The following is a 57,671-nucleotide window of genomic DNA, read 5'->3' on the forward strand; positions in this document are numbered from 1 at the left end:
CTGCAAGGATTGGTCTTGACTGTTGAAGACAGTATGAGCACTAAAATGTCGTGTGGTGAGCTAGATGTAGCAGAAAACAGTTTGGTTGATTTGATGCAGGGTGATAGCCAATTAGTATTAGCCGAAGATAAGCAATCTTCAGAAGACCAGCCGATCTTGACGCAGCTTACGAGTGAGGCAACAACTTTGGTTTGGAAAGGCAATCTTACCGCACGGGCCAAGTATAACAGTACAGGCGAAACCATATTTTGGGCAGTAAACAGCAAAAAGATTCCTTGTGATGCCACTACCTCCGAGATGTGTTTACAAATTAAGCCTGTTACTTACGACGATCAAGGCATTAAAAGCAGTGAAGGGGAGTGGTCATCGTTCGCAGGTGTGATTGATGGTTATGAACACGATAGTGAGCATGACGAAGTACTACGTCTACAACGTTACCAATTAGATACTAATGCTATGACCGCCGACAAACCTGAAAATATATCAGATGAAACATACGCTTATGTATTGGATGCTGTGATTGAAAGCTCGGTCGCAGAACAAGCTGCCGATTAAATTGGTTTGTCTTATTATCTAATAGAAACATAGAACTCATAATAAAAAAACGCGCCATTAAGCGCGTTTTTTTATGGCACTATTTTTTAACTTAATGTTTTTAACGTAAATTGCCAAGGTCTTCCTCAGTCAGACGCCAACGCCCTTTTTTCTTAGAAGCACCGCGTCCGCGCATGGCGCTGTTTAGTAGCAGTTTATTCATCGAATGGCTTGAGTGTGCATGACAAATGGCGCAGGCAAGCCCGTCTGCGGCATCTGCTTGTGGCACTACCTCTAAAGACAGTATGCGACAAACCATCTCTTGGACTTGCTCTTTAGCAGCCGCACCATAACCGCATACTGCTTGTTTGATTTGGCGTGCAGTATATTCTGACACCTCTAAATCCAGTGCTACCATAGCGGCAATGGCTGCACCTCTTGCTTGCCCTAATTTTAATGCAGAATCAGGATTTTCTGCCATAAATACTTGCTCGATGGCCGTATAAATTGGCTCATCTGCGTATTTTAGATGATGCTGCGTGATGCGCGTCAAGCCATTAAAAATTCGCTTGAGGCGTTCCGGCATCTCTTTGGTGTCGGTACGAATCGTACCTGCATCAATATAGGTCAGTTTATCGCCAGTTTGCTGAACGATACCATAACCTGTCATGCGTGAACCTGGATCAATCCCGATAATAATTGCCATAATCTTCCATCTTACTTACATTTTGTTTTATGGCTTAAAAATTAGCCGTAAGTTTGATAGTATAGCAATCAATCCCCATATACATCATATGTTAGCCATTTTAATTTTTATGGCACTCAATTTATTGGTTTTTATTTTATAGGACGACGCTTTATGGGTCAGATAGTTGGTATTGCCATCGTTTGGTTTATTATCGAGATGCTGCTATGGTATTTACTCGCACAGTTTATGAGTGGCTGGTGGGTATTTATGTGGTTTATTGTCGCCGCTGTCATCGGTATTATGCTTATACGTAAAGGGATGGCGTCACTCAATCCACTGGCTCAGCAAATGAAGGCTGGCGGTATGATGAACCCCGCAATGCGTCCACCAGAATCAACCATGATAAAAAGTGTGGCGATGGCAGCTGCAGGTATTTTGTTACTCATTCCTGGTGTGCTTAGCGACATCATCGCGCTATTGGTTGTATTACCACCCGTACAGAAAAAATTAAAAGACGTCGCCAATAACTACGTGATGAATAATCAGCAAAAAATGATGGAGATGATGGCGAAGCAGATGGGTGGACAAATGGGCGGCGGTCAAAGTCCATTTGGTGGTATGAGTGGTCAAAACCCATTTGGCGGTGCAGGCGGTATGAACAAACAAAATCCATTTGGTCAGCAGCAACAGAACCCGTTCGGCGATGCTTTTAAGCAGCATACGACGGTTGATGGTACTGCCAAAAACATTCCTAAAGATGTGAAAAAGATTACCAAATCAGCCAACGATGAATAATATGTTGGTTATTGCTTAGGAATGGAATAATTCTGATATAAAAAGCCCCTTTCATCACTGATGAAAGGGGCTTTTGGATAATTGCGATTAATTTCTATAAAAGATGGGTTATCAATGGACCTCATCAATACAAAAAAATCAACAATCGAATATAACAACCGAAGTGCCGCCGTAAGATGGTGACCCACGAACCGTGAAGTTCAGGGCGGATGCGTCACTACCTCGGCAGGTTTCCTGATACACCGCAAGCGGTGCAGGCATACACAATGAGGTAATAGGTACCACATCCTGGTAAAGCATTATCGGCTCAGGGAATAAACATCTACTAGCCAACACTTCAGAATAGAGTAATCTTAACCAATGGTTTGAATGATTGCAAGTCTGATTTACAGATTGATACGTGGCTTTAGTAATGCGTATGGTTGACAGTAGGCTTTCACTACACTCTTAATAAAATATAGGTGTTAACGGCTTCAATGATGTGACTGAACGATCCGATTTTTCAGCTATTTTAAGATGTGTGTTAATATAGAAGGCTTTCAACATCCTAACAAAGCATTATAGGCGTTCATTCACTCGAGGAGCGGTAATCCATGACCAACGATCAGCAACAATCAGAATCTATCGACGACAACCAAACCACGCTCATTAATGGGCAGGATAGCGAGCAACAAAAAAAAGTGCCGCATGTCCTAATGATATTAGATGGTTTTGGGCACCGTGAGGACGATAAGGACAATGCGATTGCCGCTGCTAACATGCCAAATCTAGATAAGATTTATCAGCAATATCCGCACGGACTGATATCGGCTTCAGGAGAAGATGTGGGATTGCCAGATGGTCAATTTGGTAATTCTGAAGTTGGGCACATGAACTTAGGCGCAGGTCGCGTTCTGTATCAAGATTCAACCCGTATATCGAGTGAGCTTGCCAATCGTGATTTTTATAAAAACGAGGCGTTGGTTAATGCAGTGAAAGCTGCTAATGAGCTTGGCGGTAACGTACATATTATGGGTCTGCTATCGGATGGCGGGGTGCATTCGCATCAAGATCATATCGAAGCAATGTGTCACTCAGCATTGGTACATGGTGCCAAAAACGTCTTTGTGCATTGCTTTTTAGATGGCCGCGACACACCGCCAAAATCTGCTGATAAGTATATTGATCGTTTGCGTACGTATATTGACAAACTGAATGCACATTATGAAGGTGGCCGAGTACAAGTCGCAAGCATTATTGGGCGCTACTATGCAATGGATCGTGACAACCGCTGGGACCGAGTACAAAAGGCGTATGAGCTTCTCACTGAAGGCAAGGCAGATCGCTTAGCAACTCGAGCTGATGGTGCCGTGCAAGCCGCTTACAAAGCGCGTGAAACGGATGAGTTTATCAGTCCTACCACGGTAATTGGACGTGATGAAGTACCTTATACCGTTGATGATAATGATGCACTTATCTTTATGAACTTCCGTGCCGATCGCGCTCGTGAGCTTGCCCAAGCTTTTGTATTACCAGACCATGAGTTTTCTGGTTTTGCTCGCCGTAAACAACCTAAGCTTGCCGCGTTTGTGATGCTGACTAGATATTCGGATGTGTTGGCGGATAATTCTAAGACCAGTGTTGCTTATTATCCAACGTCCTTGACCAATACACTTGGGGAATACTTACAAGACCAAGGCAAAACCCAGCTACGTATTGCTGAAACTGAGAAATATGCTCATGTAACATTCTTCTTTAGTGGTGGTCGTGAAGCAGAGTACGAGGGCGAAACACGCATTTTAGTCCCTTCTCCAGATGTGACAACCTATGATCTACAGCCTGAAATGAGTGCACCTGAAGTCACTGATAAACTGGTGGCCGCTATTGAATCGGGCAAATACGATGTGTTGGTCGTAAATTATGCCAATGGTGATATGGTCGGACATACTGGTATATTTGAGGCAGCTGTGCAAGCGGTAGAGGCACTAGACGTGTGTGTTGGCCGCGTAGAGGCAGCGGTACGAGCTGCTGGTGGTGATATGCTCATTACCGCAGATCATGGTAACTGTGAGCAGATGCAAGATTATGAGAGTGGACAAGTACATACGCAGCACACAACAGAACACGTACCTTTGATCTATGTTGGTGAGCAAAAACTACAAGTGCGTAGTGGCGGTAGGCTAAGTGACGTGGCACCGACTATTTTGGCATTGATGAATGTCGAGAAGCCAGTTGAGATGACGGGTGAGAGTTTGTTAGTACCAGCACCATAAATAAGCTATGTTATATTCTTTACGCTAAAGCGTTTTTTAGCAATGCCAAAAAGTGTAAAAAGGGGAAGGGGTGGTGATTATCCTTCCCTTTTTTTTCGATAAATTTTGTTCAAATTACTCTACTAATAACAATCTAATTTACCAGAAAAATAAGTAGAGCCATGACTGCTGATAATCTAAGCGAGTTTGATAAAGTTGGTTCTATTGTCTAGAAGCGCTATCACTTGCAATACTATCCTAGTCTTGGACATACGCTTGGTGCTATCTTATAAGGTAATATAAATCGATATCTTTATAATAATAATTCTATACATTCTACTATTTAAATGAGTTCTGTTATGTCTCTTATCTATTTTATTCGTGCATCTGTGTTTAAGCGATCAAGTCAACGAGCGGTGAAGGCGGCGGCCATATCTGTTGTTTTTAAAGGTATATTAACGATAAGTGTGTTTGGGTTAAGCGTTGCTAATATGACAGCACAAGCAGCGGTATCTACCGACAAAACTATTGAGAATCCGACGGCGAGTCTACAGCTGATTAGTCTAAATTCTGGTGAGATAACCGCTCGTAACGATGCAAATGAGTTATCTGATATTGCGGATATGTTAGATGCGGCTGATGACTATGATGATTCAATAGATAGCGTTGCAGATGAGACTGCGTTGACAGATGATACGGGCGAAATTGATACAGATATTCCGCCTGAGGTTGCTAAGGTGTCCTTAAACGCTATTTCGCCCGAAACGCTCAAGACATTTGTTGCAGTCGTAGATTTGGTCCGCCGTGAGTATGTTGATACGGTTAATGACGAAGAGTTATTTAATAATGCAATGAGTGGTATGCTGACTAAGCTCGACAGTCATGCGGAGTTTTTAGACGCTGAGGCTTATGAGAATTTGCGTGCTTTTACAGAGGGTGATGTCGGTGACATTGGTATCAAGGTTGCTTATGAGCCAACAGCTGGTTATTGGGTAATTACTGACGTTGTCAATGACTCGCCTGCTGATAGAAAAGGCATCGCTGTTGGTGATTATCTTCATCAAGTTGGAGAATTTAAACTCGATGAAAATAAAGAGAGTAATGATATTGAGCAACTTCTGACAGGGATTGCTGGTACGCAAGTAGATATTGTCACCTCGAAAGCAGGTCGCCGCAAACATACCACCACACTACAGCGTAACAACAGTCACCCTCAAGTCATTGAAGTAAAGCTCGTCGATGGCATTGCTGTTATTAAACTGCCCGCGTTTCAAAACAACAGCCGTGAGAAGTTATTAGAAGGTTTAATCAACCTAGATGCACCGGTCTCAGGCATTCTGTTGGACATGCGAGACAATCCAGGCGGGGTGTTAACCTCAGCGGTGAACGTTGCCAGTTTATTTATGAGTGACACTGATGTAGTACAAGTACAAGCGCGTCAAAACAAAACTCGTGTATTGTCAACCCAAGGTGACGCCATACTAGAACGTGTACCAATGGTGGTTCTACAGAATCGTTATTCGGCCTCTGCAGCAGAGGTATTGGCGAGTAGCTTACAGGCACAAAAGCGTGCAATTATCGCTGGTGAAGTCAGCTATGGCAAAGGATCGGTACAGTCAGTCATACCGCTTAATGATGAGCAAGCAGTCAAGCTAACCGTTGCTAATTATATGACGGCATCAGGTGAAAAAATTGATGAAATCGGCGTAAAGCCGGATGTGACGTTGTCAGGAAATGAGAGTACATGGGAGCAGCAAGCGATGGATTTGTTAAAAGAGCGCGTCCTTGAGTCGGGCATTCGGTTTATCCGAAAGCCGACTAAAGAAATCAAAGCAGTAGAAAGCAATGTCGCCAAATAATCATGACTTATCTGTCTATCATAATAAAACCATGATGGTTCAACATCATTCTTCGACTTGATCCTCATCGATTTCTAGCTTTTTCATGCGATAGCGTAAAGAGCGAAACGTTGTTCCTAGCAACTTGGCTGCTTTTGTTTTATTCCAGTCAGTTTGTTTGAGTGCAGTGATAATCATCTGTTTTTCTTGTTCTTGTAAGTAGTGTTCTAGGCCTCGAAGTGGCAATTGACCGTCAGTTAACTTATTCAGGTTTACCTTATCGTTGGATTGGATTGAATGATGAGAGGCTGTTTCTTCGGCGTTATGAGAGTCTGCATGGTTTGACGTTTCTGTTTGCGGGCTCGCTGGACGCTTTATCATTGAAGGATAATGCTGGGTATTGGTGCGATAGGGGTGCAAATTGGTCGTTATTGGCTCTGGTTTCAATGTTGCTACTTTTTCTGTAGGTTGAGAAATTTGTTCCCGGCTTGCCATCGGTTGAGCGTCAATCGACTCAACTAATTCAGGGTCGAAGCGTTTACTTGCACGAATATCGGTATCTTCACTGTGATCTTGAGATACTACAGCCGTAAGATTCGTGTCTCCTTCTAACTCTGGAAGACCCAAGTGACTGATATCAATAAGTGATGTTTCTGCTAGAGTCACTGCACGCTCAAGTACGTTACGTAGCTCACGAACATTGCCAGCGAAGTTATGATGCTGCAAACGCTCGCAAGCCTCATCAGTCAATAATGGCGGCGTCTCTAATTGCCAGTCATGAGCAATCATTGCCAAAAAATGGTTGGCCAAAATAGGGATATCGTCTCGACGGGCATTAAGTGTAGGCAGCTTTAATTCAATCACATTGATGCGATAATATAAATCTTGTCTAAACACACCGTCCTGTACTAACTGGCTCAGATTCTTATGAGTGGCAGACAATACGCGAATATCGACTGGGACTTCTTTAGTATCACCAACTGCTCTCACCGTCTTTTCTTGAATCGCACGTAGTAACTTTACCTGCATTGCCAATGGCAAGTCAGCTACTTCATCTAAAAATAGTGTTCCGCCATTGGCCTGTTGAAACAATCCTTGCTTGTCAGCGACTGCCCCTGTAAAGCTGCCCTTTTTATGACCAAAAAACTCAGACTCCATCAGCTCTGAGGGTATCGCACCGCAATTCACTGGCACAAAACTGCCATCTCTACGTGGACTTAAATCATGAATCAATCTGGCAACCACTTCTTTACCAGTACCTGATTCACCAGACAAAAACACTGGCGCTTGCGAGCGTGCCAATTTTAAAATAGTGTTTTTCAAAGGGTGCATTACAGCTGAGTCACCGATCAGTCTAGTGTCTAAAATCTTTTGTTCTGGAGAGCATTCTGGAGTGGTTTTTGCTGCATTGTCTTGATGAATAACTTTTAGGGCGCTTTCTACTAACTGACGCAGACGCGGCAACTCAAGAGGTTTATTCACGAAGTCAAAGGCACCAAGCTTTAATGCTTCAATAGCGAGATCCATACTGCCATGAGCAGTAATCACGGCAATAGGAGTATTGGAGCTGTTGCTGATTTCTTTGACCAACTCTAGACCTGATCCATCAGGCAGCTTTAAATCAGTCAGACAAAAATCATATTCATTCTCTTGCCAATACGATCTTGCTTGCGACAAAGTATAAGCCACATCACTTTTGATGCCCATCTTGGTCAAAGTGATTTGCATTAATCGGCACAAATCCACTTCATCATCAACGACTAGGGCGGTAGTTGTCATACATTATCTCATCGTATTCAATAGCTATTAAAGATTAAAAAACCAACATGCCCCAATGGCAAATATTCGATATAAAGCAGATTTTTACTTGTGCAGATTTTTATCTACGTTGTTTTTTGCTTACAGGACACCTTCATTCACACTGCTTTTGACGCTTTATATGTGAATATTGACGGCTGGTGCTATTAAACGAAAGCAAGTCTTTTCGTGCTCAGGAATATAAAGCAGACGGGCCTGATTGGCTTCACAAAACGCTTGTGATAAATACAATCCCAAACCCGTACCTGCTTGATCTGTCGTAAAAAATGGATTGAATAAATGTTGAATTTCTTCAGCGCCCACGCCTGTGCCACCATCCAACGTATCAATTATAACATCGTTATCTGCACAATAAACCTCGATTTCTACATACGCATGAGGATAGGCATAGCTACTGTGACGCAAGCCATTGTTGATCAAATTGATTAAAACTTGTTCTAATTGATGCATATCAAATGATATGGTAGGTTGTGTTTTTACTCTTAAAAAAACATCATGACCTTTAAAATAATTCTCCAAAAATGTTGGCATCCACTCCGCCAATGCGATTGGTTGTTGATTTGCTTTTTGCTGGCGCGACAATTTTAGAACGTCTTCAATAATACGATTCACGCGCTTTGTTTGTGCAAATATCATTTTATAAAGCTCATGGTTACCAGCCATATCATTATAAGAAGAGTGGCTCGCTTCATTATCAGCTGATGCGTTTGCGATATCAGCCTCTATTATATCTTCCATCAACAACTGACTGGCCTGTGATATCGCGGCTAAAGGGTTTCTAATTTCATGAGCAATACTGGCTGTCAATTGACCCAAAGACGCCAGTTTTAATTGTTGGGCGCTGGCTTGTTCGCGGCGCAAATCCTCTAAAATGATTAGCTTACTGTCATCTCTTAACGGCGTGATTTGTACGCGTAGCTTACCGAATACCGATGCTATGGCTGGCAGATCATAAGTAAAAATATATGACTGACCTGCCGCTACTGACAAACAGGTTTTAAATAGCGGTGCATGTTGTTCGCTAAGCTGTTGCTGAAAATTAGAGAGGAGGGCATTGCGGTTATCATTATGCGTATCTTTGGTATCAATGGATGTGTGTTCTATCGACACTGACGGGTTATGGGACACGCTGAGTAATTGATGAGCGGCAAGGTTTGCTAAGACGATACGCTGTTTGTCAATGACAATGACGCCGTTGACCATTTGTGTAATGACTTCTTGATTGATGACATGCAGTCGTTCGACCTCTTCAGCGTGACTTGCTGCTACTTTCTCAAGCTGTACCAAACGCTGCGAGATAGACCAACTCAACATACCCACTGCCAAAAAACTGGCCGACATAAGTAGGGCATCTCCGAGATTTGCCAAACTCATACTATTAGCAATGGCATAAAAAAATTGCTGATAAATCACAAAAATAATAGCAAGTAAGGTAATGATGAGTGCTTGCGAGCTGTGTAGCAGCATAAAGCTGGCCGCCACCACAACCATATATAGCATGGTTAATTGCAAATCAGGTGCGCCAGCCGTATAGAGTAGCAAGCTTAAAATAATGACATCTAATGCTAAACCAAAGGCCAGCTGACGCCGCATGTTTTTTGAAACAACGTAAAACAAACCTAATAAAATTAAGCTTAGTAAAACATAAAAACTGAGCACGGTTTGTTGCAAAAAACTGGGTAACAACGGGCCATTGTCAGCGCGAGCGTTGATATAGCCCATCAGCATGATAAACACACTGACAACGAAGCGATAACTGCTATAGATCAACCCTAATCTACGCAACTGAGGTAGAGGTAAGGTGTCATCTTGATGCAAATAGTGAGTGATGGCAGAGACGATGCTGATAGCAAACTTCATAAATAAACCGTCATAGAAGGATAGTTGCTTGAGTGACCTAGGGTTGAATCAAACCATGACGAATTGCTAAATGAGTCAATTTTACGTCACTATCAACACCGACTTTCTCATAAATACGATATCGGTAAGTATTGATGGTTTTGACACTGACGAAAAGCTGATCTGCTATTTGTTGCGGACTTTGACAGTTAACGACCATCATAGCCACTTGCTTTTCACGATCACTTAATAAGTCAAAAGGGGAGCTTGCATTGTCCGACAACAAAACATCGGCCAACTGTTCAGCGACATCTTGACTAAAATAACGCCCTCCTTTATAAACCTTTTTGACAGCGCTTATCATCTCATCAAGAGGCGTGCCCTTGGTGATATAACCATTAACGCCAGCCTTGATGAGCATCGAAGGATAAGGCTGTGCTGACATGCTGCTGACTGCTAGTATCTTGATGCCCATATCGAGCTGAATTAAACGCTTGGTTGCTTCCAGCCCACCGATATTGGGCATATTGACATCAAGTAAGATTACATCGGGATGCAATTGTTTGGCCAGTTTGATGGCCATATCACCGCTGTCTGCCTCGCCAACCACTTCAATATCAGCACTGTCTGACAACATACGGCTAATACCCATTCGTACTAAATCATGATCGTCTACTACCAGTACTTTAATCATAACTATACTCTTTATTATTTATCAGAACGAAAATTACTATTCACGCTAAATGATAGGTAAATTTAAGTCATCTAGAAGATTGTTTTAGTTTTTGGAAACGTGAAATAATGTAAATATATTATAGGGATATGACGGCTTAATATAACAGAAGGTGAATAATTACAGCATTCAAAGTTAACTTATATTGCTGAAATGTGAAGCAATGTTTCTACAATATAAAGTAGTTGTAGCAAAATTTGAATTAGACCAAAAAAAATTGCTAAATTGCCTTGAGAGATTAAACTTAAATTCAAACCATGATACACTAAAAATATAAAAACTCTATACGAGTACTTACAAACACATCCATAAACGCTACGTACGTTCTTGGCGTCAGGTAGTATGTAACTGGCGTGCTAACGGAAGCAGGAGGCATAATGAAGCAACTACCATTAACCAAACAGCAATTAATCGCTGCTATGATTTCATTGAGTTTGGGCAGTGTTGCACAAGCCGCACTTACTATTAATGGTAGCGCTGACACAGGCTCTAGTGCTCGCATGAGTTGGGGAGGTGCAGATAGCTTATCTGAAGCGCGCAACATCATGTACAAGTCTACTGGCTCTGCTATTAAGAAAGTTGATAATGGGTTTGGTACGACCAATATCACTAATGCCAACAGCAACAGCTTTGCTAGTAACAGCAATAGTTTTAATAGCACTAATCGTTATAACACAACGTATCGCGGCGCATTCGGTAGCAGTGATATGATTCCGATCAGCACTGACTCGCGTAGTGTTGCTGTTATCGATGCTGAAACTGGCGAATCTATTTATGAAAAAGATGCTGATATCGCGCGTCCTATGGCAAGTATTACTAAAGTTATGACAGCGATGGTAGTGTTAGACGCCGGTCTTGACATGCGTGAAGAGATCACACTTGATCCAGAAGATTTTGTTGGTCCTAAACGTGCCAGCTCGAACCTTAAATCAGGCGACCGTTTAAATCGTGCTGAAATGCTATTAATGGCATTGATGAAGTCAGAAAACCCAGCAGCAAAGAGTTTAGCGCGTAACTATCCAGGCGGGTACACTGCCTTTATGCGTGCTATGAATCGCAAAGCTCAAGATTTAGGCATGACTACTGCTTTCTTTGGTGATCCAACGGGTCTTGATAAGCGTAATGTTGCATCTTCAAAAGATTTGGTAAAAATGGTTCGTGCTGCTGGTAATTATGATGTCATTCGTCGTTTCTCTACCACCAAAAACTACGATTTTTATGTCTCTAACTACTCAAGTGGTAACCGCACTTATAAAGCCAATAATACTAGTATGCTGGTTCGTGCTGGTGATTATCCAATCGGTATCTCAAAAACAGGCTTCATTAACGAAGCGGGTCGTTGTGTTGTGATGGAAACTCGCGTAAATAATCGTCCAGCGATTATTGTTATTTTGGGTGCGAACAGCTCAGCCACACGTTGGGGCGATGCCAAAAATATTTTAAACAGCTTAGCGACTCGCCGCACAGTGTAAGCTTACTGGTTAAATATTCATACGCAACTAAACATATATAAGGCTGTTATATCGTATAACGGCCTTTTTATTGCGTTAAGGTTATTGTATTAAGATTAAGGACACATTATATGATTCAATCATCGAGCTCTAGTATGCCCAAGTTGTATCTGCTCACCAATGACGATGAATTTGTGCTTCTCTATCAAAAGCTAGAGGCAGCGCTGGCGACAGGATTCATCGGGCTACTGCAAGTTCGGCGCAAGAAGACATTGGCATTACCCGATGGTGAGTCAAAGCTGTATAAAGAGGCGTCAAAAATAGTTGAGCTGGCAAGGACTTACAATGTACCAGTGGTCATAAATGATGACATTGATCTTGCTGCAAAGCTTGGTGTCGGCGTCCATCTTGGTCAAGAAGACGGCAATATTAGCGACGCCAAACAGCAATTGTCTGCGACTCAAATTATTGGGCGCACTTGTCACGGCGATATAAATTTAGTTACTGAGGCAAAAAACGACGGGGCAAGCTATGCCGCAATGGGTGCAGTCTTTACTTCTACAACCAAACCAAAGGCCGATATTGTTGCTCGTCAGCAGTTAGTCGAAGGGTGTCAGCAGGGTATAGAGATGTGCCTAATAGGTGGCCTAACGCCAGAGAACGTATTAGAACTGAAGGATTTGCCAATAACTTACGTGGCGGTAGTCGGCGATATTATGGACTTACCAGTAGAGCGCATTGCCGAACGCTGTCAGCAATGGCATGAGGTATTTTTAAAATGGGGAACACTTGCACCATAGCAAGTGTTCTAAAAAGACAAGTGAGCAACTATGCGGCATGATCCATACATAAAGTAGCGTAGGGCAATGCTTCTAGACGTTTTTCTTCGATTTGCTCGCCACATACTTCACACTCACCGTACGTGCCGTTTTCGATGCGACTCAAGGCGTTTTCGACATAGATTAGGTTTTGTCTTGCTTCTTGCTTAAGATTTTGACGCATATCATTTTGACGATAAGAGATGGCTTGGTCTTCCCAATGCTCATTGAGATCATCTTGTGGATTTTGGGTATGATCATCGATTTTATCGATTCGAGTTTCATACTCTTCTTTTAGTTGTAATAAGCTTTGGTTGGCGCGGTCTAAATCAATACTCATAATATGCTCCTGATTGGTTGTTTTTATTGTTCACTTCCTTATCATAAAGCGCCTAACTGGTAAGCGCCACCACGAAATGTTACGGAGGTTTAAAGACGCGTTGAGCCAGCCAAAATAGTTTTATCTAAATCGTGGATTTAAACTGTCTGCGCCGTGAACCGCGCGTAGTCAAATTTTTGATACGTTCTTTATGGCTCTTGGTAGAAAACTGGTAGAATACACCGCCGCCAATTCTTGCTAAACCCCTTTTTATAAAAACGCTTTAGTAATGCTAGCAAACACAATTTTCTAAACACCAGATTAACTGACAGATTGATGCATAGGAGCAGGTAATGAATTTTTTGCGTATGAGTGAGCTGAATTTAATGGATAAAGTAGTATTAATTCGAGAAGATTTAAACGTACCTATTAAAGACGGTAAAGTGACTAGTGATGCGCGTTTGCAGGCAAGTTTGCCTACCATCAAGTTGGCATTAGAAAAAGGTGCTGCCGTTATTGTTTGCTCACACTTAGGACGTCCAACTGAAGGAGCGCCCGAAACTATCTATTCATTAGCACCAGTTGCAGATTACTTGACAGACAAGCTTGGCGCACAAATATCTACACCCGTTCGTCTTGATCGTGACTACTTGACACAAGGGGTGATCATCAACGCAGGTGAGGTTGTTCTGCTAGAAAACGTACGCTTCAATGAAGGTGAAAAGAAAAACGATGCCGCTTTGGCAAAGAAGTACGCTGATCTGTGTGATGTATTTGTCATGGATGCTTTTGGTACGGCTCACCGCGCGCAAGCGTCAACTGAAGGCGTTACCCAAGCCATGCGTCAAGAAGATAAAACGGTATGTGCAGGTCCACTGTTGGCCGCTGAACTTGATGCTTTGAGCCTAGCACTTGAAACCCCAGCACAGCCAATGCTAGCCATCGTCGGTGGATCGAAAGTTTCTACAAAGCTAGAAGTCTTGCACAGCTTGGCAGAGGTATGCTCTCAAATTATTGTCGGCGGCGGCATTGCCAACACCTTCTTAGCGGCGCAAGGTCATAGTGTGGGTGCCTCACTATATGAAGCGGACTTGGTGAATACGGCCCGCGATATCATGAGTAAAACAGAGATTTTGTTGCCTCAATATGTGGTCGTTGCAGACAAAAATGACATCGATTTTGATGACTTTATTGGCTCATTACAACAAGCTACTGCCACTATCAAATCTGTCGATATGATTGGCGACAATGACATGATATTGGATATCGCACCAGAAAGCGCGACGCAGCTTGCCGATGCGATTATCAATGCAAAGACCATTTTGTGGAATGGTCCGGTCGGTGTGTTCGAAGTAGATGCGTTTGGTAATGGCACTCAGATATTGGCCTCTGCCGTAAAAAACAGCGCTGGTTTTTCAATCGCTGGAGGCGGTGATACTTTAGCTGCCATCGATAAATACCAAGTGGCTGATGGGGTTAGCTATATGTCAACAGGCGGCGGCGCTTTCTTGGAATTTGTAGAAGGCAAAGTGCTTCCAGCAGTTGCAGCGCTACAGACTACTGTGTAAGCCTTTAACGGTATTGAGCAGTTTGGTAACATTAGATGTACAATCAATAATAAATATCTAAGTTAGTCTATCTCAATAATATCATGACCGTCTTTTATTATTACACAGTTCGAATATAGATGGTGATTGAGTATTATTAAGTGGTAATTATTTGTTTCTATAATGAAAATTATTATTGCATGTCTGATTTGCACTCTATAAAATAGCGCAACCATGTATTTTGACATGCTTTATTGATGAGAGGTTTATTATGTTAAAACGTCATTTGTTACTTGCTAGCATACTTGCTGGTACTTTTGCAGTTACTGCATGTAGCCAACAAACAGAAGACAACACCGAAGCTGCTGTTGAGTCTGCAGGCGATGATGCTGCTGCTAACGCTGATGCTGCCGCTGCTGAAACTCAAGAAACAGCTGCTGAAGCTGAAGTTGCTGCACAAAACGCTGGTACTGAAATTGCTGAAGGCGCTGAAACTGCTGGTGCTGATGCTACCGATGCACTAGCAAATACTGGTGAAGCGGTTGTGGTAGGCGCAAATGAAGCCGTTGCCAATACTGCTGAAGTGGTTGCCGATGGCGCATCTGCTGTTGAGAATAAAGCCAGTGAAAATGCAGTAGAAGCTGAGCAACAGTACTAAGCATTTAATGAATGACCAAGCAAGTCGCAGATCTATGATTTGCTAAAGCACAATAAAGGTCGTTCATTTCCTTATAAGCCCTCAAAATACTAAAAAAGCCTTGGTGATTACCAAGGCTTTTTGCATTGTTGATGGTCCGTTTGAACAAATAGTCTAGCAATTGCTACGAAGATAGGGCAATTTTTGCTATAATTATTCGGTATTAATCGCTGCCGAAATGCTGACGACATGCGAGGGCCTTATCGCACTTTGACAGTTATCAGGAAAAATTTTGGGCGGATTACGTACAAGTTCTATTTTAAAAGCGATTGTTTCAAAAGCTGCTTTTAACATACTATTCAAAATTCAATCAGAGAGCGTTTTATGGCCTTAATATCCTTGCGTCAACTTCTAGATCACGCCGCTGAACACAGCTACGGTGTTCCTGCCTTTAATGTCAACAACTTAGAGCAAATGCGTGCAATCATGATAGCTGCGGATGCTTGTGACTCACCTGTTATCGTTCAAGCCAGTGCTGGCGCTCGTAGCTACGCGGGCTCAGCGTTTTTGCGCCATTTGATCATAGCAGCTATCGAAGAGTGGCCACACATACCAGTAGTTATGCATCAAGATCATGGTATGTCACCGGCTATTTGCCAACGCTCAATCCAGCTTGGCTTTTCATCAGTTATGATGGATGGCTCACTTGGTGAAGACGGTAAAACGCCAATGGATTATGATTATAATGCCAGCGTCACTCGTGAAGTGGTCAAGATGGCGCATGCTTGTGGTGTTTCTGTAGAAGGCGAAATTGGCTGCTTGGGCAGTCTTGAAACAGGTATGGCAGGCGAAGAAGATGGCTCTGGCGCAGAAGGTGTACTGGATCATGAGCAGCTATTGACCAGTGCGGACGAAGCTGAACAGTTCGTAAAAGATACCAATGTTGATGCGTTAGCCATTGCAATTGGTACCAGTCATGGCGCTTATAAGTTCACGCGTCCACCTACCGGCGATATCTTATCGATTGAGCGAGTCAAAGAAATTCATGCGCGTATTCCTAATACCCATCTTGTGATGCATGGCTCGTCATCAGTACCACAAGAGTGGCTAAAAGTGATTAACGAAAACGGTGGTAATATCGGTGAAACTTATGGCGTGCCAGTTGAGCAAATCGTTGAAGCGATTAAGCATGGCGTACGTAAAGTAAATATCGACACGGATTTACGTTTGGCATCAACAGGCGCTATTCGTAAATTCTTGACAGAAAATCCAAGTGAGTTTGATCCACGTAAATATTTTAAAGCGTCTATGGTCGCTATGTCAGATATCTGTACCAATCGTTTTGAAGCTTTTGGTTCTGCTGGCCAAGCACATAAGATTCGTCCAATCAGTCTTGAAGGCATGGTTGATTTTTATAGTTAATCGTTCGATTTTATTGTTTGGTTGTATTTTTTTGAAGGGCGTTGAGCATACTTGGCATCAACGCCCTTTTGCTAATGGCTGTTTGATTGGTAGTTAATCAAGGATAATAAATTATGATAGGACTGATTACTGGACAAGTAAGATATCTGATGGCACCAACAGCATGCATCATGACAGCATCAGGGGTTGGGTACGAGATTGAGATGCCATTGCCGTCATTTTGTCAATTGCAACTAGAGCAACAGGCCAGTATTTGGACGCATTTTCATGTTCGTGAAGATGCGCAGCTCCTATATGGTTTTATTGATCGTAAAGAGCGTGATGTCTTTCGTCAGTTGATTAAAATCAATGGGTTAGGGGCTAAAATGGCGCTTGCCATGCTATCGGCAATGTCAGCTGCTGAGCTGAAAATGCACGTTGAACAAGAGTCAGAGGCTGCATTAACTCGTATTCCAGGTATCGGTAAAAAAACAGCACAACGCTTACTAATTGAGCTAAAAGACAAGCTTAAGAATATCGAAGTTGATAATACGTCGCTTACGTTCACTCACCAACCCGTCGCTGTGTCTCACGAAGGCAGTATCATCGCTGAAGTGGAAGGCGCCTTAATTAGCTTGGGTTATAAGGAAAGAGAGGCGCAGCAAGCCATCAAAGCCGCCAAAAGTAATGGTGATGTTTTTGAAGACACGCAAGGCCTACTGAAAGCTACATTGCAACAGCTGTCTGGTTTCTAAGCATTTTTAGATGCACTAGGATAGACCACATTATCAGCAAATTTTAAACAGATAAGCGACATTAAATGTCGCTTGTTTTTGTTTTGGTGGGTGTTTTATGAGGTTTTGCATGACTTATACGCAGCGTTTGGTTATGCTATTTGTTACTTAATTTTTTTTAATATAATGATAAAACTTATGATGCAAGATCGTTTAATTAATCCGCTAGAAGGAGCAGGTGACGCTCCAGATGCGAATATTCGACCCGCATTGCTTGCTGAGTATATTGGTCAGCCAGTGGTACGTGAGCAGATGGAAGTATTTATTGGCGCTGCACGAGGGCGTGATGAAGCATTGGATCATACTCTAATTTTTGGGCCGCCTGGGTTGGGCAAAACGACGCTTGCCAATATCATTGCACGCGAGATGGGTGGTAACTTGCGTTCTACTTCTGGTCCTGTCCTCGAACGCCCAGGCGATTTGGCGGCAATGCTAACCAATTTAGAAGCGGGTGACGTTTTATTCATCGATGAGATTCACCGTCTGAGTTCGGTTATTGAAGAGATACTATATCCAGCGATGGAAGATTTTCAACTTGATATTATGATTGGGGAGGGGCCCGCTGCCCGTTCCATCAAGCTTGATTTGCCGCCCTTTACGTTGGTTGCGGCGACTACTAGAGCAGGATTACTGACCTCGCCATTACGCGACCGTTTTGGTATTGTTCAGCGCCTTGAGTTTTATAACATTGCTGATTTGACCACGATTGTCAGCCGTGCCGCTCGTCTTATGCGCGTACCGATGAGTGAAGATGGGGCGATTGAGATTGCCCGCCGCGCTCGCGGAACGCCAAGGATTGCCAATCGTCTACTACGCCGCGTGCGTGATTATGCCGAAGTCAGAGGGGATGGTAGTATCAACGGTGCGATTGCGGGTAGTGCGCTAGATATGCTAGCAGTGGATAGACGCGGTCTTGATCACTTGGACAGACGATATATTGAGATATTGCGCGAGCGTTTTGATGGTGGCCCTGCGGGTGTTGAAGCAGTCGCAGCTGCTATGGCTGAGGATCGTGGTACGCTTGAGGATGTGATTGAGCCGTATCTTATTCAACAAGGTTATGTACTACGCACTGCACGCGGACGCGTATTGACTCAAATGGCCATTGATCAGATGTTATAGAGCCAAACGACAAAAATATAGTTGGTCTTGATTTTATATATTAGGGTTTTAATCAGACAAACAAAAATGCGCGTGCTTCAAATCAAAGCACACGCATTTTTTATTAAGAAATTATTGAATTAATCAAATAGTCGGTAAAGCTTGAGGCCAAATTTTACCAGGATTTAATATATTGTTAGGGTCAAGGGCAGACTTGATGGCTTGCATAAGTACCAAAGCGTTACCATGCTCTTGCTCCATATATTTTTGCTTGCCTTGTCCGATACCGTGCTCACCTGTACAAGTACCATCCATCTCAATAGCGCGAGTGGCAAGGCGGCCTATGATATCTTCAGCCGTTGCTATTTCTTTAGGGTTGTTAGTATCAACCAATAATAAAACATGAAAATTGCCATCACCCACGTGACCAACGATAGGCCCAATCATGCCAGAGGCTTCGATGTCTTTTGCCGTTGCACTGACGCACTCGGCTAAGCGTGAGATTGGCACACAAGCATCAGTAGACAGGGCACTGGCTTCAGGTCGTAGCGCGGAGCTGGCATGATAGGCGTTGTGCCGCGCTTGCCAAAGACGTTTACGCTCTGCCTCATTGGTATCCCAAGAAAAATCGTGACCACCAAACTCTTCGATGATATCGGTAAACATTTGCGCTTGCTCACGGACGTGGGCTTCTGTGCCATGGAACTCGACAAACAACGTTGGGGTTTCGGTCAGATCCAGATTGGCATATTGATTACAGGCCTTGATTTGCATGGCATCGAGTAGCTCAATACGCGCAATGGGTAGACACATTTGAATAGTGAGCATGACTGCCTGACAAGCGTCTTCAATGGTTGGAAAATGACAAATGCCGCTGCCAATACACTCGCTGATACCAAACAGTTTTAGTGTCACTTCTGTGACAATACCAAGTGTGCCTTCTGAGCCTATCATCAATCGCGTGAGATCATAACCGGCAGCAGATTTTTTGGCGCGTGTACCCATTCGAACGATTTCTCCGCTTGCCGTGACAACTTCAAGTGCAAGCACCACGTCTTTCATAGTGCCATAGCGTACGGCATTGGTACCTGATGCACGGGTAGCCACCATTCCACCGATACTGGCATTGGCACCAGGATCTATCGGAAAAAATAGCCCTGTATCGCGTAAATAATGATTTAATTGTTCACGCGTCACACCGGGTTGTACCGTCACGGTCAGGTCTTCATTATTGACTTGCAAAATAGCATCCATGGCGTGCATATCAATACACAGTCCGCCATAGGGCGCATTCAATTGTCCTTCTAAAGATGAGCCAATGCCAAAAGCAATCACTGGCATATGATATTGATTGCAAATCTCTACGGCAGCAGCCACTTCCTGTTTATTTTGTACACTCAATACAGCATCAGGTGGCTGATTGACAAGCCATGTCATGGTATGACCATGCTGCTCGCGTACCGTTATATTTGTGCTCAATCGGCTGCCGAAATGCGTTTTTAAAGCAGCAATAGCAGCCTTATAATCTGATTGCACGGTATCGTTAAGGGTAGGCGCTGGTAGAGACGACATAAATGACTCCTACATATAAAACGTGTTTTCAGCCGAGTATAGTTAACCCAGAATAAAAGTGGTACATACAGTGATCACGTTCTACTGCTATAACTTTTCCTCACTGGCTGTTCGAGGGCGTGACAGATGTTTCGTAAAATTCATCCCAGTAAAACCGTACTCTTTTTAAAATGGATCGACTATAGACAAAAAACAACAGACATCTGAGCTCTGACTTACTTTATATCATGTTTAACATTGAAAGACAGTCAAAGCTTACTGGATAGCTCTGCAAGATTTACGAAGATTAACGTATGTTGTTACTATTAAAGCTCTCAAAAGCTAAGCCAAAATACGCCAAACGACTACGACAAGCGCCAATAAATAAAAGATAGGGGCAAACCATCCAACTTGTGTTCCAATCGCAATGAACACAGCAAACCCTGAAAGCGCGAGCCAATCACGGCGACGATCATTGAGCATGTCAGCACGTATTTGTTGTATTTCCCGCAGTTGACTGTCTTGTCGCGAGCCTTGTGAGGCAAGGCTTTGTAGTCCTTGATCAAGCAGTTTAGGAATATCGGTTGTTGACAATAAAATTTCTGGTAACTGCGCTCGTAACTGCTGCAAATTACGCATAGGGTCGAGTTGCTCTTTAATCCAGCTGCTCAATATGGGTTTGGCCAGTGACCAAATATCGAGATCAGGATACAAGTCGCGACCAAGACCCTCGACGTGAACCAAGGTTTTAAGCAATAGCATTAACTGCGGTGGAATGCTCATATGATGACGACGCGCAATGTCCAAAATCTGCATCAAGACACCTGCAAAATCGATGTCATTAATAGATTTTTGTAGCATTGGGCCGACCGTGCGTTTCATATCACGCATCAAAGCATGCTTATCGGTATTTGGTGGTATCCACCCAGCACGGCTCACGATATCAACCATCGCCGTGAAGTTATTATTCATTACAGCCAATAGCATACGTGCAACAATAAGTTGGTCATCTTTGGATAGCGTACCCATAATGGCACAGTCAAGACCGATATAACGTGGCTCATGACCTAAGTCCACTGCCGCCATATCAGCATTCAACGACTTTATAGGCGGTGTCTCCACAAAGACATTGCCTGGATGCATGTCAGCGTGAAAAAAGTTATCACGAAAGACTTGAGTAAAAAAGATTGTTAAGCCTTTTTCTGCTAAGGCGGCACGATCATAACCAAGCTTATCAAACACATGCACTTGTGAAATAGGAACGCCCTGAATACGTTCCATGACCATAACGTTTTTGGCAGCATCATAGACTTCAGGCACATACATCAATGCTGAGCCTAAGAAGTTATTGCGCATTTGCGTGGTATTGTCCGCTTCAAGGGTCAAATCTAGCTCATTTAACATGACTTGACGATAGTCTTCGACAATATCGATGATACGTATGGCACGCGCCGCTTCAATACGAGCGGATGCCCAATTGGCCAGCTCACGCAATAACTCAAAGTCAGCCACGATGGTCGTACGAATATCGGGACGCACCACCTTTATAACCACTTCACGACCATCATGCAGAGCAGCAGTATGTACTTGAGCAATAGAAGCGGCTGCCAAAGGCTTAACATCAAAGCGTGCAAATAACGTACCGATACTTTGACCAAGGCCATGCTTGGGATCTTGTATTTGCGCGATGACGACATTGGAGTCAAAAGGTTTGACCTTGTCTTGTAATTGAACCAGCTGTTCGATAATTTCAGGCGGCACCAGATCACGACGCGTAGAAAGCAGCTGTCCCAGCTTTAAAAAGAGCGTGCCCATGTCTTCAAGCGCATACTTAATGGCGTTCGGTTGATGTTTTTTACCCCACGCTGCCGGGTGCAAACGAATTAGGCGCATCACAGGTTGCAGTTGCGGTGCCTCCTCGACTGAGAAGTGCGTATCAATGCGGTAAGTTGCGGCAATACGCCAAAGCTCAAATAAACGGGCACGATGAGATAGTAGCATGAGGTATAGGTACTCTAAAGATGGTCAAAAATAGTACTGAGCAATGCTTATTAAATAAGGCTTTAATAACAGCGACTATCGATTGTTGATTAATTGAGCCTGCTCATTTTTGATAGCAGCAAGTCTGGCTTCTTCACGTTCGATATCGGCACGCAGCTTTAACAGTTGTTGCTTGAGATCATTGACTTCTGCCATTTCCATAGGATCAGCCGCGCTATTACCTGCCACATCATTGGCCCAATCACTCACGTCATCAAAGGCACGTTTGGCACTATGGCGCCAGCTGCCTTTAAGCTGCGATATGAGTAGATGCAACTGGCTTGCCATCGGCTTACCAATCAATGGCTCAAGCTGGCCTGCGATATCTGGATCGAAGCCTGCCACCAATTGTTTAAGCTGCATGACCACTTTATAGTCACCTTCGATTGGTAAGTTGCCTTCTGTACCGCGCATAAGGTTGAGCAGTTGGGCGGGATTGTCTACAGTAATGACGCAATCGGGGCGACTATGACCAATTCGCGAGCGCTCCATACTGGCCTTTTGCCGCTCATCCACATGACCACTTGTCTCAAACACGCTGTCTGTAGTCACAGGCTCAAAACGCAAACGCTCATGAGTAAATAGTATGTCTAAGTCAATCTCAGGCACAACCATATGCAGTCGTAGCACTTTGCCCGCGAGCGGTGCCAGCCCAGCTTTGGTAATTTCGTCACTCGCAATAGCAAAATTAATCAGCTTTTCGGCACCAGCCAAGAGTAAAACAGTCAGCATAAGGCTCTCGCATCTGTATTCACGCGCCTTTATGAAAGCGCAAAGTTTATAGGGTCAGTGGCAACGACTGTATCACCAGTCTTGTTTTCGTCATTACACTTTTAATCGTTACGCTTTAAAGCCGCGATGCACAGCGACGATACCAGCGGTAAGATTGTGATAATCACAATTTTCAAACCCTGCTTGTTGCATCATCTGCTTGAGTGTCTGCTGGTCAGGGTGCATACGAATCGATTCAGCCAAATATTGATAACTCTCAGCATCATTGGCAATGATCTTACCCATGATTGGTAACGCAGTAAAAGAATATAAGTCGTAAGCTTTAGATAAAGGCTCAAATACTGGCTTTGAGAATTCTAAAATCAATAAGCGACCACCTGGTTTTAACACGCGGTACATGGCTTTTAAGGCAGCATCTTTGTCGGTGACGTTGCGTAGACCAAAGCTGATAGTAACCAAGTCAAAGCTTTCATCATCAAAAGGTGCCAATGTTTCAGCATTTGCCAAGACGAAATCTACATTGTTGCAGCCCGCATTGATTAGGCGTTCACGGCCCACTTCTAGCATCGCCGCATTAATATCTGACAATACAACGTGCCCATTTCGACCAACTTCACGGCTAAAGACTTTGGCCAAGTCGCCCGTACCGCCAGCGATATCGAGTACATGCTGGCCAGAACGTACACCTGATAGGCTGATTGCATAGCGCTTCCACAGACGATGTATACCAAAAGACATCAAGTCATTCATGATGTCGTATTTTTTGGCGACTGAGGTAAAGACGTCAGCCACGCGCGCTTGTTTTTCTGCTTTGTTGACTGTTTTATAACCAAAATGCGTTTCTTCATGACCGTCAGTATCAGGCGTATGCGGGTTATTAATGTCATCGCGCTGATTAAAAATGGTTTGCTTGATAGTCTGTGCATTCGCTTGTGCAGCGTCATTGTTAGTGCTGCTATCTACATTATTATGATTTGCACTTTGATTACTTGTACTGTTATTTGGCATAGTGGTTTGTTGGCCCTGAGGCGTCCCAGTTGGTAGATCTTGAACGCGCGTAAAATCATTGGCGTCAATATTTTTAGCAGTATTTTTAGTCATGGCTTCTGACGTAATAACGTTAGGAGTCTGGGTCGAACGTGCTTGTACTTGCGCACTGATGTTTTGATTATGAGTGATGCTATCTTTGACCAATTTATCTTGTAAATGACCGTTGGTAGTAGGTGTCTGATTGAGCGGCTCATTGTTATTGGTAGTGTCGGTCATCGCATTGTCCTATTGTTCAGTTTTATGATTGTCTGTTTAATAAGTATAAGGTAGACGTTGACTAAGCACATCATGAATACCATTTATAAATCCTATGATACACCAAACGCCACTGGCTTACTGCCATTATCCGTGTCATGAACTTGGTCAATAATTTCAAGCTCACGCTCGCAAAACGGTTCAATAAACCCCCCAACACTGTCTAACGGTCGCATGGCGACAAATCCAGCGTTGATAAATTCATACAAAGGTTGGTAATTATAACGATAAGCGGTGCCTTTAGCCAAGGTAAAGGCTTTTTGCAGCATAAAAGAATTAATGTATTTATCAGTGCGATAGCAAACCTCTTTTAAATGACCGATCTGTACACGTCTGGTATCAGCTTCATCAACAGCACGGTAGGCCGCCAGCATATTGTCTTCGTTAACTGGCAAATTTTGAGTCAACAGCCACTCTGCTAAATGCAAATCCAATTCAATTGCTAAAATAGCTGCCTGTATCGCCATGCTACCCGTTTCTAAGGCAGCCGCTGGCGCAAAACGTTCCACTTTTTGTGCTTTGGGTACAATACGTTCTAACTGTTTGGCCAACAATTTGAACTCGTCGCCGCCATACAATTGGGTTAAAAAATACTCTGCCATCAGTTGGTTCTGTGGCTGCTCAAAAAGTGCGTGATGTGTGTTTTGAAGGCGTCTGCGTTGCCAATCTTGCACCTCGTCGAGTTTCGTGTTTAGAGCTGAGTCTTGGTGATAGGGCAAGGCCCAAAAACGTGTCAAATGCTGTTGTAAATTGGCTAAAGCGGCCATGAGAGTAAACCTAGATAGTAGTAAAAGAGGATCAAAAAAACGGATGTGAAATGATCAAGATGATGGCTTTTCAAGCAAAAAGAGCGACTTATAGAAAAGCGGGCATCTAAAAGTGTGTTCACCTTAAAAGAAAATAAAGCAGAATACAAATGTCAAACTGTTACATAGGAGCGTTATTTACTGAATTGGTCGAATGCTATGATAAAGCTGACGTGCTTTCAATCATTGGAGATTTTAGCTATGAGTAAAAAAAACAATACGACTGAACCAGTAGCACCGCAAGCAGTAAGTGCGCAATTTAGCGAGGAAGTGGTGCAGCAACGCTTAAAACCCAATCCTCTAAACCAGTTTTCTATGGATAAGGATGCTCTTAGATTGGCGTTGGTTACTGCCCAATATGCGCTGCGAGCCACGCGGCGAGAAACACCGAAGACCACTAATAAACCCACAGGACTATTGGTTTTGGTCAATGGTATGGAGCAGGCAGGCAAAGGGACAGCGGTAAAACAGCTGCGTGAGTGGGTAGATCCAAGGCTACTCAAGGTTGAAGCCACCATTGGGGATTGTCCACCAGAGTATCAACCGATTTGGCAAACACATACTAAGATGATGCCGCGTCATGGCGACGTGATGGTATATTTTGGTAACTGGTATTCTGATTTACTCTATAATGCTATGCGTATGGCAATGTCAGAGAATGAAAGCACTGATCAATCCTCAAAAGATAGTGAGCACGACACCGCAGATATGCTTCCTATTGCGACATGGCAAGCTTACTTGCAGCAACAACTTATTAAATTGCAAGCGTTTGAAAAAGATCTTGTCGCCAATAATACAAGACTCCTTAAGTGCTGGTTTCACGTCGATATCGAAACGTTACAAACGCGGCTAGAGGATGCTGAGACTGAGCCAAAGTTTTTGTATCAAGTTGACTGGAATAATAAAAAAGTCATTGAGACATTCAATGAGGTAGCAGCGACTTTGCTACGACAGCAAGATGATTGGATCATCATAGATGGTAAGGATAAAGCGCAAGCAGCCAACCATTTTTGTCATGAAGTACTACATGCGATGCAAACGGCGCTATCGAGTAGTAAAACAAGTACTGGCAAGGCGACTAAAAATCAATCAGTCTCCGATAAACAGCCTAAGCAAGAAAATATAACAGAAAAGTTTGAACCCGTAAAAATACCCAAGTTTTTAAAAAATATTGATGATTCAGAGATAGATAAATCAGACTATCAAACAGCATTAGCAGCAAAACAGGCGCGTCTCGCCGAATTGCTACGCGCTCGTAACGGTCATCATATTGTTTTTGCGTTTGAAGGAATGGATGCTGCTGGTAAAGGCGGTGCCATAAAAAGATTGGTCGCACCGCTCGATCCACGTGAGTATCAAATTTATAATATTGGTGCACCCATGCTTTATGAAGCAGAGCACCCTTATCTTTGGCGTTTTTGGACGAGATTGCCGAATGAGCAAACCGACCGTATTAGTCGCATAGCTATTTTTGATCGTACTTGGTATGGTCGCGTGTTGGTTGAGCGTATTGAAGGGTTTGCAACTGATGAAGAATGGCAACGTGCGTATGATGAAATCAATCGCTTTGAGGCAGATTTGAGAGCAGTTGGAACAGTAGTTATCAAATATTGGTTAGCGATCGATAAAAAAGAGCAGCTCAAACGGTTTGAAGCTCGTAAAGAGACACCTCACAAACAGTTTAAACTAACAGATGATGACTGGCGAAACCGTGATAAATGGTCAGACTATGTGCAATCTGCCGCTGATATGCTGGCACGTACTGACACAGAAGGTGCTCCTTGGTGCGTCATAGCCACCAACGACAAGCGTCAAGCGCGTTTGGATGTTTTGGATCATGCAATTAAGCAACTGTCAGCAGTGTATGAAAGCTGAGACCTTACTTAATGGTTGTAGCTTTATCCCTGTCTATAAAGCGTCATATATAGGCAATTCAAGCTCAAATAGTGTAGGCAAAGAGAGCCTCAGTGGTTGTTAAATAACGGGATTATCTTTGCCTTCTCATGGCAGTTACAAATCTTGTAATATCATCATGCATTATGCGCTTATATTTAATATAATAGGCGCGTTATGGCTTCTGTTAGGCACCAAATGATTTTATCAAATCGAGTATCCTTGTCGTCTACCATGGACAGTTTCATGATTTTGACTAAGATTGCTACAGCACCAGTTATTCGTATTAGCAATATCACTATAGTAGTGTCACTAAAAAGTATTTAAGCCGCAAGATGCTGTAATCAAAAGATTTGGCAATATGACTTGCGGCTTTGTGACATGTTGAGTGATGTGTTTTTACCTTAGCTGGTTCTTTTGCTTTAAAAGAACATTAACAAGTGAACCGACCGTCAAAGAGTAAATAAAGACGCTAGGGTAGTGGATCAAAACAGTAGCAAGAAAGTCCGTTATTCAAAAGCACGTTGTGTGTTTTATACACGCTACTTTAATGTCTTGTCTCAAAACAAACGTTATCGATAGCAGCGCAATGTTATCAACCGCATATAATTTCAATCAGCTTACGCAGGACGTATCAACGTATGGGTATTAGCAGCAGTTCTACAGAGCCAACCAAATCAGTCGGCTCTATGAGAATAAATCTATTTTTTGCCATTTTACTGATTGCGATGACCGCCTACTTTTTGTGGTGGGGTCTAGATTACACGATGCGTCAACAGACGACGCTCTTTATTGTGGCAACCGCTTTCGGTGTCTTTATGGCATTCAATATCGGCGGTAACGATGTCGCTAATTCTTTTGGTACCTCAGTAGGTGCAGGGACATTGACTATCCCGCAAGCGCTGGGTATAGCGGCGATTTTTGAGGTGTCTGGTGCCGTTCTCGCAGGTGGCGAAGTAACGGACACCATTCGAAGTGGCATTGTGGATTTGGATGGGTTGTCTGTAACCCCCAACCAGTTTATTTATGTCATGCTGTCAGCGCTTATCGCTGCCGCATTTTGGCTGCTATTCGCCACCAAAAAAGGTCTACCTGTTTCGACCACTCATGCCATTATCGGCGGTGTTATCGGTAGCTCCATTGTATTGGGTATCACCTTAGGTGGTACTGAAATGGCATTATCAACCGTAGATTGGGGTACGGTCGGAACTATCGCAATCTCTTGGGTGTTGTCTCCATTACTGGGTGGCGTGTTTTCCTACCTATTATATGGGCAAATCAAAAAGCAAATCATTGAATATAATGATAAAACAGAAGCGCACATTGCTGTTTTAAAGGGGCATAAAAAGACCCTAAAGCAAAACCATAAAGAGTTTCTGGATGGTTTGACAGAGTCAGAGCAGCTGGCTTATACGTCAGCGATGCTGCGTGATCAAGAAATCTATAAAGATGATGATTGTATTGTTGAAGATTTAGAAACCGACTACTACAAACAGCTTTACGAAATTGAGAACGAGCGTAGCAGTCTTGACACCCTAAAAGCGCTCAAGCAGTGGGTGCCTATTATTGCGGCAGCGGGCGGTGCGGTCATGACGTCCTTAGTTGTATTTAAAGGCCTTAAAAACGTTAATGGTGGCATGACGACGTTACAAGGCTTTTTAATCATGGGAATGATAGCGGCGCTGGTATGGTTAGCTACCTTTATCTACACCAAGAGTATTCGCGGTAAGCATAAAGAAGACTTAACCAAAGCCACATTTATTATGTTTAGCTGGATGCAGGTCTTTACCGCATCTGCTTTTGCCTTTAGTCACGGTTCAAACGATATAGCCAACGCTGTCGGTCCTTTTGCCGCGATTATGGACGTGATTCGTACCAATAGCATTTCTACAGAAGCGGCTGTACCGCCTGCTGTGATGCTGACATTTGGTGTGGCGCTGATCGTCGGTCTTTGGTTTATCGGTAAAGAAGTGATTCAAACTGTCGGCACGAATTTGGCAAAAATGCATCCTGCTTCTGGCTTCTCAGCTGAATTGGCGGCAGCTGCTGTTGTGATGGGTGCGTCAACGATGGGTCTGCCAGTCTCAAGTACGCACACGCTGGTTGGCGCAGTACTTGGCATCGGTATCGTCAATAGAGATACCAATTGGGCGCTTATGAAGCCAATTGGTTTGGCATGGATCATTACGCTTCCGGCAGCGGCTATTATGTCTGCTATTAGTTATATTTTATTGCGAAGTATTTTCTAAAGTAAGTATCATCAGTGATCTAGACTTTACGAGTTAAATAAAACTGATTAAGTAAATACCAACAAAAAGCGCTTATCGGCATCATGCCAATAAGCGCTTTTTTATATGAAATTCGTATTTACTCCGTACCAAATTGTTGGCGTTTTTTGGCAAAAAAGCGATCTAGTCGATCCATTGCATCCTCTAGCTCATATAGATTTGGCAAGAATACCAAGCGGAAGTGATCCGGCTTGTCCCAATTGAACCCTGTGCCTTGCACCATCAAGACGTTTTCCTCAGTAAGCAAATCCATCATAAAATCCATATCGTCTTCGATTGGATAAACCTCTGGATCCATCTTGGGGAAGCAATAAAACGCACCTTGGGGCATAGTGCAAGAAATGCCTTTAATGGCATTGAGGCGCGACACTGCCATTTCGCGCTGTTTGTATAGACGACCAGTTTGTGAAGTTAGATCTTTCATGCTTTGATAGCCGCCCATCGCCGTTTGGATCGCATACTGACCTTGAACGTTGGAGCACAAGCGCATAGATGCCAGCATATCTAAACCTTCAATGAAGTCAGCGGCGTGTTGCTTGCGACCTGATACCATCATCCAGCCTGCGCGAAATCCAGCAATGCGATGAGATTTTGATAAGCCATTGTAGGACAGAACCAGTACATCATCGGTTAAGGTACTCATCGGTGTGTGTACCGTATCATCATAAAGAATGCGATCGTAAATCTCATCAGCCATGATGATTAAGTCATGTTCTTTAGCCACAGCGATGATTTGTTTTAGTAAGTCATCACTATAAAGAGCGCCTGTTGGATTATTGGGGTTAATCACCACGATGCCTTTAGTTTTTGGGGTGATTTTGGATTTGATGTCTTCGATATCAGGATGCCAGTTGTCTTCCTCATTACAGCGATAATGCACCGCTGTGCCGCCTGATAGATTGGCGGCGGCTGTCCAAAGTGGATAGTCTGGCATCGGAATCAGCACCTCATCGCCATCATTCATCAAGGCTTGCATGGTCATCACGATCAACTCTGACACGCCGTTACCCAGATAAACATCACGAACATCGACGGCCGACAGCAATCCTTTTGATTGGTAATATTGTAATACAGCTTTGCGCGCTGAAAAAATACCTTGAGAGTCTGAGTAGCCCGTCGCTTCAGATAAATTCATGGCCACATCTCGCAAAATCTCATGAGGTGCTTCCAGCCCAAAAGGAGCGGGATTACCTACGTTAAGTTTTAAGATGCGCTTGCCTTCGGCCTCCATTCTATTGGCAGTCTGTAATAGAGGGCCTCGAATATCATAGCAAACGTTTTGTAATTTATCGGATTTTTTTATCGTATTCATAGATTGACCACTCATCGGGTTGTTTTTTGGATGTTGTTGAGTATCAGAGCTTAAAAGCGATGGCTTTACTTGAGTCTTGTTTTCAGCATTAGGCGGTATAGATGCTATGGCAGCGCCAGTTGAGTTTTCGTTCTTCTGCGATGTGTTATTTATCAAAGTTGTACTGTCGTTGACTTCATTTTGATATTCTCCGCGCAATAAATAACCTTCGCTACAACCTAATATACGCGCTAGCGTAGGTAACTTAGATGAGACAATACCATTCGTTCCACGCTCCCAATTAGAGATTGCGCCGCGACTGACTTTTGCACCCGCTGCTGTCATTGCTCGAGCCAATTGCTCGGCAGTGAACCCTTTAGCACGGCGCAACTGTACCAGCCGTTCAGCTTGCGTGCTTGTGATTTTGTCATCGACTATCATTATTTACGCCTTTTTAATCGATTATTTAATGGGAATTGTTTTTTAGTGAATTCAAAAAAAATACTGAACATCTTTAAGAGTAATTGTATGCTAATGCAAGATATTATTGCATAGACCAAAAAAATTCAAGATCATAGACAAGGTTTTTTAAATAAGTATTATATTGCAAGAATAACTTGCATTTTTATAACAGTAGCTTTGCTTATACTGTTTAAATCGCTTATTCAAAAGGTTTTTCGTCAAGGTTTTAATACAATTCTGTGTTGGTTGCCGATTTTTATTGCTTCAAAAGGAGGAATATTTATGGGTACTGGCATTACTCTTTTGAAAGGCGACTTGAATAGTGAGCAAATAACCAACAGATACAACACATCGTTTTCCAATAACATAACGATAGATTTTGATAGCAACTTAAACATTGCAGCTTTGATAATACATACTCAAATAAGGATAAGTCATGCAAGACAACCAACTTACTAAAGAAGAAATTAGCCAACTTACTGAAGCAGACTGGAAAGAGCGTTTAAGTGCTGAAGAGTATCATGTGATGCGTGAGAAGGGCACGGAGCGACCATTTACTGGTGTTTATAATGATGCCAACGATGAAGGTATTTACCGCTGTAAAGGCTGCGGTGCTAGCTTGTTTGACTCTAGTAGCAAGTTCGATGCCAGTTGCGGTTGGCCAAGTTTCGATCAAGGAATCGATAACAGTGCTATTGATGAGCACGTCGATAACTCATTAGGTATGACTCGAATAGAAGTTACCTGTAGTAACTGTGGTGCGCATTTGGGGCATGTTTTCCCTGATGGCCCACGTGAGACGACCGGCATGCGTTATTGCATCAATTCGGTCTCTATTGATTTGGATAAATCTGAGAAATAGTTTCAGATGTGACTAAATAGTGACGTGACATTGAAGTGTAAAAAGGAAGCGCGTGACGCTTCCTTTTTTATTATGGTCACTGTATATTCAATTATTCAGCAATTAACACCTCTGGTTAAACAATAATAAAAATTTAATAAATTCAAGGATAAACGATGAACACTATTTATGATTTTACCGCTGAACGCATGGATGGTACGTCACAAGCGTTTTCTGATTATAAAGATAAGGTACTGCTAATCGTCAATACTGCGAGTAAGTGTGGGTTTACACCGCAGTTTGAAGGTCTAGAAGCTCTGTATCAGCAGTATAAGGATCAAAGGCTGGTCGTCATTGGTTTTCCTTGTAATCAGTTTGGTAGTCAAGATCCCGGTACTAACGATGAGATCGGTGCCTTTTGTCAAAAAAACTATGGTGTCAGCTTCCCTATGATGGCAAAGGTTGACGTTAATGGAGAAAATGCCCATCCCATCTTTGAATGGCTTAAAGATCAAAAAAGTGGCTTGTTGACAGACGGTATTAAGTGGAATTTTACCAAATTCTTAGTTGGTAGTAGTGGGCAGGTCATCGATCGTTATGCGCCAACCACCAAGCCTGAAGCTCTTAAAGCTGATATTGAACAAGCATTGGCCAGTAAGTAAGGTATAAGGCAAAAAATTATTGGTTTTGTATAAAATATAAAACCAATAAAAACAGGTGCTTGCCAGCGTTATCATTAAAAATACGTAAAATATTTCAAAAAGTGCCAAATATCGTTTGACAGCCATACGTAAATCTATATAATACACACCCACAGCAAGGGGACTTAGTTAAGTTAGCTTCTGTGAAAGTTGATTAAGAGGTGACAATCTTAATTGGCTAGATTTTAAGGAAACTTTTCAAACCAATTGAAGGTGTGAAGTTTCTAGAATTTTCCCTTTAAGGAAAATTCTCTTGCGAACCTAAAATTGCACTGCAATTTTTTAACGGTTCTCAGGGTGATTAGCTCAGTTGGTAGAGCGTCTGCCTTACACGCAGAATGTCGGCGGTTCGAATCCGTCATCACCCACCACTCATTTAGCTAGGTGGTAAAACAAGCTAAAACGACCTAAGCAGCGGTAGTTCAGTTGGTTAGAATACCGGCCTGTCACGCCGGGGGTCGCGGGTTCGAGTCCCGTCCGCTGCGCCATATTTAAAACGAATTTAAACTTACGAGTTTAAGCAAGTTTCGCCTCAAACATAACTTTGTTTGGGGTTTTTTTGTGTCTGTAGATTTTGTCTTAAGCAATGTTGTAGGCTGTCGTGAATGCTAAATAAATATACGCTTAGATTTTCTATTGTAAATAAGCAAAATTCAACTGGTTTATTCTGGTCCATTTTCAAAAAGTACGTGAGTAGTGTTCAATTTAAACTTCGATGTAAACCGAAATTACGCAGAGATTGTAGCCTGACCGTTATCTAGAGCTTTACAGTTGCTAACCGCTTGCTCAGTTTCGTTTTGCTAAATACATATACTTGCTCAACCTAAAACTTTTATTACATGATCCATTTTCTCATATCTAAAACGGCCTACTTACTCTTTAGTTTAACGTAAGATAAAAGTAGGCCGCCGCTGAATATTTGTACTTTTAGATTTGAACCATCCCACCATCAACAAATAGCTCTATTCCATTGACGTAACTTGCATCCTCTGAGGCAAGAAAAACGGCAACAGTAGCCATCTCTTTTGGCTTAGCAGCTCGTCCAAGAGGAATTTGAGATTCGAATGATGCTAAGAGCGCTTCTTCTTTCCCATGCTCAGCAAGACCAAGAAGTCCTGGTGTTTCTGTTACGCCAGGGCTTAAAACATTTATGCGTATACCTTTTCCTTTAAGATCAATGACCCAGCTTCGGACAAGATTTCTTACCGCACTTTTGCTGGCACTGTAAACACTAAATGCAGGTGTTCCACTCACAGACACTGTGGAACCGGTAATGATGATAGATGCTGAAGACGAGAGTATTGGGAGTGCTTTTTGAACCGTAAAAATCACCCCTTTTACATTGGTATCGAATGTTTTGTAGTAACTCTCTTCCGTTATTTCACCAAGTGGTTGAAATTCCCCCGTTCCTGCATTAGCAGCAATGATGTCTAATCTACCAAATTTATCCTGAATCATCTCATACAAGCTACTTAGTTCTTCAGGTTTAGAGACATCTGCTACGAATGCGGTTGCCTTTTCACCCAACTCCTTCGCTGCCTGATCGAGCTGCGACTTCCTTCGAGCTGTAATAATAACCGATGCGCCTTCTTGAATGAATTGTTTTGCGATAGCAAACCCTATTCCAGAGTTACCACCCGTTACCAGCGCAATTTTACCATTTAACTTTGACATACTTTCTCCTAATAAGATACTTAAATAGTATCCAAATAAGGCAAAAAAAAGCCTATTTTTTCTTTGCCACTTTTTTTCCCATATCATGAATTGATATAGAGCTTAACTTTGCTTTTAAATCGCTTTGTACCTCTTCAAGAACTTCATTCATTGCGCCTTGAATGTTGGTGCTGATCTCGCACGAATGGTTCTTTGGATAACCATGCACGGCAAATGTACTAGGCGCTTCCACAGCCATGTACACATCATACAGAGAAATATCTTCTGCTTTACGTGCTAGTGTACTTCCGCCATTTCTTCCTGATGAGGTACTAACAAGTCCAGAACTAGAAAGTTTCGCTAAAATCCGCTTAATAAAAATCGGGTTCGCGTTTACACTTACTGCGAGCTCGTTAGAATTCAACTTTCCGAATTTAGCGAACCCCGTGAGGATATGGACGGCAATTGAGAATTGGGTGTTTGTATTTGACATAAGTTATAAGATACTTCGATAGTATCTTATTTGCAAGAAGTTTTTTACCATCAGTCGTTTGAAATCATTTTGAAGAGCTTATTAGTAACCCTAGAGGCATTTTGTCTTTTGCCGTCAAGCTATGCAATTAACTCCTCGTTGGTAGGGGCTAGAGGCTAGGGGCTGACCGATGAATATACAAATCAAAAGCAGATCGACCCTCATGTAAAGTTTACTTTAATGATTCTGCTATCTAACGTAGTAATGTACATCAACACCTATGAATGGAATCATATTCATTTTAGCGAAACCAGAGCTTATATGGCGTTTATGACCAATATATAAATGACCAAAGTTTTGTTAAAGAAAAAACTGTACTCGTTATAACACTGTCTCCACTTGAAAATAACACTCATCTTTGATGGTAATGCTGACTGTACCATGATGGGCATTTGCGATAGCCTGTACGATGGACAATCCTAGACCAGTGCCCGAGTGCTGATGATTGGTTTTGTCATAACGATAAAATCGCTCAAACAGTTTGTCGGCTTCCGTTTGAGTGAGTGGCTCGTTCAAGCGATTAGTAATGGTTATCATTAATGAAGGCGGTTGCGTAATGTCTGCAAGAGCATGCGTGTTATTTTTTACTGTGCTGTCAGCAACATCAGTTGCTGCAATAGTGATAACGCTATTACTCGCTGCATAATAGACAGCATTGGAGATTAGATTGGCAAACAGTCTTTGTAGTAAGCTCTCATCGCCTAATAAGGCACCAAAGCTACCTTTTTTCTCAAAAGAAATACCACGATCTTCGGCTATTATTTCATAATAATCAATAAGCTTTGTCATCAGCGACTCAGTATCGACAAGATTAAGTTGTGAGCTATAAAGACCTTTTTGAGTTTTGGCGAGTAATAGCATGTTATTGATCAAGGCGGAGAGCTGTTCGAGTGTGTCGTGTTGATGATGCAGCTGTTCGACATATTCTTGACTGTCTCTAGGCTTGCTAAGCATGACTTGAGTTTGTGTGTTCAGAGTGGCCAGTGGTGTGCGCAGCTCATGAGCGATGTCATCTGAAAATCGCGATAAGGCATCAAAGTTACGCTCAAGTTTATCCATCATGGCATTATAAGCATCCGCTAAAGGTCGCAACTCACTCGGCATCTCAGCAACGACGATTCTATCGTCTAACTGTTCAGCGTTAATACGCGTCATCTTATGACTAATGGTAGACAAAGGGGCAAACCCTACATACACGCTAAAAGCGGCAACCGATACCAGTATAAAAGTAATCGCAATAAGGATCAGAATGAGATTACGATTAAATTGTGCAAGGTATTGATGATGTACATCAATCGGTAGTGCAATTAATGCTAAGCGATTAGAGTGCTCTATGATGATAGCGCGGAAATGGCGGTTATTGAGCTGCAAGTCAAATGGTTGGTCACGATACTGCTGCCACAATTTCTTTATCCATTGAATGTCATTGAAGTTATTAACAAAGTCCCTGGGCTGACTGTCAATGACTTGTCCAGAATAGTCGGTGATGACGGTTTTGACCTCGTAACCCAATCTAAAATTTTCTAATGATGGTGACTGATAGCTAGGTGGGTTGGAGGAGCGGGTAGGGCGCTGGTCGTCAAACGTGTTATCGGTCATGTGCTGGCGCAAATTAAACGCCGCATGAGTTAAAATCTCTGAATCCATTTGCTCAAAATGATCGTTGACCGAACGCTGTATCCATGTGTATAAAAAAGCTTGGGCAAACAGCACGCAGAGCGTTAATAATAGCGCAGTACGCCATAGTAGTGATAAGCGTCGATTGTTCGATTTATATCCCATTTTATTTTACTTCAAAATGATTGATTTCAAGGTTGGCATCAATCGCTTCTAATTTATAACCCATGCCACGCACGGTATGGATTAGTTTCACCTCAAAGTCGTCGTCTATTTTGACTCGTAGACGTCTTATCGCCACATCAATCACATTGGTGTCGCTATCGAAATTCATATCCCATACTTGTGAAGCAATCACAGAGCGCGGCAATACCTCACCTTGGCGCTCAAGAAAAAATTGCAGTAGGGCGAACTCTTTTGCCGTTAATTTGATAGGCAGCTCACCTCTGTGCACGCTACGTTTGGCGATATCCATTTTCAAATCAGCACTGTGCAATACTGTGTTAGCGTAATCTGCTTGATTGGCACGGCGTAATAAGCTTTTTATTCTGACTAGCAGCTCAGCAAAGGCAAAAGGTTTGGTGAGGTAGTCATCACCGCCGATTTCGATACCTTTTATTCGGTCACTGAGATCGTCTTTTGCGGTCAAAAATAACACAGGGGTAATATTACCAGTGGCCCGATAATTACGAACCAGCTCAAAGCCACTCACATCAGGCAGCATTACATCCATCACCACGGCATTGTAATCTTCAGTCATAAGGGCGTGATAACCATCTAGGCCAGTCGTTTTGTGCTCAACGATAAAGCCGGACTCACTCAAGCCTTTTTTTATATAATTGCCAAGCGATAATTCATCTTCGACTAACAGTACTTTCATAGCATACTCGCGCCGATTATTTAGGTGGATGTCAGTATTGCTGTATCTACTGCTATTAATGATAGAGTAATAGTCAGCACAATCCTATGATTGGGCCATAAGATGACAAAATTGTCATCTTGGCGTCATCTAATTGTCAGAGTCATTTTGCTAATTTACTACTTATATGATTGCACCATTCCAGCAGTACATGATTATCAAGATATCGGTTTTATTGTCCGCTGACCATATGTGTTAGCAGTAAGCACCGTTTGTGAGTTTTCAACACTTTACAAGCGTCTTAAAGCTTAACTTTATAAAGTTTTATTCTATATTAAATAAAATGAGAAGCCATTATGACTATTTTTGCTGTTAAGTCTGACTTCAAGCTGTTTAGTCAGTCGCCGAAGCGAATGAAAGTTGCTACAGTCGTACTAGCTGCTGTCATATTATCAGCTTGTGGACAAGCTGACATCAGTGCTTCTAAGGCCAGTACTCCTGATGCCAACGCTGTTGATTCGAGTGCTATGCCAGTGGAGCAAGCGGTTACAGGCACTCAAGTAAGTAATCCAGACCTACTCAAAAACGTGTCAGCCACGATTTATAAAGATGCTAATTGCGGCTGTTGTAAAGAGTGGGTCGATCATACACAGGCGCATGGTTTAAGCTCAACGGTTCAGCACCCAACAGATTTGTCATTGTTTAAAGACCGTTACGGCGTGCCCACTGAAATGCGCTCTTGTCATACAGCAGTCACCACTGATGGTTATGTCTTTGAAGGCCATGTTCCTGCAAAGTATATGGCTGAATTTTTGCAGAATCCACCGGAGCAAGCCATTGGCTTGGCTGTGCCTGGGATGCCAGTCGGCAGCCCTGGTATGGAATATCAAGACCAGTTTATGTCATATCAAATTATGCAAATAAACAAAGACGGTACAAACCAAGTATATGCCGAAGTTGAGTCTTCAGCGGAGCAGCTATAGGCTAGTATTTCAGAGCTAGAAATATTTTCGTAGATTTTGGCTACTTTGCAACTGTAATGGAGATTGACTGATGAATCATGAAGAACAAAAACAAATGAATCCTTATGTGAAATTTACCCTCATGATTCTTACGTCTACCATAGTGATGTACATCATGATGTATTTCAATACTTATAAATGGGAACATGTTTATTTCAGCGAAACCCGAGCTTACATGGCGTTATATATGGGTGCTGGCATGGCAGTAATTATGCTGGCATTTATGACCAATATGTATAAGAAAACCAAAGTTAACTTAATGGTTTATGGTCTAAGCATTTTGTTGTTTGCAGTGGGGATTTGGGGCGTTAGATCACAAGCCACGGTCAACCAAGTCGATTGGATGCAAGCCATGATACCGCATCATTCAATTGCTATTTTGACCAGTGAAAGAGCGGATATAGAAGACCCTAGAGTAAGGCAACTTGCTGATGACATTATTGAAGCACAAAAACGTGAAATAAGTGAGATGCAAGCACTTATTGAAGAGTTGGAATGAGCTGTTATTAATAGAAAAATGACCTTTATATGAACCTAACGATTTTTTTGAACTGGTAAATCTTAACTGACGTGTCAGTTTTATATCAACCATAACTATAAAGAACACACAATGAAGAACATTCAAAAATCACGTCTTGCCATTCTCGCTGCTAGCGTCAGTGCAGTATTAGTAATTAGTGCCTGTCAGCCTACCAATGAGGACACAAGTGCGACTACAAAAGAGAACGTGACTTCAACAAGTAATGCAGCTACAGATGCTCACGCGATGGACGCGCATGCTGGTCATGATATGACAGGTGACGCCATGCCGGTCATGAACAAAGAGTATAACGACTCCATGATGGTTATGCACGATGAGATGATGAGTAGCATGGAGTACAATGATCCTGATGTTGCATTTGCTCAAGGTATGCTTGGTCATCATATTGGTGCCGTTAATATGGCAGAAATTCAGCTAAAATATGGCACTGATGCCGAGATGCGTCAGCTGGCACAAGAAATAATCGACGCACAGCAGTCTGAAATTGAGCAAATGCAGAGCTGGCTTGCCAACAATCCTGATGTTGCTGCGCCAACGACTGCTACTGCAACCATGCGAAAAGCCTATGCTGATAGTATGGGTGCGATGCATGGTGAAATGATGATTGGAATTGCTGATCTCAATCCTGACAAGGCTTTTGCTCGTGGTATGTTACCGCATCATGCTGGTGCAATTGATATGGCCGCCGTACAGCTAAAATATGGTAAAAATGAGGAAATGCGCAAACTGGCGCAAGAAATAATCGACGCACAGCAGCCTGAAATTGAGCAAATGCAGAATTGGTTGGCGAAGCATGAGGGGTAGAAGGTAGACGCTTGGTTTTAGCTATATTTTAGATGAAAAACCTTAGCTTAAAGCTTCGAAGGTATCAATCATAGCTTCTTTACTTTGAAATTTAACTAAGGAATACGGTATATCCTATACTCGTGTCTATTTCTTCACTACACCTCCTAAAAGGTAGAAACCATATGTTAGTGGTTCTGCCTTTTTTCCAAAACCTGAAAGTCTTTTCCTGTTCTATAGTATGGGAGATGCGATCTTCTTCATCCACTATCGATATAACTAAAGAATCAATTCCATTGTCTTCAAATAACATATCGTCTATAGGAAAACTAAGAGTAGATTCGTAGGGACCAACATATAGGTAATTAGAGATTTTATGAGAATATATTTCGGTATTAGACGTATTCGGTGGAATAATATTATGGAATTTTATTGTGATTTGGGTACTAGATTTTTTTTGATACTTTCTTTGTATAGTATATATTGATTAGTTAAATCTTCTTGAATATATATAAAATCAGCTTGGCCGAATTTTTGAGAATTAAATGCATTCATCGATTTCGCCGTGTAAAGGTAAGCAAAAATTAGTATTAACAAAAATACTAGTGTGTCCATAGTATATTTTAAAGAATATCTTTTCATATATCTCATTTAGGAGTGAATTTAGTCATTGATGCTGGCAAACCTGTGGGAGTCTTTGCAGCAATCGGTATTCCTAGTCCATCACCTTTTCGCCATAATGAATAGTCATTTGTTCCTTCAGCTACTGCACCTCTTGGAGCCAATCCCCATATATTTTTATAACTTTCTCCTAAATCTGCATGTGGTAATGCTTCATAGTTTCCTAATATAGAAATAATTTTATCTTTATTCGTTGCTCTTTTATTTCTAATTTCTTCAAACATTTTATCAGCGTCACTTTTGGGATTTAAAATATTACTATATAACGTGCGTTTATAAGATGCATAAAAATCAATATTATGCTTGTTTGCAAATAGCTGAGCAAAACTATTACTAGAATCTGCCTCACTGATACTATTAAATGACCCTTGAGTTCTAAGCGTTAAACTATCCGACATACCTGTTCTACAAGCGTATGAACTAGCTATAGCTGAGCTTAAAAAATTATTGTTACCAATTCTATTTATATCTGAATTTGTTAAATCGATATTAGGCCTTCCACTATAGTTCAAGGTAATCTTTCCATTTAACCCATGACAAAAAAAGGCTAGGTCTTGAATTTTGTAATCACCCCTATCTTCGCTGACGTAGCTCGTATCAGCCGCGCTATCAATGAGCGTATAAGGTGTTTGTTGATGGGTTTTAGTTTGTTGTTTTTTAGCAATTGATTCAAGCTGGGATTTAATGACTTGATGGTCTTTTACGTTGCGTCCTAACCCCGTCGCCAATTGCGTTAGTCGCTCTGATAAGTGCTGACCACCAAGGCTGGTTTGGGTCAAAGTTGGGGTATGGTGCTGGTAGTTGTGCTGTTCTGATTGAGCATGAGTTTGCGGCTGGGTTGATAGAACGAGTGCTTCGCCAGATTTGATATTGATTTGGGCGTTTGTAGTGGCATTGATACCTTGACGTTTGACACTGTCGTCTGCTGAGTTGATTACACCCATTTTTAGACTGGCAGATACGCTAGCACTGTCCACTTTTAGCTGTGAGTAAGCCTGTTCTGTCCGATGATCGGTCACCCATTCTGTGAGACCGTTATCCATGTTGCGATAACCACTTTCAATCGCTTGCTCATTCTCTATAGCGAATAGGCTCGGGCGAGTGGTTGATAATAAACTACCAGTATTGATCAAGTGCTCACCATCACCAATAGACTGCATCAAGGTTTGGTCGTCGCATTAACAGTTAATATATATAATATTAATTACATAGTTGGTTTAATCTCGTTTTCAAAATAGCTATCAGCTTGGTCAGTGGGAATAGCGCAAGAAGGGTTTATAGAGATATTATAACCACTTGATTCGCATTGGTTTATTTTATAGGTAGTTTGTTCATCGCAGTACCTATAATAAGTGTCATTCGCCATTCTTATACTATGAATAAAATATGTATTTTCATTATATTGAAGCCTATATATGTATTCAGGTACAATGAGGTCCTTATCATATTGGAGCCTTATATAAGTGTTTTCATCGTTAGCATAACTTTGTACATATTGGAGTTGATAATCTAATTCAATAAAACCGCTTTTATTTATTTTCGATAGAGTTACTTGATCATTAATTGATGGATTATCACCGTCTTCTATTGTAAAAAAAGGTTGAATATCTTCTCGACAAACATTGCTATTAGTTAAATTCATATTGCAACCCGACAATGGTATTAAAGAAATTAAACATATTTTTAAAAATATATCTTTCATTATTAAGCCTCAATATATCCATAAAAGTTTGATACGAAATTTAGAGATTCAATGTTTAATTTTTGTGTTTTCCCCCATGTGTATATTTCGAAGCTCATACTAATAATGTTTTTTGGAGTATTTGTAAAATTTTTACCTTTATTATCTATAAGACTCAATCCACCTTTATATACTACCCAATGTATACTAGTAGGGTTCCTCCAACCTTGCTCATCGTAAATTAATTTCGGATCAGTCATTATAAGTATCTTTTTACCAGCTTTATATTTTTGGTCCAGTTCAATTAATTTTTCTATATTTGAATGCATGCCAGTATATAAAGTAAAACCAGATTTCAACAAATCCAAATCATGACTTTTTGAATTGCTATATCCTGCCACTTCTCGACACATACCAGTAAGCATGCTCATCCAGTTAACAGCACCAAGCTGATCAAATGTACCTGTCTCAATGCCATCATATTTTAAATTACTCTCACTACTGCGTGAAGAAGCCAATACTATCCAGTCAACCTCATCCATTTTCATATTAGCGTAGTCACTCTCTGTAATCCTCATGTCATACATGGAACTGTTGGGCCCAATAGTATAACCGTTGCTAAACTTGTAAGTACCTGTGCGATGTAATTCTACTGCTATTTTCAGGTATAAAGTTTTATCACGTTGTATAAGAATATAGCATAGGCAAGCCATACCACAGAGTGATGATCTTGCCTGATCTATTTTCCAAGGATTAACCACTCTTTGCTTTGCCTGACTTAATATCTTATTACTATCAAAATAGCGAAAGCGATTATGTACAAAGTATTTCTTACTCAAAGACTTACTTGGTCGCGCTTATATATGACAACTGACTTCGATTTCACAACCTGCCATATCTTTATATTTATCTTTCAAATCAAGCTCGAATTCAGGACCTTTTATTATCGCTTTTAGTGCTATGAGTTTGTTTTGAGAAGTACTGGGACTCATGTATTTAATGACCCAAACTACCTTCGTACTTTCGATACTATTCTTCGAGCCTGCTAACTTAGCTAAGAACTTATAAGTTTTATTAAGTACTAAACCTTTTTTATCAATTACGCCCGTTCCTTTATTATTTCCACCTATTGTAAGATCGGTTGTTAATTCGAAATTTACTAGCGTCGGCACGCTAATGCTTTGATTGTAGAGATTAAGCGTTCCTAATCTTGAAGAGGCTTTGGTAGTTGTTTTACTCATTTCTTGTCCTAGATGCTATCGTCAGTTATTTCATGCAACTCAACTACGTTATCATCTTCATCAAGCTTTAAATAAACTTCAATTTCTTCAGGGTTATTTGAAGAAAAACGTTCAGTTATTCCACGCTCATCAGTCTTTCCTGATATTTGCTCGCCAGTAGTAAGATTAGTAGCTTCGTATTCAACAAATGCTAATGGAATATCATCGTCGTCTGTAAACTTGTATGCGATACTATAAAGAGTGCTTAATATTTTCTCATTAGGCAACCCTGCCAATCCCAACCCATCCATTCCACCCCCAGCCTTACTGTGCTTACCGCCTTTCTCCGTAAACTGCTTTGCTGCAATGGTAATATCAGCACCATCAAGCGTGATGCTGGCACCGCCTGCTGTCAGCGTAATCTTATTAGTCGCTATTATCTCAACTTCTTTGGTTGAGGAGGCAATGTTGACATCCCGCTTAGCAGTCGCTTCAAGCTTACCCGTATGCGCAGAGAGGGTAATATTGTCTTTGGCATTGGTCATACTAAATTGACCGTCAGCGACTAGGTTCAACGATTCATTACTGATTTGTTGATGACTGTCGCCACTACTGATTGTCATATCTTGCTGGCTAGTCGTAAGCATCTCACCCATCGTACGCTGGATTATCATATCTTCACTGACGTAGCTCGTATCAGCCGCGCTATCAATGAGGGTATGAGGTGTTTGTTGATGGGTTTTGCTTTGTTGCTCGTCACTGATGGCTTCTAACTGCGTTTTGATCAGACTGTGATCATTGACCGTTCTGCCGAGACTTGTCGCCAATTGCGTTAGTCGCTCTGCTAGGTGCTGACCACCAAGGCTAGTTTGGGTTAAAGTCGGGGTATGGTGCTGGTAGTTGTGCTGTTCTGATTGAGCATGAGTTTGTGGCTGGGTTGATAGAACGAGTGCTTCGCCAGATTTGATATTGATTTGAGCATTGGTAGTAGCACTGATACCTTGACGTTTGACACTGTCGTCTGCTGAGTTGATTACACCCATTTTTAGACTGGCAGATACGCCAGCACTGTCTACTTTTAGTTGTGAATAAGCCTTTTCTGTCCGATGATCGGTGATCCATTCTGTGAGACCGTTGTCCGTGTTCCGATAACCACTCTCAATGGCTTGTTCTTCATTGGTGGCAAATAGGCTAGGGCGCGTACTTGATAATAAGCTACCAGTATTGATCAAGTGCTCACTATCACCAATCGATTGCATCAAGGTTTGGTCATTAGCTCTATGAGTGAAGTGAGTACCGTAGTTGGCACCTGCTTGTGCTTCTAATCGGTTAATGGGTTGTGCCGGACTATCAAGTAGATAGTTTTTAGTGGGCATCATATGATTGCGACTGTCACTATCACTTTGGGTCGCAGTGATTCCCGTCATCGGTGGTAGCGCACGTTTGCTATAAAAGCTACCGACCCATGGCGTGTCCGCGGTAATTAGGCGCAGCTGAGTTAAGTGGCTGCCAGCCTCTAAGGAGGAGGCGTGACGTTCATGATGGCGACGGCTAACGGTCAGTCCTGTCACATGCGCCAAGCTATTACGAGCCAAATGGACGATATGGGTTGCGCGGTAATGTTGATTGAGCGTACTGTGATCGACAAGCATAAAGGTGTCAGCCACGTTCAAATCGGTAGCATGAGCCAATGCATGATAAACGTTATAGTGGCTTTGGTGGCTGTTCGCCACAATAGCAGCGTCATCAATGGTTTCAGTATCTGTCACTGGCGCAAAAGCGGCGGGAGTATCTAAAGTCAGCGTGTTACTAGTGGTTTGGTTCTCTTGCTGGTCATTATTAATGCTGGTAACAACGTCAGCTGACTGGGTTTGATGCGTGACACTGGCACTATTAAAGCGCTTCATGGACACTGCGTTTGGTTGAGCTACGATTTGCTCACTTACGGCCAAAACGGGTGCATGGACACGGTCATGTAATACTTGCTGGTAGCGTAGAGCGCCAATATTTACGCTGATGCTTTCGCGATCACTTGGGTACGCTGAGGTAATGACTAACTTTGGTGGTCGATGATCGGCAGTTGGTTCGTGTCGCAGGTAAGCCGTCAATCCTTGGCGCGAAAGGCGCTCACAAATATGTGTCCAGTCACTGATTTGCCATTGGGTCATACGCGCTGGTGTCCAGCCAACTCCATTTTCATTACTGCTATCATCGATTATTTCTATTTCTAGTAAGGCAACGCGGTCTGCAACCATGGCTTGTACAGATAAGTCTGTATCTACACGGCTATGCACATGCTGATGCAAACGATAAGTGATGGGTTGTGCGAGCAGACGATAATAACCAAAGCTGCCGTCATGATCCAGCTGATGCACAGCCGTCAGGTATAGATGGCGATAGCTTAAGCCACTTGGAGTATCGAAGCTTAAGGTCAAAGGACTACCGATCAAATGAGTCAGCGGTGTAAAAGGCGGATGATGACGTTCATGAATATAGACATGTAGTACATAGATATCGATACCGTGCTGCTGATGTTGGTAACTACTATTAGGATTTAACTGGTCAATAATATCAGCTTCATAGGATCCTTGAATGAGCGTGTTTTTCCACGCTTGATGTGCACTGATGTCTTGCCGAGCACTTGGATAGGGCGCTTGAGTATTGCCTTCACTGGCATAGAGCCTATCAGGGTACATCGGAATCACGGTATTGGTCACGCGTAACATAGTTATGTCTCTATTGGTTGAACAGTGGCATCGTACTTCTTAAGCGAGAGCATCATAAATATGAGTGTCTATTTGCCAGTGCCGTTATATGCCACAGTATTATTCAGCGAGGGTAAATTCGATACGGCGGTTACGAGTGCGCCCCTCTTCATTGTCATTACTCGCTATAGGGTCGGCGTCCCCTTTACCAGTGGTGCTAAGACGAGCTGCATTAATATTGCGACCGATTAGATATTGCTTAACTGCTTCTGCGCGCTCATTCGATAGGGCTAAATTGGCAGTTGGATTGCCGACATTATCGGTGTGGCCCGTAATAACAATAGGCTTATCACCGATACGACGTAGGGCTGTGGCCATGTCGTCTAGAATACCAAGACCTAATGGCGTTAGGTTGGCACTGCCAGATTCAAACTCAACGATACGATTGCCTAAAGTGTCGTCGATAAGACGCTGCTCACCTTCCACTACGACCAGCTGATTTTCTAATTGATAAAGATCAGTCAGGCGCGTATGAATACGATTTTGAATGGCTTGCTTTTGCTCCAAGCTACCAACCTTGCCATGTAGGCTGATGGTCGTCCCATGAATGTCGATACGACCTTGACGAATATTAGAGATATCACTATCGATAATAGCCGTGGCTATTTGTTGCCAATTGGTTGGTATACTGATATTTGAGCGCACTTCAATCTCATCTCTGACTGATTTATCAGGGTATTGCGCTTTAAGCTTTTCAAGTAGTTGCTGCTTATCTGAGCTGGTTGCGACCACACCTTTAATGACGACAGGTACGTTTTGAGCAATATTTGTCTCACTTGCATCATTATTTTCTGCAAACACTATGGCACTGATAGGGAGAGTTATAGCCGCCGCTAATAGCAATTTTTTCGTGAGTCTAGGTTTGGTCTTTATAGAGAGGACTTTCATCAAAGTACCTTGTTTATCTTATTATGAGAGAGTAGTAAATATATTCAGGGCATGACTGACATCTACTAGTTAATGGGTATTACCAATGACTATTGAGCCAAAAAGGTTTTTTTGAATAGTTGCCTAGTGTCGTATAGATAAAGATTGTCCTGCAACAATACTTGATTAAAGCGGGTCAGTCCGATATCTTCATCGATATAGCCTTTTGTCCAGTCGCTGTCGGCGATGACCACCCAATCTTCAGGATAAGCAGTTTCGTTTTTTAAGATTTGTTTAAGGGTACGGCCATCTGGTTTGGTAAAGCTCAAAAGCAGACGATAACTATTAGCAACTCGGTATATATAAGTATTCAAATAAATCTGATGTGGTTGATAAAACCCATGTATCAAATCATGCCAAAAGGTCGCCATATGTATCGAACTCTCTCTGTCGGGTGTAAGAGACCAGCAGATGACTTTATTTAGACCATGAAAGCCTTTGGTAAAAGTAGGCAAAAACAACAAGCCGGTTGCGATAATTTGTTGTATCAATTGCGACTTCTCAACGTTCATTAAGATTGATATGTCATGCAAAGTAGTGGTATTGATAAAGTCATAGTAGTAAGTACTGGCATTATTATCGATAGTGAGCTGACTATGGTTGAGATGTTCCATAAGAAGCACATTGTCAGTTTGCGACTTGGCCACGCTTAGGATTTCATAAGTCTCATTCCAAAGAGTAGAGGACTTGACTGGCAGATAGTTCGTCCAGTTTTTTGGTTTGTCGATATGCAGTACACCAAAACCTATGAAAGGATAATTCCGGTAACTGCTATCATGACTGGGAACAAGAACGCCAGTAATGACTTCTTTAGAGCTGGTATCTACATGACTAAAGCTCAAGAAGCTAAAGTCATTGGTATCCGCGTTATCTTTCAGTCTCTCACTAAATATCTCGTCCGAGATGGTTAGTGCTTGACTGACCCACTCATCAATGGCATTGGTCTCTGAGATATGAGCACGTGCCCGTACAAAATCTCCGCGAGCAGGCAGTTTGCCAAAATATACGAAAGGTAAAACGTCAGGAGTCATGGTGTTTGCTCCTGTTGTTCTGTGCTTGCTGCATCATTATTGGTGTTGGCGGCAGGGGTATCACCTTGCGTATCGCTGTTATCGATAGCATTGGCGGTGATGTTCAGCTCGCCTGTTGGCTGTAGAGCACTATTTTGTGTCTGGCTTTGAGCGACCGTATTATCTGTAGCAGAAGGAGGATTACCGTCTGCATTGCTGTTAGTAATGGGCTTTGCTGTACGCGTGACACCAAGGGCGATGACTTCATCTGGCAATTTCATACCTGTAAACGGATTAGTAGAACGGCCTTGATTGGCGGTATTACTACTGCCACTAATGATTCTAAAGCGTACAGAGACAGTGATACCATCTCCTAACCAAGCCATCTCAAAGACATTGTCACCAAGCTCAGTCCGACGGGCGCTATTAATAAGACGTTCTACCCCAAAGCTACCCGCTTCCTCAAAGACAGTAAAATCTTTGCCATCATAATCTTTGGCTCTAATGCTAGCCCCTGGCTGGCTGCTTGGATTAGGCCATACAAACGTAGTCCACGCTTGAGTACCCATACGATAACGTAGCTGCTGGCCATCGACCACAATCGTATACTCGGTCAAACCACTGACTGGTAATGGCATAATCTGAAAGGTTGTTTGATTGGATGCGCCATTAGCACCAGTTGAATCCGACCCTGTACTATTATTACCAGTATAATTGACAAAGTAGCGACCAAAGTCAGCAACAAACTGCGGACTCAAGCCCAAACCTGCACCATTCCAAATCTTGCTTGAGATCTGATCACCGCGGCGAATGATAAACGGTGACAATGTTTCATTGACGAATCGCGCCACGTAACCGTCTTCACCAAAGAATTGACCAATCTCTGCTGGTGTTGCTTCTAAATTGGCATTGGCAGTAAACGGGTACTTTTTCTCTAAAGTGTCAACAAAAGGCTTACGTACCTGTGCTTTCCAGACTTTATTAATCTCCGCTTTAGTTGGCGTCAGTAGCATATTGAATGAGCGCGTTAGTGGTTCACTCAACAAAGGACGAACGAGTTGTTTGATTTCAGAATTGGCTTGACTGAGTATTTGTTCATCTAATATCTGTAGAGATTTAGTTAATTCTGAACCTTCAGGGCTGAGTGTCTGCGAGGCAAATAATAAGGCGTCAGGACCAATGTCACCACTCCGTGCGATATTATTAAAGCGTGTCCTGATAGCTCCTAAGCTTGCGACATAATTGTCTAATAGCGACAAATCTTGATTGTCCTCTCTTGGTGTCACTAGTGCATGTATAGAAGAGAACTCTTGAGCAATCACGCCTGAGGCGGCTTGCGTGGCAGGCGCAGTATCACTAGAGCGACTACCGTTGCTCAAAGCAGCTTCTGCTTGACGCAGCTCAGCAGGACTTTGGCGGAGTATGGTTTGTTTGAACCAATCGATGAACGAGCGCCGAGACTGCCTGCCACTGTCTGACGTCTGATTGATAGCTTGATTGTCCCATTGAGTTTGACGATCAACGGTTTCAAATAATGTTTTTAATGGTGATTCTGTCGCATTGGACAGCTGATTCAATAAAACAGCATGGTCTTCAAATCCCTTACTATCACGGATATAGACTTGCGATAAAAAGCGTTTCCACTCGCTAATGTATTCTTGCTTATAACGGTTGACTAGATATTGACGGATTTGTTCAGGACTGCCTGTCAAAGTAAGGTCGTCTTGACTGCTGGTTGCCAGTACCCAGTCGTCTGCGACCACTCTAGTAGTCGCGGCTTTATCAATCTCATTACTAACAAAAGATTCCCATGCTTGTTTGGTAAAAGTTCCTGAGATGACATAACTTCCAAGTAGTGCTTCATTGGCCGTATTTTGGGTAATCTGAGCCACTGTTACCGATGGGAAGCGGGCAGATGAGCGCATTTTGATTTCAGAGTAGACACGTTCACGAGCAGGCTGACCTTTGCTAACTTTAGAAAGATTGCTACGAGTTTGATCTATAAGTCCTAAGTCATTTTGAATAAGCGGAAAGGCGGGGTCGTCGGCGTGAGCCAGCGTGAAGCTCAGAATACGCTCAGCTTGGCGAATCATTTTATCGCGCGGCATGTCAGCACGGTTGGCCTCAAGCCAGTTACGCCAAAACCTTGTCATTTGATCACTTAAATGGCTGGTTTCCAAATTGTCATGATTGCCGAGCATGAGATATGCTTTAAGCGCATTATACGCATCTTCAACATCAGTAGGATCCGACTGAATGTAGGCGTCATTCATGGCAATTTCAGAGGTATCAGAAGCGCTTGGTTCTTCTGTGCGTACCTCTAGTTGCGCCGCGTTCGTATTCACCTCTGTCAAAAACTTTTCTATATTTTGTGTGGTCGGTGCTAAGACGATGATACTGACGCCATTATAATATTCTGCTAGCAGTTTCTGTTTTAGCTTATCTCCTTGATAGAGACCAAAACTCAAGGACAAGGGTTTGTCCTTTTCATAACCCTCGAGTTGCTCTATACGGCTTTGTAAGATAGCGAGCGATTCAAGCTGAGATTGTAGATCACCGTTAGCGTCTTTTTGCAGCTGTGCAACTTGCTGTAAATCCGCTACGACACGTTCAGTCAGCTGTACATTATTGGCATATGACCACGTCCATAGACCGGCCGCCGCACACAACGTAACCACAGCCGCCAAGGTAGCAAGCGCACGATGACTGCGTTTATTACGGTTTTTATGCTGCTTGACCAAATGCTTGTCTTTTAAAATAACCTTTGAAAAAAGATCTTGCAAAAAATAGGGCTTATCTGCACCTTCTTGCTGTGTATTTAGTGGTATGGCTGGCGGGTGCAAGTCATAGTTTTGCACCATTTGTAACGTCATTTGGCTACTGACTTGTCCATCTTGCAAGGCACTTGTGAAATAAAATCCGCGCAGTATGGGCTTAAATTGAAAAGGATTGTCTTCAAACAAAGCGTGCATAAGCGTCCTTATCATTGGACGCAGTGATTGAAATTCAATCGGAAAAGTCATGAGACTTGGTGACACTGTCCGCTGATGACGTAAGGATAGCTTCGTTGTGCTCAAATCCTTTAGGCCATTGACCAATATGCCAAAATGCTCTTCAAAAACATCAGTGATGTTGATGTTCTCAGGATCTTCAGGATAGGGAATGGTTGCACCCCATACTTGGCTGCGCTCGTCTTGCTCATAGTCATTAAAAAAGTCTCGAAAACCTGAAACCAAATCCATTTTGGTAAAGACAACGTAGACGGGGGCATACACCTCTAGCTGTTCGGTCAAGTCTTGGACTCGGCTACGTAAGTTTTTGGCTAAATCTAAAGCATAATTTGGGTCATTCTTGGTGAGTTCGGCGATACTGACCGCGATAATAATGCCGTTAATGGGGGCTTTAGGGCGGTTCTTTTTGAGCAGGTTCAAGAATGACAGCCACTCCGAGCGATCTTCTTCATAGACAGAATACCGCCCTGCGGTATCAAGTAAAATCCCTTCGGTCGAAAAAAACCAGTCACAGTTACGTGTACCGCCAACGCCTTTTACCGATAATTTATTGGTCTTTTCCATAAAGGGAAATTTTAACCCAGAATGTAGCACCGCTGAGCTTTTGCCAGCAGCTGGGTTGCCAATCACCATGTACCAAGGCAGCTCGTATAATGCGGCCTTACCCGTTTGATCACCAATCTTTGACTTACGAATGGTTTTTATCGCATCTTGCATTTGCTGACGTAATGCCTGCACCTCTTGAGCGTTTTCATCCTTTGCTACGGAATTGCTTTCACTCTCACCTTGATTGCCTTTTTCTTCAACTAAGACTAGATTGCTCAGCTCATCCGAAGCCGCTTTGCGCTTTTTCCACACATAATAAGTGAGAGCACCTAGTACTGCGCAAGTGATTAGCATACCGATAATAATAAAAAAGGTTTTAATGGTCACATAGTCATACAACAACACTAGAGCGACCATGATTCCCAAAACCAATAACACTCTCGGGTTATAAATAAGATGAAAAACTCTTGCAAACATGTGTGCTACCTAGTGTGATCTTAAGACAATAAAATGAGTGTTTACAACGACAAAGCATTATTTAGAACCATAGTCAGATGTCTGAGAAAAGTCAGCCAGCCACAACATATTGCTATGCTTATGTTGAGTAATTAAAAATAGGGCTTCTAACTCTTGATGGTCTAATTTAACGAATTCAATGAACAATGATAGACTAATAAATGGTTTTAACCAATTATTTAATGGCATATAATGCCCTAAATGATAGTCGTTTACCAGAGCGCCTTCTATGGTAAAGGCTTCAATAAAGCTCATGTATTTCGATATATCATAAGATTGCGTTACTGGATTGATGTCCGACATAGCCGTAATAGTTATGTCTGATAGAACGACATTAGTTTTGGAAACTTTTTTAGAGTCTTGTATCACTATCTTTTGTTCTTCTACTTGGTTGGGTGACAAAGACAGATTATTATCCATTAATAGGTGTTTAATAGTGGTTAGATTCTTAAGATAGTGACGTCTATTATCGGTGCGCTCATGTAGATCAGAATGAATACGTGTGCCAGTATTTATATCGCTATCATGAGTAGCACTATGATCATGTCCATTGTTTTTACTTGCACTGTTTTTATGACTAGGCGTGCAAACTTCAGTTAATAAAACGCTAGCACTGGGGTCAATGTCGAGTATCTTTTGAGCCGCTTTATTAAAAAATACCAGTAATACACCTGCCTCAGTAGGAACGATGTTTACACTAGGGTTAGCAAATAAATGGGTATCCAACCATTCTTCATGAATCTGTGAATCTGCAATAAGCACGAAGCAAATCTCAGGCGCGGAAGATTGAGATAATGGTTTTATATGTTTATTGATAAATTGAGCCGGGTCGTAAGTGACGGCATTGCTTTCTACATCGGTATCGTCAGTTACGATAGGAATAATAGAAAGCACTGCTTCTGGAAAGGCATAGCTCATTAACTGCTCTTTTACTGCTGTAATAAGAAAGGTTGAATCAGCGCTGGTAGGTAAACACAAATAGATGGGCAGTTTGGACAATGAGGCCTCAGAGGAAGTAGATATAATGTCATCGTTGTTTTCCTCATTGGCACTAATCAAATAATGTTGCTGCCATTCAGGATGAACATGAATGGCTGAATTGGATTGAACCTCATCTTGCTTATGATATTGATTGAAGTGTACGGCAAGGGTGGACAATAAGTCATCGCCCAAAGCAAGCTGCGCTTGTATCAATGAACACAAACGCAAAGTTATGCTACTGGAGAAGCCATCATCAAAACCTGAGCTGGTTGTATCCGCATCAATCACATATCCATATGGTAAAGAAGCAGCATCAGGTAAGTTGTTAATCGGTTTGATTAATATCGGCAGTCCATCAATGTCTACCAAATCCTCACTTAGAACGGTAACGTCTTTATCATTATCAATGATCTCAGACCAGCTGTTTCCTTCTGGTAAGCAGACGCGACTGTATATAAATAACTGATAAGTATTAGGAGCTTGTACGGGTTCTTGTGCACCAGATACTCCACTCATATCATCTGACGCATTGAGTGTGTGCTTGTCTGCTTTTTTTTGCCACCATAGGAGCGCTGCAATAGTGCTGATTAATAGCAAAGGGATGGCAACAAACCATAGTAATAAGCCTGATGAAGTAAGGTGTCGTGCATTGTCTTTAAAATACATCCAAACCAAAATGAGATACAGCGCTAAAAGCATCACTAAGACAAAGCGGCCATATGACAGTACTTTTTTTATACCCACTTATCAATAATCCTTATTTGTCGGGTTGTTATCATGCTTATGACGATGTGATTCAAATTAAAAAATGGTATTTTAGGGCATTCGGCTAATTCTTTCTACCATATCTAATGACTTTATTTCACTTAAATGGTATTAAATATTAAAGGTAGAATAGGCTTTAAATGTATATTTTTATTAGGGACAACTAGGATAAGCAAGTGTTCTAGAGGTTTTCGTATTAAAATTCACCCTTTTGCTTCAAAAAAAAGACGCTTTAGAGTAAGATAAGTAGAGTACAAACCAAATAATAAGTGTAATTAAGTCAGCTTTATATTAACTAGAGATTGTTTGTCTGTATAATACCTATCGAATCACAAAGATAGACGCCTGTTTATTAATTCTTCTCTTTCTTTTAATCTCTGCTGCCTTGTACTTATGATTTACTTGCTTGTCTCTGTCTTTACGCTTGTCTCTATCATCATAATTATCATGCTGTTTGATCGGCAACTGAGTGCGCGACTGTTTGACAAAATTGACTTTCGTGTGCAGCGATTACGTACTTTTAGAATCAATCGACCCTCAATAAAGCCGTCAACAAAGCTATTGCGTTCTTGCCTTACGCGTTTGCAGAACTTTATTTTGCGTACAGACATCTCTCGTATCCCAGTAGTATCGATATTGTCATTATTGATTGTTATGGCGACTGCTGGACTATGTTATGCCTTAATAACGACCAATTCTCTTGAGGTATATCACGGGCAGGATACGACACCACATACAGCCAATACACAAATTAGCCAGTTATTGATAGGAGAGCGCCTACGGCCACCGCCACCGCCGCCAGAAGAATTATTTGCTGAACTTGATGCTGAGATTGCAAGCTATCAAGCCAGCAAGACGGAGGAAGGTTATTGGCCGGATGCTCAGACACAGGGGTCGCAAGCCAATAGGCCACTGATGCTACCTGAGCCTGATTTGTCTGATTTAAATGCGCAAGATCATAGTAGTGGCTATTCGGGCGATATGTTGACTTCCCATATCCATCATGGCCACATCAATATCAAAAATGCTGACCGTAATTGGAAAAAGATGAACTCAGAATTCGTTCAACGGCTGTTGACAGTTTATAAGGTGATGAGTGATCAATACGGCTATGATATGGTGCTCTTAGAGGGTTACCGCAGTCCTGCGAGGCAAGCAAGATTACTTAAAAAAGGTACTCACGTGACGAATGCAGGATCATACAAAAGCTATCATCAGTTTGGTTTGGCAGCGGATAGTGCTTTTATCAGAAATGGTAAAATTGTCATAAGTGAAAAGGATTCTTGGGCGATGCAGGGTTATAAATTATATGGTAAAGTAGCAAAATCGGCTGGACTTGTGTGGGGCGGCGACTGGCGCATGATGGATCTTGGTCATGTTGAGCTTCGTAAAAAAGGAGTGCTCGGTCGTCCAGAAATGGCAGAAATTTTGACCAGTCAATGATCACAATATTATTTTAAGGTAAAATAAAAATATGGACAGATGTAAGACATTGCCGATAGTATTAATAACCACTGGCTGTTTACTCAGCGGGGCATTAGTAGGGTGTAGCACTGATAAATTGAACCATCCAAATAATAAAGCCTCTACATTGGCAGGCGAGTCTACTATTCACGATAATATAAAAAGTGTTATCGAAAATGGCAAAAATAGTAATGACGATTTAAAAAATCTGAAAGCCCAATTAGAAAAACAGCAACAGCAGCTTGAAACAATGAATACTGAACAGCAGGCATTGCAGGAACAGTTAAAGCGTCAGCGAGTCACCCTAAACATCAAACCGGCTGTTAATGCCAATGCTGGGCGTACCGCACAAGGGATAGCGAGCACCGCTTATATTGCGTTTTTGGAAGAGGAAAACCAGTTTACTGATATTGAGGCGTTGGCTGCCAAAGAAGTTAGTGTCATTCCCAATCGCGAGACCAGCTTAACGGTACATATACCGCAAGACGCACGTTTTATCGCTGTGAAAGTGGGTTTAAGATACACCAAAAAACGCTCACAACTGCTCATTCCACTTGAGAGTCTTAATTTCGACAATCCGCTTGTACTAAATATTGGCGCATGTGATGTCAATGTTACAGCGGGCATTGAACCCGAGCTGGCGACACCCTTTACTACCAAACTTAAATATTATCAGCAGCCATTAGTCAGCTGCTCGTAGGAGATTGTCTTGAGCAAACACAGAGTATTATGGGGCGAGGGACTTTTTTTACGACCTCAGCATTTTCAAATTCAAGACACCTATCACAATGCTCAGCGGTCATTGAGTATGATGCTGATGCACCCCTACGCTTATGGAATATCTGATGTTCAAATCGACAAACAGCTTTTAGAAAGCAATCTATTAAGTTTTCAAAGCATTTATGCGGTATTACCAGACGGCACACTGTATCAAGCACCTCGCACAGATGCCTTACCAAAAGCTGTGACGTTAAATGATCAGGACAATGCCGATGAGGTTTTTGTCTTTTTGAGTTTAGAGATAGTCCATAACGGCGGCAATAATATACAGACAGAGCACAGTGACAATCCAGCCCGTTACGTGAGGGATGCGATTGAGGCGCAAGATTTATATAGCCAAGCCGCAGAAGCGATGATTGATGTGATTAAGCTGTCACCAAGCTTACAGCTCAGTCACTCTGCGCAAGCACCGAACCAAGATACCGTCTCTTTGTTGGTTGCCAAGCTGGTGCGTACCACTCAAGGCGTTTATCAAGTGGATGAAGATTATATTGTCCCAAGTGTTCATATCACGAGTAACCCTGCGCTTGTGGGTCAGGTCTATCGGTTGATGACTATGATTAATACTAAGTCCACTTCATTGTATGATCATCATCGTCAGTCAAATAATGACTTACTAGAGTTTCGCTCCTCAGACATTGCCTCTTTTTGGTTACTGCATACGCTCAACACCGCCTACTCTCAGTTGAGCCATTTATACAATAATGCCAAGTTACATCCAGAGCGTCTTTATGAGGCGCTATTAAATGTAGCCAGTCAGTTGGCTACTTTTAGCTCGTTATATAAAGTAGGTGATTTGCCTTCTTATCATCATGATAATGCGAATGAATCGTTTAGTAGTATTATCTTGATCATTCGCGAGCTGCTCAATACCGTAATCGCTAGCAATTTTATCTCGATTCCATTGCGTCAAAATAAACCGTCTTACTATATAGGCGATCTAAGTAGTGACAAGATTACCCGTGGTTCACAGCTGTATTTGTCTGTTAGCTCATCGTTACCGATGCATGAACTCATCGATATCGTACCAAGGCGCTTTAAGGTTGCGACACCTGATTCAGTAGAAAAGCGTGTATTGTCGGCCCTACCAGGTTCACCTGTTTCGCACGTGACTCAAGTACCAAGCGCTATACCGGTACGACCAGGATTTAGTTACTTCACTATTGAACCCGTGGGTGAGTTGTATGATGAGATGATAAAGTCTGAATCTATCTGTATGTATGTACCAAACGGTTTTGATGACTTAAAAATTGAGCTGATGGCTATCGTACAGTAGGGTTTTTAAAATTTAAGCTAGAAAGATTTATAGTAGTAGTAAATGTTCATCAATCTCTCGATTTTACTGCGCTCTGACTATATCGTCGAAATAGACTTATAAATCTCTGCTTATAGATAATTTTTGATTCAATCTTTCTATAGTTGGGTCAATATAAAAGAGAGTCAGCGAGACTGGGATAAATTTTTTGTAGCCTCTGTCGGCATAGACACAGCAAGCAAGAAAAATTTGTGTCAGTCTCGCGTTACCATGTTGTGTATCCATTTTATTCAATATCGCCTATATGTAGTCATATTTAAAACAATTAGCACTAGGAACAATCATGTCTGGGAATAACTCAATGGGTTCTGCACCTTCCTTATTGGATTCAGGTGAGGTGGCCTCAAAAGTTTCAGCGAATGGTCTTGATAAACGTATTAGCAGCCAATCGCTGGTTGATATTATGTATGACGGTTTTTATTTGGTTTTTTTATTACGCAATCACTATTTTAGTACCGAGCCGCATCAGTTCCGCCAAAATATATATAATTTTTTAGATAAGTTTGAGAGTAATGCCCGCAAAAAAGGCTTTTTTTCAGAAGATATTC

At 42.1% G+C, this 57,671-nt stretch carries 46 protein-coding genes, 2 tRNA genes and 1 other RNA gene (1 of these 49 running past the window's edge); 24 read left to right on the forward strand and 25 right to left on the reverse strand.

What is annotated here, in order from left to right; genetic code table 11:
• The coding region (locus ACT3TH_RS08260; protein ID WP_444755372.1) for a DUF4377 domain-containing protein at nt 1-555 on the forward strand (555 nt) is incomplete at its 5' end.
• A 100-nt stretch (nt 556-655) separates the two neighbouring features.
• On the opposite strand, the gene ruvC is transcribed toward ACT3TH_RS08260, so the two are convergent.
• Entirely contained in the window at nt 656-1,240 is a 585-nt protein-coding gene (gene ruvC / locus ACT3TH_RS08265; protein WP_444755373.1) for a crossover junction endodeoxyribonuclease RuvC, read from the reverse strand.
• 153 nt (nt 1,241-1,393) lie between these two features.
• Here ruvC and ACT3TH_RS08270 point away from each other — a divergent pair, with 153 nt between their 5' ends.
• On the forward strand, nt 1,394-2,017 hold the full coding sequence (locus ACT3TH_RS08270; RefSeq protein WP_444755374.1) for an FxsA family protein: 624 nt from the start codon (nt 1,394-1,396) through the stop codon (nt 2,015-2,017).
• Nucleotides 2,018-2,168: 151 nt separating this feature from the next.
• Here the strand turns inward: ACT3TH_RS08270 and ssrS are convergent.
• Nucleotides 2,169-2,364, reverse strand: a non-coding RNA gene (gene ssrS / locus ACT3TH_RS08275) — 6S RNA.
• Between the two features lie 246 nt (nt 2,365-2,610).
• Here ssrS and gpmI point away from each other — a divergent pair.
• Both gpmI and ACT3TH_RS08285 read left to right on the forward strand, forming a co-directional pair.
• A complete protein-coding gene (gene gpmI, locus ACT3TH_RS08280; RefSeq protein WP_444755375.1) occupies nt 2,611-4,269 on the forward strand; it encodes a 2,3-bisphosphoglycerate-independent phosphoglycerate mutase in 1,659 nt (552 codons plus the stop codon).
• Nucleotides 4,270-4,607: 338 nt separating this feature from the next.
• The gene (locus ACT3TH_RS08285) at nt 4,608-6,107 is read left to right on the forward strand and encodes a S41 family peptidase (protein ID WP_444755376.1); all 1,500 of its coding nucleotides are present in this window, start codon (nt 4,608-4,610) and stop codon (nt 6,105-6,107) included.
• A gap of 45 nt (nt 6,108-6,152) precedes the next feature.
• Here ACT3TH_RS08285 and ACT3TH_RS08290 read toward each other — a convergent pair whose 3' ends face one another.
• From ACT3TH_RS08290 to ACT3TH_RS08300, 3 genes are all read right to left on the reverse strand, one after another.
• A complete protein-coding gene (locus tag ACT3TH_RS08290; RefSeq protein WP_444755377.1) occupies nt 6,153-7,865 on the reverse strand; it encodes a sigma 54-interacting transcriptional regulator in 1,713 nt (570 codons plus the stop codon).
• A gap of 156 nt (nt 7,866-8,021) precedes the next feature.
• Nucleotides 8,022-9,764, reverse strand: coding sequence for a sensor histidine kinase (locus tag ACT3TH_RS08295; protein WP_444755378.1), 1,743 nt, complete (start codon nt 9,762-9,764; stop codon nt 8,022-8,024).
• A 37-nt stretch (nt 9,765-9,801) separates the two neighbouring features.
• A complete protein-coding gene (locus ACT3TH_RS08300; RefSeq protein ID WP_444755379.1) occupies nt 9,802-10,437 on the reverse strand; it encodes a response regulator in 636 nt (211 codons plus the stop codon).
• A 416-nt stretch (nt 10,438-10,853) separates the two neighbouring features.
• On the opposite strand from ACT3TH_RS08300, the gene ACT3TH_RS08305 reads away from it, so the two are divergent.
• A complete protein-coding gene (locus ACT3TH_RS08305) occupies nt 10,854-11,948 on the forward strand; it encodes a serine hydrolase (protein ID WP_444755380.1) in 1,095 nt (364 codons plus the stop codon).
• 110 nt (nt 11,949-12,058) lie between these two features.
• Nucleotides 12,059-12,727, forward strand: a complete 669-nt coding sequence (locus ACT3TH_RS08310; protein ID WP_444755381.1) for a thiamine phosphate synthase — start codon at nt 12,059-12,061, stop codon at nt 12,725-12,727.
• A 28-nt stretch (nt 12,728-12,755) separates the two neighbouring features.
• Here ACT3TH_RS08310 and ACT3TH_RS08315 read toward each other — a convergent pair whose 3' ends face one another.
• Nucleotides 12,756-13,085 (reverse strand): TraR/DksA family transcriptional regulator, encoded by a 330-nt coding sequence (locus ACT3TH_RS08315; RefSeq protein WP_444755382.1) that lies wholly within the window; start codon nt 13,083-13,085, stop codon nt 12,756-12,758.
• 332 nt (nt 13,086-13,417) lie between these two features.
• Here ACT3TH_RS08315 and ACT3TH_RS08320 point away from each other — a divergent pair, with 332 nt between their 5' ends.
• From ACT3TH_RS08320 to ruvB, 5 genes are all read left to right on the forward strand, one after another.
• On the forward strand, nt 13,418-14,632 hold the full coding sequence (locus ACT3TH_RS08320) for a phosphoglycerate kinase (protein ID WP_444755383.1): 1,215 nt from the start codon (nt 13,418-13,420) through the stop codon (nt 14,630-14,632).
• Nucleotides 14,633-14,882: 250 nt separating this feature from the next.
• The gene (locus ACT3TH_RS08325) at nt 14,883-15,269 is read left to right on the forward strand and encodes a hypothetical protein (RefSeq protein WP_444755384.1); all 387 of its coding nucleotides are present in this window, start codon (nt 14,883-14,885) and stop codon (nt 15,267-15,269) included.
• Between the two features lie 363 nt (nt 15,270-15,632).
• Nucleotides 15,633-16,670, forward strand: a complete 1,038-nt coding sequence (gene fba / locus ACT3TH_RS08330) for a class II fructose-bisphosphate aldolase (protein WP_444755385.1) — start codon at nt 15,633-15,635, stop codon at nt 16,668-16,670.
• 113 nt (nt 16,671-16,783) lie between these two features.
• Nucleotides 16,784-17,404: a Holliday junction branch migration protein RuvA gene (ruvA, locus tag ACT3TH_RS08335; protein WP_444755386.1), complete on the forward strand. Its 621-nt coding sequence runs from the start codon at nt 16,784-16,786 to the stop codon at nt 17,402-17,404.
• 180 nt (nt 17,405-17,584) lie between these two features.
• Nucleotides 17,585-18,565 (forward strand): Holliday junction branch migration DNA helicase RuvB, encoded by a 981-nt coding sequence (ruvB, locus tag ACT3TH_RS08340; protein WP_444755580.1) that lies wholly within the window; start codon nt 17,585-17,587, stop codon nt 18,563-18,565.
• 123 nt (nt 18,566-18,688) lie between these two features.
• On the opposite strand, the gene ACT3TH_RS08345 is transcribed toward ruvB, so the two are convergent.
• From ACT3TH_RS08345 to ACT3TH_RS08365, 5 genes are all read right to left on the reverse strand, one after another.
• The gene (locus tag ACT3TH_RS08345; RefSeq protein WP_444755387.1) at nt 18,689-20,116 is read right to left on the reverse strand and encodes an FAD-binding oxidoreductase; all 1,428 of its coding nucleotides are present in this window, start codon (nt 20,114-20,116) and stop codon (nt 18,689-18,691) included.
• A gap of 321 nt (nt 20,117-20,437) precedes the next feature.
• A complete protein-coding gene (locus tag ACT3TH_RS08350; protein WP_444755388.1) occupies nt 20,438-22,096 on the reverse strand; it encodes an ABC1 kinase family protein in 1,659 nt (552 codons plus the stop codon).
• A 75-nt stretch (nt 22,097-22,171) separates the two neighbouring features.
• Nucleotides 22,172-22,867, reverse strand: a complete 696-nt coding sequence (locus tag ACT3TH_RS08355) for a ubiquinone biosynthesis accessory factor UbiJ (protein WP_444755389.1) — start codon at nt 22,865-22,867, stop codon at nt 22,172-22,174.
• Between the two features lie 108 nt (nt 22,868-22,975).
• A complete protein-coding gene (ubiE, locus tag ACT3TH_RS08360) occupies nt 22,976-23,968 on the reverse strand; it encodes a bifunctional demethylmenaquinone methyltransferase/2-methoxy-6-polyprenyl-1,4-benzoquinol methylase UbiE (protein WP_444755581.1) in 993 nt (330 codons plus the stop codon).
• Between the two features lie 257 nt (nt 23,969-24,225).
• Entirely contained in the window at nt 24,226-24,939 is a 714-nt protein-coding gene (locus tag ACT3TH_RS08365) for an FFLEELY motif protein (protein WP_444755390.1), read from the reverse strand.
• A 240-nt stretch (nt 24,940-25,179) separates the two neighbouring features.
• Between ACT3TH_RS08365 and ACT3TH_RS08370 the strand changes: the two genes are divergently transcribed.
• Entirely contained in the window at nt 25,180-26,853 is a 1,674-nt protein-coding gene (locus ACT3TH_RS08370) for an ATPase (RefSeq protein WP_444755391.1), read from the forward strand.
• A 659-nt stretch (nt 26,854-27,512) separates the two neighbouring features.
• On the forward strand, nt 27,513-29,120 hold the full coding sequence (locus ACT3TH_RS08375; protein ID WP_444755392.1) for an inorganic phosphate transporter: 1,608 nt from the start codon (nt 27,513-27,515) through the stop codon (nt 29,118-29,120).
• A 118-nt stretch (nt 29,121-29,238) separates the two neighbouring features.
• Here ACT3TH_RS08375 and ACT3TH_RS08380 read toward each other — a convergent pair whose 3' ends face one another.
• Complete coding sequence (locus ACT3TH_RS08380; protein WP_444755393.1) at nt 29,239-30,891, reverse strand: aminotransferase class I/II-fold pyridoxal phosphate-dependent enzyme; 1,653 nt, start codon at nt 30,889-30,891, stop codon at nt 29,239-29,241.
• 457 nt (nt 30,892-31,348) lie between these two features.
• Here ACT3TH_RS08380 and msrB point away from each other — a divergent pair, with 457 nt between their 5' ends.
• The 4 genes from msrB to ACT3TH_RS08400 all read left to right on the forward strand — a co-directional run bounded on the left by msrB (nt 31,349) and on the right by ACT3TH_RS08400 (nt 32,942).
• Entirely contained in the window at nt 31,349-31,774 is a 426-nt protein-coding gene (msrB, locus tag ACT3TH_RS08385; RefSeq protein WP_444755394.1) for a peptide-methionine (R)-S-oxide reductase MsrB, read from the forward strand.
• 155 nt (nt 31,775-31,929) lie between these two features.
• On the forward strand, nt 31,930-32,415 hold the full coding sequence (locus ACT3TH_RS08390) for a glutathione peroxidase (RefSeq protein WP_444755395.1): 486 nt from the start codon (nt 31,930-31,932) through the stop codon (nt 32,413-32,415).
• A 334-nt stretch (nt 32,416-32,749) separates the two neighbouring features.
• Nucleotides 32,750-32,825 (forward strand) — tRNA-Val (locus ACT3TH_RS08395).
• 40 nt (nt 32,826-32,865) lie between these two features.
• Nucleotides 32,866-32,942 (forward strand) — tRNA-Asp (locus ACT3TH_RS08400).
• 439 nt (nt 32,943-33,381) lie between these two features.
• Here ACT3TH_RS08400 and ACT3TH_RS08405 read toward each other — a convergent pair.
• The 4 genes from ACT3TH_RS08405 to ACT3TH_RS08420 form a co-directional block, all read right to left on the reverse strand.
• A complete protein-coding gene (locus ACT3TH_RS08405; RefSeq protein ID WP_444755396.1) occupies nt 33,382-34,128 on the reverse strand; it encodes an SDR family NAD(P)-dependent oxidoreductase in 747 nt (248 codons plus the stop codon).
• Nucleotides 34,129-34,180: 52 nt separating this feature from the next.
• A complete protein-coding gene (locus tag ACT3TH_RS08410; RefSeq protein WP_444755397.1) occupies nt 34,181-34,600 on the reverse strand; it encodes an Rrf2 family transcriptional regulator in 420 nt (139 codons plus the stop codon).
• A 360-nt stretch (nt 34,601-34,960) separates the two neighbouring features.
• Nucleotides 34,961-36,421, reverse strand: a complete 1,461-nt coding sequence (locus ACT3TH_RS08415; protein WP_444755398.1) for an ATP-binding protein — start codon at nt 36,419-36,421, stop codon at nt 34,961-34,963.
• Between the two features lies 1 nt (nt 36,422).
• Nucleotides 36,423-37,136 carry a heavy metal response regulator transcription factor gene (locus tag ACT3TH_RS08420; protein WP_444755399.1) on the reverse strand — a complete coding sequence of 238 codons (714 nt, stop codon included), beginning with the start codon at nt 37,134-37,136 and terminating at the stop codon, nt 36,423-36,425.
• Nucleotides 37,137-37,471: 335 nt separating this feature from the next.
• Between ACT3TH_RS08420 and ACT3TH_RS08425 the strand changes: the two genes are divergently transcribed.
• The 3 genes from ACT3TH_RS08425 to copM all read left to right on the forward strand — a co-directional run bounded on the left by ACT3TH_RS08425 (nt 37,472) and on the right by copM (nt 39,482).
• Nucleotides 37,472-38,098, forward strand: a complete 627-nt coding sequence (locus ACT3TH_RS08425) for a DUF411 domain-containing protein (RefSeq protein WP_444755400.1) — start codon at nt 37,472-37,474, stop codon at nt 38,096-38,098.
• Nucleotides 38,099-38,168: 70 nt separating this feature from the next.
• Nucleotides 38,169-38,636 carry a DUF305 domain-containing protein gene (locus tag ACT3TH_RS08430; protein ID WP_444755401.1) on the forward strand — a complete coding sequence of 156 codons (468 nt, stop codon included), beginning with the start codon at nt 38,169-38,171 and terminating at the stop codon, nt 38,634-38,636.
• A 111-nt stretch (nt 38,637-38,747) separates the two neighbouring features.
• Nucleotides 38,748-39,482 (forward strand): CopM family metallochaperone, encoded by a 735-nt coding sequence (copM, locus tag ACT3TH_RS08435; RefSeq protein ID WP_444755402.1) that lies wholly within the window; start codon nt 38,748-38,750, stop codon nt 39,480-39,482.
• A 626-nt stretch (nt 39,483-40,108) separates the two neighbouring features.
• Here copM and ACT3TH_RS08440 read toward each other — a convergent pair.
• The 9 genes from ACT3TH_RS08440 to ACT3TH_RS08480 all read right to left on the reverse strand — a co-directional run bounded on the left by ACT3TH_RS08440 (nt 40,109) and on the right by ACT3TH_RS08480 (nt 53,543).
• Nucleotides 40,109-41,275 carry a type VI secretion system Vgr family protein gene (locus tag ACT3TH_RS08440; RefSeq protein ID WP_444755403.1) on the reverse strand — a complete coding sequence of 389 codons (1,167 nt, stop codon included), beginning with the start codon at nt 41,273-41,275 and terminating at the stop codon, nt 40,109-40,111.
• 71 nt (nt 41,276-41,346) lie between these two features.
• A complete protein-coding gene (locus ACT3TH_RS08445) occupies nt 41,347-41,844 on the reverse strand; it encodes a hypothetical protein (RefSeq protein WP_444755404.1) in 498 nt (165 codons plus the stop codon).
• A gap of 2 nt (nt 41,845-41,846) precedes the next feature.
• Nucleotides 41,847-42,662: a hypothetical protein gene (locus tag ACT3TH_RS08450; RefSeq protein WP_444755405.1), complete on the reverse strand. Its 816-nt coding sequence runs from the start codon at nt 42,660-42,662 to the stop codon at nt 41,847-41,849.
• Between the two features lie 18 nt (nt 42,663-42,680).
• Nucleotides 42,681-43,064: a hypothetical protein gene (locus ACT3TH_RS08455; protein ID WP_444755406.1), complete on the reverse strand. Its 384-nt coding sequence runs from the start codon at nt 43,062-43,064 to the stop codon at nt 42,681-42,683.
• 8 nt (nt 43,065-43,072) lie between these two features.
• Nucleotides 43,073-45,769, reverse strand: a complete 2,697-nt coding sequence (locus ACT3TH_RS08460; protein ID WP_444755407.1) for a DUF2345 domain-containing protein — start codon at nt 45,767-45,769, stop codon at nt 43,073-43,075.
• 99 nt (nt 45,770-45,868) lie between these two features.
• Nucleotides 45,869-46,696, reverse strand: a complete 828-nt coding sequence (locus ACT3TH_RS08465; protein WP_444755408.1) for an OmpA family protein — start codon at nt 46,694-46,696, stop codon at nt 45,869-45,871.
• An 89-nt stretch (nt 46,697-46,785) separates the two neighbouring features.
• The gene (tagF, locus tag ACT3TH_RS08470; RefSeq protein WP_444755409.1) at nt 46,786-47,766 is read right to left on the reverse strand and encodes a type VI secretion system-associated protein TagF; all 981 of its coding nucleotides are present in this window, start codon (nt 47,764-47,766) and stop codon (nt 46,786-46,788) included.
• Complete coding sequence (gene tssM, locus ACT3TH_RS08475) at nt 47,763-51,779, reverse strand: type VI secretion system membrane subunit TssM (RefSeq protein ID WP_444755410.1); 4,017 nt, start codon at nt 51,777-51,779, stop codon at nt 47,763-47,765. The genes tagF and tssM overlap by 4 nt, the downstream gene beginning before the upstream one ends.
• A gap of 57 nt (nt 51,780-51,836) precedes the next feature.
• Nucleotides 51,837-53,543 (reverse strand): hypothetical protein, encoded by a 1,707-nt coding sequence (locus ACT3TH_RS08480; protein ID WP_444755411.1) that lies wholly within the window; start codon nt 53,541-53,543, stop codon nt 51,837-51,839.
• Between the two features lie 414 nt (nt 53,544-53,957).
• Here ACT3TH_RS08480 and ACT3TH_RS08485 point away from each other — a divergent pair, with 414 nt between their 5' ends.
• The 4 genes from ACT3TH_RS08485 to icmH form a co-directional block, all read left to right on the forward strand.
• On the forward strand, nt 53,958-55,007 hold the full coding sequence (locus ACT3TH_RS08485; protein WP_444755412.1) for a M15 family metallopeptidase: 1,050 nt from the start codon (nt 53,958-53,960) through the stop codon (nt 55,005-55,007).
• 31 nt (nt 55,008-55,038) lie between these two features.
• Entirely contained in the window at nt 55,039-55,728 is a 690-nt protein-coding gene (locus ACT3TH_RS08490) for a hypothetical protein (RefSeq protein WP_444755413.1), read from the forward strand.
• A 9-nt stretch (nt 55,729-55,737) separates the two neighbouring features.
• Complete coding sequence (gene tssK, locus ACT3TH_RS08495) at nt 55,738-57,084, forward strand: type VI secretion system baseplate subunit TssK (protein WP_444755414.1); 1,347 nt, start codon at nt 55,738-55,740, stop codon at nt 57,082-57,084.
• A gap of 322 nt (nt 57,085-57,406) precedes the next feature.
• Nucleotides 57,407-57,671 carry the 5' end (the start) of a type IVB secretion system protein IcmH/DotU gene (icmH, locus tag ACT3TH_RS08500; RefSeq protein WP_444755415.1) on the forward strand. 548 nt of this gene lie beyond the right edge of the window, so 265 of the gene's 813 nt are visible here — the first part of the coding sequence; the start codon lies at nt 57,407-57,409; the stop codon falls past the right edge of the window.

Source organism: Psychrobacter sp. AOP22-C1-C5, assembly GCF_052378885.1.
GTDB lineage: Bacteria > Pseudomonadota > Gammaproteobacteria > Pseudomonadales > Moraxellaceae > Psychrobacter.

Coding starts and splice junctions, on each gene's coding strand:
- ACT3TH_RS08490 (WP_444755413.1), top strand. CDS start 55,039: ATGGACAGATGTAAGACATTGCCGATAGTATTAATAACCACTGGCTGT.
- ACT3TH_RS08415 (WP_444755398.1), bottom strand. CDS start 36,421: ATGGGATATAAATCGAACAATCGACGCTTATCACTACTATGGCGTACT.
- ACT3TH_RS08460 (WP_444755407.1), bottom strand. CDS start 45,769: ATGTTACGCGTGACCAATACCGTGATTCCGATGTACCCTGATAGGCTC.
- ACT3TH_RS08325 (WP_444755384.1), top strand. CDS start 14,883: ATGTTAAAACGTCATTTGTTACTTGCTAGCATACTTGCTGGTACTTTT.
- ACT3TH_RS08410 (WP_444755397.1), bottom strand. CDS start 34,600: ATGTCAAATACAAACACCCAATTCTCAATTGCCGTCCATATCCTCACG.
- msrB (WP_444755394.1), top strand. CDS start 31,349: ATGCAAGACAACCAACTTACTAAAGAAGAAATTAGCCAACTTACTGAA.
- ACT3TH_RS08485 (WP_444755412.1), top strand. CDS start 53,958: ATGATTTACTTGCTTGTCTCTGTCTTTACGCTTGTCTCTATCATCATA.
- ACT3TH_RS08320 (WP_444755383.1), top strand. CDS start 13,418: ATGAATTTTTTGCGTATGAGTGAGCTGAATTTAATGGATAAAGTAGTA.
- ACT3TH_RS08350 (WP_444755388.1), bottom strand. CDS start 22,096: ATGCTACTATCTCATCGTGCCCGTTTATTTGAGCTTTGGCGTATTGCC.
- ACT3TH_RS08390 (WP_444755395.1), top strand. CDS start 31,930: ATGAACACTATTTATGATTTTACCGCTGAACGCATGGATGGTACGTCA.
- ruvC (WP_444755373.1), bottom strand. CDS start 1,240: ATGGCAATTATTATCGGGATTGATCCAGGTTCACGCATGACAGGTTAT.
- ACT3TH_RS08380 (WP_444755393.1), bottom strand. CDS start 30,891: ATGATAGTCGATGACAAAATCACAAGCACGCAAGCTGAACGGCTGGTA.
- ACT3TH_RS08270 (WP_444755374.1), top strand. CDS start 1,394: ATGGGTCAGATAGTTGGTATTGCCATCGTTTGGTTTATTATCGAGATG.
- ACT3TH_RS08430 (WP_444755401.1), top strand. CDS start 38,169: ATGAATCATGAAGAACAAAAACAAATGAATCCTTATGTGAAATTTACC.
- ACT3TH_RS08445 (WP_444755404.1), bottom strand. CDS start 41,844: ATGAAAGATATATTTTTAAAAATATGTTTAATTTCTTTAATACCATTG.
- ACT3TH_RS08455 (WP_444755406.1), bottom strand. CDS start 43,064: ATGAGTAAAACAACTACCAAAGCCTCTTCAAGATTAGGAACGCTTAAT.
- ACT3TH_RS08405 (WP_444755396.1), bottom strand. CDS start 34,128: ATGTCAAAGTTAAATGGTAAAATTGCGCTGGTAACGGGTGGTAACTCT.
- copM (WP_444755402.1), top strand. CDS start 38,748: ATGAAGAACATTCAAAAATCACGTCTTGCCATTCTCGCTGCTAGCGTC.
- ACT3TH_RS08305 (WP_444755380.1), top strand. CDS start 10,854: ATGAAGCAACTACCATTAACCAAACAGCAATTAATCGCTGCTATGATT.
- ACT3TH_RS08355 (WP_444755389.1), bottom strand. CDS start 22,867: ATGCTGACTGTTTTACTCTTGGCTGGTGCCGAAAAGCTGATTAATTTT.
- ACT3TH_RS08315 (WP_444755382.1), bottom strand. CDS start 13,085: ATGAGTATTGATTTAGACCGCGCCAACCAAAGCTTATTACAACTAAAA.
- ACT3TH_RS08290 (WP_444755377.1), bottom strand. CDS start 7,865: ATGACAACTACCGCCCTAGTCGTTGATGATGAAGTGGATTTGTGCCGA.
- ACT3TH_RS08365 (WP_444755390.1), bottom strand. CDS start 24,939: ATGGCCGCTTTAGCCAATTTACAACAGCATTTGACACGTTTTTGGGCC.
- ACT3TH_RS08310 (WP_444755381.1), top strand. CDS start 12,059: ATGATTCAATCATCGAGCTCTAGTATGCCCAAGTTGTATCTGCTCACC.
- tagF (WP_444755409.1), bottom strand. CDS start 47,766: ATGACTCCTGACGTTTTACCTTTCGTATATTTTGGCAAACTGCCTGCT.
- fba (WP_444755385.1), top strand. CDS start 15,633: ATGGCCTTAATATCCTTGCGTCAACTTCTAGATCACGCCGCTGAACAC.
- ACT3TH_RS08295 (WP_444755378.1), bottom strand. CDS start 9,764: ATGAAGTTTGCTATCAGCATCGTCTCTGCCATCACTCACTATTTGCAT.
- tssM (WP_444755410.1), bottom strand. CDS start 51,779: ATGTTTGCAAGAGTTTTTCATCTTATTTATAACCCGAGAGTGTTATTG.
- ACT3TH_RS08420 (WP_444755399.1), bottom strand. CDS start 37,136: ATGAAAGTACTGTTAGTCGAAGATGAATTATCGCTTGGCAATTATATA.
- ACT3TH_RS08300 (WP_444755379.1), bottom strand. CDS start 10,437: ATGATTAAAGTACTGGTAGTAGACGATCATGATTTAGTACGAATGGGT.
- ACT3TH_RS08375 (WP_444755392.1), top strand. CDS start 27,513: ATGGGTATTAGCAGCAGTTCTACAGAGCCAACCAAATCAGTCGGCTCT.
- ACT3TH_RS08285 (WP_444755376.1), top strand. CDS start 4,608: ATGTCTCTTATCTATTTTATTCGTGCATCTGTGTTTAAGCGATCAAGT.
- ACT3TH_RS08425 (WP_444755400.1), top strand. CDS start 37,472: ATGACTATTTTTGCTGTTAAGTCTGACTTCAAGCTGTTTAGTCAGTCG.
- ruvB (WP_444755580.1), top strand. CDS start 17,585: ATGCAAGATCGTTTAATTAATCCGCTAGAAGGAGCAGGTGACGCTCCA.
- ruvA (WP_444755386.1), top strand. CDS start 16,784: ATGATAGGACTGATTACTGGACAAGTAAGATATCTGATGGCACCAACA.
- gpmI (WP_444755375.1), top strand. CDS start 2,611: ATGACCAACGATCAGCAACAATCAGAATCTATCGACGACAACCAAACC.
- ubiE (WP_444755581.1), bottom strand. CDS start 23,968: ATGACTAAAAATACTGCTAAAAATATTGACGCCAATGATTTTACGCGC.
- ACT3TH_RS08370 (WP_444755391.1), top strand. CDS start 25,180: ATGAGTAAAAAAAACAATACGACTGAACCAGTAGCACCGCAAGCAGTA.
- ACT3TH_RS08345 (WP_444755387.1), bottom strand. CDS start 20,116: ATGTCGTCTCTACCAGCGCCTACCCTTAACGATACCGTGCAATCAGAT.
- ACT3TH_RS08465 (WP_444755408.1), bottom strand. CDS start 46,696: ATGAAAGTCCTCTCTATAAAGACCAAACCTAGACTCACGAAAAAATTG.